This window comes from Pseudogemmobacter sp. TB195, from assembly GCF_058313095.1.
This window is the reverse complement of the sequence record NZ_JBZEGG010000021.1, coordinates 1-57,342: the sequence shown is the minus strand read 5'-3', so window position 1 is coordinate 57,342 and position 57,342 is coordinate 1. Positions and strand designations below refer to the sequence as shown.

47 protein-coding genes and 1 pseudogene (1 of these 48 only partly in view) are annotated in these 57,342 nt (G+C 63.7%); 30 read left to right on the top strand and 18 right to left on the bottom strand.

The window, feature by feature from the left end:
- Window positions 1-189: the beginning of a hypothetical protein gene (locus AC4FS3_RS19895; protein WP_491021981.1), read on the bottom strand. Its footprint begins 1,209 nt before the window's first position; the window shows 189 of its 1,398 coding nt (coding positions 1-189); its start codon is at window positions 187-189; the stop codon falls past the left edge of the window.
- A gap of 158 nt (window positions 190-347) precedes the next feature.
- On the opposite strand from AC4FS3_RS19895, the pseudogene AC4FS3_RS19890 reads away from it, so the two are divergent.
- A pseudogene (locus AC4FS3_RS19890) lies at window positions 348-1,091 on the top strand (WecB/TagA/CpsF family glycosyltransferase); the annotation flags it as partial.
- Between the two features lie 63 nt (window positions 1,092-1,154).
- Here AC4FS3_RS19890 and AC4FS3_RS19885 read toward each other — a convergent pair.
- Complete coding sequence (locus AC4FS3_RS19885; protein WP_491021980.1) at window positions 1,155-2,180, bottom strand: glycosyltransferase family 2 protein; 1,026 nt, start codon at window positions 2,178-2,180, stop codon at window positions 1,155-1,157.
- Between the two features lie 413 nt (window positions 2,181-2,593).
- On the opposite strand from AC4FS3_RS19885, the gene AC4FS3_RS19880 reads away from it, so the two are divergent.
- A complete protein-coding gene (locus AC4FS3_RS19880; RefSeq protein ID WP_491021979.1) occupies window positions 2,594-3,520 on the top strand; it encodes a CpsD/CapB family tyrosine-protein kinase in 927 nt (308 codons plus the stop codon).
- Between the two features lie 12 nt (window positions 3,521-3,532).
- Window positions 3,533-4,795 carry a Wzz/FepE/Etk N-terminal domain-containing protein gene (locus AC4FS3_RS19875; RefSeq protein ID WP_491021978.1) on the top strand — a complete coding sequence of 421 codons (1,263 nt, stop codon included), beginning with the start codon at window positions 3,533-3,535 and terminating at the stop codon, window positions 4,793-4,795.
- A gap of 393 nt (window positions 4,796-5,188) precedes the next feature.
- Here AC4FS3_RS19875 and AC4FS3_RS19870 read toward each other — a convergent pair whose 3' ends face one another.
- The 7 genes from AC4FS3_RS19870 to AC4FS3_RS19840 form a co-directional block, all read right to left on the bottom strand.
- Window positions 5,189-5,818: a sugar transferase gene (locus AC4FS3_RS19870; protein WP_491022029.1), complete on the bottom strand. Its 630-nt coding sequence runs from the start codon at window positions 5,816-5,818 to the stop codon at window positions 5,189-5,191.
- A 538-nt stretch (window positions 5,819-6,356) separates the two neighbouring features.
- A complete protein-coding gene (locus AC4FS3_RS19865; RefSeq protein ID WP_283177298.1) occupies window positions 6,357-6,545 on the bottom strand; it encodes a hypothetical protein in 189 nt (62 codons plus the stop codon).
- A gap of 226 nt (window positions 6,546-6,771) precedes the next feature.
- Window positions 6,772-7,656, bottom strand: a complete 885-nt coding sequence (rfbA, locus tag AC4FS3_RS19860; protein WP_491021977.1) for a glucose-1-phosphate thymidylyltransferase RfbA — start codon at window positions 7,654-7,656, stop codon at window positions 6,772-6,774.
- Window positions 7,653-8,507, bottom strand: coding sequence for a dTDP-4-dehydrorhamnose reductase (gene rfbD / locus AC4FS3_RS19855; RefSeq protein ID WP_491021976.1), 855 nt, complete (start codon window positions 8,505-8,507; stop codon window positions 7,653-7,655). Before rfbD ends, rfbA begins: the two co-directional genes overlap by 4 nt.
- Window positions 8,504-9,553, bottom strand: a complete 1,050-nt coding sequence (gene rfbB, locus AC4FS3_RS19850; RefSeq protein WP_491021975.1) for a dTDP-glucose 4,6-dehydratase — start codon at window positions 9,551-9,553, stop codon at window positions 8,504-8,506. The genes rfbD and rfbB overlap by 4 nt, the downstream gene beginning before the upstream one ends.
- Window positions 9,550-10,119, bottom strand: coding sequence for a dTDP-4-dehydrorhamnose 3,5-epimerase (gene rfbC, locus AC4FS3_RS19845; protein WP_491021974.1), 570 nt, complete (start codon window positions 10,117-10,119; stop codon window positions 9,550-9,552). The genes rfbB and rfbC overlap by 4 nt, the downstream gene beginning before the upstream one ends.
- A 162-nt stretch (window positions 10,120-10,281) precedes the next feature.
- A complete protein-coding gene (locus tag AC4FS3_RS19840) occupies window positions 10,282-11,625 on the bottom strand; it encodes an oligosaccharide flippase family protein (protein WP_491021973.1) in 1,344 nt (447 codons plus the stop codon).
- A 194-nt stretch (window positions 11,626-11,819) separates the two neighbouring features.
- Here AC4FS3_RS19840 and AC4FS3_RS19835 point away from each other — a divergent pair, with 194 nt between their 5' ends.
- Window positions 11,820-13,082 carry a glycosyltransferase gene (locus AC4FS3_RS19835; RefSeq protein ID WP_491021972.1) on the top strand — a complete coding sequence of 421 codons (1,263 nt, stop codon included), beginning with the start codon at window positions 11,820-11,822 and terminating at the stop codon, window positions 13,080-13,082.
- Here the strand turns inward: AC4FS3_RS19835 and AC4FS3_RS19830 are convergent.
- From AC4FS3_RS19830 to AC4FS3_RS19820, 3 genes are read right to left on the bottom strand one after another with little or no spacing between them, the layout of a single operon-like run.
- Window positions 13,066-13,899: a glycosyltransferase family 2 protein gene (locus AC4FS3_RS19830; RefSeq protein ID WP_491021971.1), complete on the bottom strand. Its 834-nt coding sequence runs from the start codon at window positions 13,897-13,899 to the stop codon at window positions 13,066-13,068. The two genes, AC4FS3_RS19835 and AC4FS3_RS19830, sit on opposite strands and share 17 nt — an antisense overlap.
- On the bottom strand, window positions 13,893-15,590 hold the full coding sequence (locus AC4FS3_RS19825; protein WP_491021970.1) for a hypothetical protein: 1,698 nt from the start codon (window positions 15,588-15,590) through the stop codon (window positions 13,893-13,895). The genes AC4FS3_RS19830 and AC4FS3_RS19825 overlap by 7 nt, the downstream gene beginning before the upstream one ends.
- Before the next feature lie 2 nt (window positions 15,591-15,592).
- Window positions 15,593-16,552, bottom strand: a complete 960-nt coding sequence (locus AC4FS3_RS19820; RefSeq protein ID WP_491021969.1) for a hypothetical protein — start codon at window positions 16,550-16,552, stop codon at window positions 15,593-15,595.
- Between the two features lie 266 nt (window positions 16,553-16,818).
- Here AC4FS3_RS19820 and AC4FS3_RS19815 point away from each other — a divergent pair, with 266 nt between their 5' ends.
- The 13 genes from AC4FS3_RS19815 (at window position 16,819) to AC4FS3_RS19755 (ending at window position 33,371) form a co-directional block, all read left to right on the top strand.
- Window positions 16,819-18,579, top strand: a complete 1,761-nt coding sequence (locus AC4FS3_RS19815) for a heparinase II/III family protein (RefSeq protein ID WP_491021968.1) — start codon at window positions 16,819-16,821, stop codon at window positions 18,577-18,579.
- Window positions 18,580-18,600: 21 nt separating this feature from the next.
- Window positions 18,601-20,214, top strand: a complete 1,614-nt coding sequence (purH, locus tag AC4FS3_RS19810; RefSeq protein WP_491021967.1) for a bifunctional phosphoribosylaminoimidazolecarboxamide formyltransferase/IMP cyclohydrolase — start codon at window positions 18,601-18,603, stop codon at window positions 20,212-20,214.
- Between the two features lies 1 nt (window position 20,215).
- Complete coding sequence (gene lspA, locus AC4FS3_RS19805) at window positions 20,216-20,710, top strand: signal peptidase II (RefSeq protein WP_491021966.1); 495 nt, start codon at window positions 20,216-20,218, stop codon at window positions 20,708-20,710.
- 130 nt (window positions 20,711-20,840) lie between these two features.
- The gene (locus AC4FS3_RS19800) at window positions 20,841-21,440 is read left to right on the top strand and encodes a DUF3035 domain-containing protein (RefSeq protein WP_198837872.1); all 600 of its coding nucleotides are present in this window, start codon (window positions 20,841-20,843) and stop codon (window positions 21,438-21,440) included.
- Between the two features lie 175 nt (window positions 21,441-21,615).
- A complete protein-coding gene (locus AC4FS3_RS19795) occupies window positions 21,616-23,025 on the top strand; it encodes a M16 family metallopeptidase (RefSeq protein WP_491022028.1) in 1,410 nt (469 codons plus the stop codon).
- Entirely contained in the window at window positions 23,022-24,335 is a 1,314-nt protein-coding gene (locus AC4FS3_RS19790) for a M16 family metallopeptidase (RefSeq protein ID WP_491021965.1), read from the top strand. Before AC4FS3_RS19795 ends, AC4FS3_RS19790 begins: the two co-directional genes overlap by 4 nt.
- A 172-nt stretch (window positions 24,336-24,507) precedes the next feature.
- Window positions 24,508-26,409, top strand: coding sequence for a DNA mismatch repair endonuclease MutL (mutL, locus tag AC4FS3_RS19785; protein ID WP_491021964.1), 1,902 nt, complete (start codon window positions 24,508-24,510; stop codon window positions 26,407-26,409).
- The gene (locus AC4FS3_RS19780) at window positions 26,406-27,572 is read left to right on the top strand and encodes a DNA recombination protein RmuC (RefSeq protein WP_491021963.1); all 1,167 of its coding nucleotides are present in this window, start codon (window positions 26,406-26,408) and stop codon (window positions 27,570-27,572) included. Before mutL ends, AC4FS3_RS19780 begins: the two co-directional genes overlap by 4 nt.
- A 178-nt stretch (window positions 27,573-27,750) precedes the next feature.
- The gene (locus AC4FS3_RS19775) at window positions 27,751-28,638 is read left to right on the top strand and encodes a DMT family transporter (protein WP_491021962.1); all 888 of its coding nucleotides are present in this window, start codon (window positions 27,751-27,753) and stop codon (window positions 28,636-28,638) included.
- A 96-nt stretch (window positions 28,639-28,734) separates the two neighbouring features.
- Entirely contained in the window at window positions 28,735-30,270 is a 1,536-nt protein-coding gene (gene gpmI, locus AC4FS3_RS19770) for a 2,3-bisphosphoglycerate-independent phosphoglycerate mutase (RefSeq protein ID WP_491021961.1), read from the top strand.
- The gene (locus tag AC4FS3_RS19765; RefSeq protein WP_491021960.1) at window positions 30,267-31,517 is read left to right on the top strand and encodes a murein hydrolase activator EnvC family protein; all 1,251 of its coding nucleotides are present in this window, start codon (window positions 30,267-30,269) and stop codon (window positions 31,515-31,517) included. The genes gpmI and AC4FS3_RS19765 overlap by 4 nt, the downstream gene beginning before the upstream one ends.
- A gap of 7 nt (window positions 31,518-31,524) precedes the next feature.
- On the top strand, window positions 31,525-32,865 hold the full coding sequence (locus AC4FS3_RS19760; RefSeq protein ID WP_491021959.1) for a S41 family peptidase: 1,341 nt from the start codon (window positions 31,525-31,527) through the stop codon (window positions 32,863-32,865).
- Window positions 32,862-33,371, top strand: coding sequence for an RNA pyrophosphohydrolase (locus AC4FS3_RS19755; protein WP_491021958.1), 510 nt, complete (start codon window positions 32,862-32,864; stop codon window positions 33,369-33,371). The genes AC4FS3_RS19760 and AC4FS3_RS19755 overlap by 4 nt, the downstream gene beginning before the upstream one ends.
- Window positions 33,372-33,530: 159 nt before the next feature.
- On the opposite strand, the gene AC4FS3_RS19750 is transcribed toward AC4FS3_RS19755, so the two are convergent.
- On the bottom strand, window positions 33,531-34,481 hold the full coding sequence (locus AC4FS3_RS19750; protein WP_283177278.1) for a 1-phosphofructokinase family hexose kinase: 951 nt from the start codon (window positions 34,479-34,481) through the stop codon (window positions 33,531-33,533).
- Between the two features lie 462 nt (window positions 34,482-34,943).
- Here AC4FS3_RS19750 and AC4FS3_RS19745 point away from each other — a divergent pair, with 462 nt between their 5' ends.
- The 6 genes from AC4FS3_RS19745 to AC4FS3_RS19720 all read left to right on the top strand — a co-directional run bounded on the left by AC4FS3_RS19745 (window position 34,944) and on the right by AC4FS3_RS19720 (window position 41,854).
- Entirely contained in the window at window positions 34,944-36,620 is a 1,677-nt protein-coding gene (locus AC4FS3_RS19745) for a formate--tetrahydrofolate ligase (protein ID WP_491021957.1), read from the top strand.
- A 157-nt stretch (window positions 36,621-36,777) separates the two neighbouring features.
- Window positions 36,778-37,095, top strand: coding sequence for a chorismate mutase (locus AC4FS3_RS19740; protein WP_283177276.1), 318 nt, complete (start codon window positions 36,778-36,780; stop codon window positions 37,093-37,095).
- A gap of 48 nt (window positions 37,096-37,143) precedes the next feature.
- Window positions 37,144-38,034 (top strand): bifunctional methylenetetrahydrofolate dehydrogenase/methenyltetrahydrofolate cyclohydrolase FolD, encoded by an 891-nt coding sequence (gene folD / locus AC4FS3_RS19735; protein ID WP_491021956.1) that lies wholly within the window; start codon window positions 37,144-37,146, stop codon window positions 38,032-38,034.
- A complete protein-coding gene (locus AC4FS3_RS19730; RefSeq protein ID WP_283177274.1) occupies window positions 38,031-38,921 on the top strand; it encodes a bifunctional 5,10-methylenetetrahydrofolate dehydrogenase/5,10-methenyltetrahydrofolate cyclohydrolase in 891 nt (296 codons plus the stop codon). The genes folD and AC4FS3_RS19730 overlap by 4 nt, the downstream gene beginning before the upstream one ends.
- A 131-nt stretch (window positions 38,922-39,052) precedes the next feature.
- Window positions 39,053-41,422 carry a trimethylamine N-oxide demethylase gene (locus AC4FS3_RS19725; protein ID WP_491021955.1) on the top strand — a complete coding sequence of 790 codons (2,370 nt, stop codon included), beginning with the start codon at window positions 39,053-39,055 and terminating at the stop codon, window positions 41,420-41,422.
- Between the two features lie 27 nt (window positions 41,423-41,449).
- Complete coding sequence (locus AC4FS3_RS19720; protein WP_092896008.1) at window positions 41,450-41,854, top strand: group II truncated hemoglobin; 405 nt, start codon at window positions 41,450-41,452, stop codon at window positions 41,852-41,854.
- Between the two features lie 3 nt (window positions 41,855-41,857).
- Here AC4FS3_RS19720 and AC4FS3_RS19715 read toward each other — a convergent pair whose 3' ends face one another.
- The 3 genes from AC4FS3_RS19715 to AC4FS3_RS19705 form a co-directional block, all read right to left on the bottom strand.
- The gene (locus AC4FS3_RS19715) at window positions 41,858-43,135 is read right to left on the bottom strand and encodes a glycerate kinase type-2 family protein (RefSeq protein ID WP_491021954.1); all 1,278 of its coding nucleotides are present in this window, start codon (window positions 43,133-43,135) and stop codon (window positions 41,858-41,860) included.
- Between the two features lie 3 nt (window positions 43,136-43,138).
- Window positions 43,139-44,113 carry an HpcH/HpaI aldolase/citrate lyase family protein gene (locus tag AC4FS3_RS19710; protein ID WP_491021953.1) on the bottom strand — a complete coding sequence of 325 codons (975 nt, stop codon included), beginning with the start codon at window positions 44,111-44,113 and terminating at the stop codon, window positions 43,139-43,141.
- 73 nt (window positions 44,114-44,186) lie between these two features.
- Window positions 44,187-44,861, bottom strand: a complete 675-nt coding sequence (locus AC4FS3_RS19705; protein ID WP_283177269.1) for a response regulator transcription factor — start codon at window positions 44,859-44,861, stop codon at window positions 44,187-44,189.
- Window positions 44,862-45,081: 220 nt separating this feature from the next.
- Between AC4FS3_RS19705 and AC4FS3_RS19700 the strand changes: the two genes are divergently transcribed.
- The 6 genes from AC4FS3_RS19700 (at window position 45,082) to glyA (ending at window position 53,455) form a co-directional block, all read left to right on the top strand.
- Window positions 45,082-46,275 (top strand): aminotransferase class V-fold PLP-dependent enzyme, encoded by a 1,194-nt coding sequence (locus AC4FS3_RS19700; RefSeq protein WP_283177268.1) that lies wholly within the window; start codon window positions 45,082-45,084, stop codon window positions 46,273-46,275.
- 95 nt (window positions 46,276-46,370) lie between these two features.
- Window positions 46,371-47,570, top strand: a complete 1,200-nt coding sequence (locus AC4FS3_RS19695; protein ID WP_491021952.1) for a malate--CoA ligase subunit beta — start codon at window positions 46,371-46,373, stop codon at window positions 47,568-47,570.
- On the top strand, window positions 47,567-48,454 hold the full coding sequence (sucD, locus tag AC4FS3_RS19690) for a succinate--CoA ligase subunit alpha (RefSeq protein WP_092895998.1): 888 nt from the start codon (window positions 47,567-47,569) through the stop codon (window positions 48,452-48,454). Before AC4FS3_RS19695 ends, sucD begins: the two co-directional genes overlap by 4 nt.
- Window positions 48,455-48,475: 21 nt before the next feature.
- A complete protein-coding gene (locus tag AC4FS3_RS19685) occupies window positions 48,476-49,450 on the top strand; it encodes a 2-hydroxyacid dehydrogenase (protein WP_198837888.1) in 975 nt (324 codons plus the stop codon).
- Window positions 49,450-52,116, top strand: coding sequence for a phosphoenolpyruvate carboxylase (locus tag AC4FS3_RS19680; RefSeq protein WP_491021951.1), 2,667 nt, complete (start codon window positions 49,450-49,452; stop codon window positions 52,114-52,116). The genes AC4FS3_RS19685 and AC4FS3_RS19680 overlap by 1 nt, the downstream gene beginning before the upstream one ends.
- A gap of 40 nt (window positions 52,117-52,156) precedes the next feature.
- Window positions 52,157-53,455, top strand: coding sequence for a serine hydroxymethyltransferase (gene glyA / locus AC4FS3_RS19675; protein WP_491021950.1), 1,299 nt, complete (start codon window positions 52,157-52,159; stop codon window positions 53,453-53,455).
- Window positions 53,456-53,573: 118 nt separating this feature from the next.
- Here glyA and AC4FS3_RS19670 read toward each other — a convergent pair whose 3' ends face one another.
- Window positions 53,574-54,914 carry a trimethylamine monooxygenase gene (locus AC4FS3_RS19670; protein ID WP_491021949.1) on the bottom strand — a complete coding sequence of 447 codons (1,341 nt, stop codon included), beginning with the start codon at window positions 54,912-54,914 and terminating at the stop codon, window positions 53,574-53,576.
- 167 nt (window positions 54,915-55,081) lie between these two features.
- Between AC4FS3_RS19670 and AC4FS3_RS19665 the strand changes: the two genes are divergently transcribed.
- Window positions 55,082-56,398 (top strand): ABC transporter substrate-binding protein, encoded by a 1,317-nt coding sequence (locus AC4FS3_RS19665; RefSeq protein ID WP_283177265.1) that lies wholly within the window; start codon window positions 55,082-55,084, stop codon window positions 56,396-56,398.
- 9 nt (window positions 56,399-56,407) lie between these two features.
- Here AC4FS3_RS19665 and AC4FS3_RS19660 read toward each other — a convergent pair whose 3' ends face one another.
- Window positions 56,408-57,127: a FadR/GntR family transcriptional regulator gene (locus AC4FS3_RS19660; protein ID WP_198839410.1), complete on the bottom strand. Its 720-nt coding sequence runs from the start codon at window positions 57,125-57,127 to the stop codon at window positions 56,408-56,410.
- Window positions 57,128-57,342 lie beyond the last annotated feature (215 nt).

The window sequence follows — 57,342 nt, the reverse complement described above, 5'->3', positions numbered from 1 at the left end:
CAGCGCCGGCAGCATGTGTTTATCGGGGTCGGGCAGCATCGGAAGGTCGATTTTTGCCAGCTCTGGCAAAAACATATAGCCGGTCAGAACCGACCAGATCAGCGCCCGGCCCGGCCCCATCCGATTGTAGAAAACCCAGACCACAAAGGGCCAGATCAAAAGCGCCAGCAGCGCTATCGTAGATGACATCCGGCCGGGATCCGTTCTGCTCGCGCTTTAACCGGGCGCAATTTAGGCCCATAGCCTAGCACGAACCGCTCTCCGAGGCGAGGCCGGGACAGGGCGCTGCCTCACCCCCACTCTGCCAGAGTTGGAAACAGAGTGTTGACGTCCGGAACCAGTCGCCTATGACGCTGGCGCGCGCTACAATGACATCAGCCCGCCCTGTCAGGATGATCGCCTTGCAGTTCACCATCCAAAAGACCTGTATCGAGGTGACTCACGCGAGCCGCACCGCATTGCTTGACGATGTGGAAAGGCTGATGCGTCGGGGCAAAGGCTTTGCTTTGGCGACAATCAACGTTGATCATCTCGTCAAACTGCGCCGGGACCCGGCTTTTCTCGAAGCCTATGCGCGTCAGGATATGGTGGTTGCGGACGGCAATCCGATCGTCTGGCTGTCCAGGCTCGCGAAAAAGCCCGTCGATCTGTTGCCGGGGTCGGATCTGGTGGTGCCGCTGTGCTGGCTCGCTGCCGAGGCTGGTCTGCCCGTCTCGATGCTGGGCGCCACCGAGGCCGCGCTGGAAGGGGCCAGCGAGCAACTCGCGCGCGTCCTCCCCGGCTATCGGAAAGGACTGCTGATCGCGCCGCCGATGGGGTTTGACCCCGAAGGTCCGGTGGCCCGCGACGCCCTCGCCCGCCTTAACGCGCTTGGGCCTGGCCTGTGCCTGATCGCGCTTGGCGCGCCCAAGCAGGAACGGTTCGCCGCCCTTGGCCGTACCCTCGCGCCCCGGATGGGATTTGCCTCGGTCGGGGCCGGGGTCGAGTTCCTCTCGGGCAATCAGACCCGTGCCCCGGAATGGGTGCGAAAAATCGCGATGGAATGGGCCTGGCGGGCGGTGGCCTCGCCGCGCCGGCTGCTGCCGCGCTATGCCGCCTGCTTCGCGATCCTGCCGGGTGAGATCAGGAAGGCCTGGCACCTGCGGTCGCAAGATCTATTTGTATTCGATCAGGCCCCGCCTGCGACGCAACACCCGGTCGCGCAGATAGCCAAGCGCGCCCAGGGCTTCCGGAAACTTCCCCAGGACCGTCAGAACCGCGGCCTCAGTGCCCGCGCGTCCCTCATGACGCCAGCGAAACCCGAGGCGCAGCATCTGCAAGGGCCAGATCAGGCCCGCGAGCCAGAACGCCGGATGGATCAGCCCCGCCAGCACTACCAAAACCGGCAGTAAGGCGCCCCAGACCAAAGCGCGCGCCGTCTCGCGCCGCCAATGGCGGTCGGGGCCGCGCCCATGCAGGGCCGCACCTTCGGCGAAAGCATGTCCCGCGCGTTTCATGCGCCGCCACCATTGCGACACACGCGTCATCGCTGCGTCATGCAGCGTCATCTCCGCGTCGATCCGCCAGATCTGCCCGCCTGCCCGGCGCAGCCGCTGGCACAGCTCCGGCTCCTCGCCCGCGATCAGATCCTCGCGGTAGCCGCGCACCGCGTGGAAATCCTGCAGCCTCATCAGCGCATCCCCGCCGCAGGCCAGCGCCTCGCCGACAGGCGTGTTCCATTCGCGGTCACAGAACCGGTTATAGACCGAAGCCTCCGGGTGCCGCTCGCGTCTGCGGCCACAGATCACCACGGCACCGGGGTGGTCGCGAAAGCCCTGCAGCCCGCGCGCCACCCAGCCCGGCACCACTTCGCAATCGCCATCGACGAACTGGACGTAATCGGGCTCTGCGCCCTCTGCAGTCAGCGCAAGTACACCGGCATTGCGTGCCCGCGCCGCCGTGAAGGGGCGCGAAAGGTCAAGCGCGACCACAATCGCCCCTGCCCGCCGCGCCAGCGCCTGCGAGCCATCGGTCGAGCCGCTGTCGACATAGACCAGCCGCCGCACCTGGCCTGTAAGTGACGCGAGACAGGCGGCAAGCCGGCCGCCTTCATTGCGACCAATCACAACGGCATCAACGACCGGCCCGGGTGGGGCAGACGGGTCCCGTGGCGCAGGGATATGAGGCGTGTCGGCTGTCATGGCCATCACGCCTAAGCCCGCCAGGTTTCAAAGTCAAAGCCCTGCGCAGCGGCCGCGCCCCTGCCCGCCCCGGCCCGGGCAGCGGGGGTGCCGGCGGCGCGACCCGCGCGGTCGGTAAAGTAGCTGAGATCACAGCCATTTCCCATGCGCCGGGGTTTCATTTTTACCCTCTATCTGTTAGGAATGCTCTTCTGGGCGGGGGCCCGGACTCCAGGCTACATCCTTCAGGCCAGACCGGCCCCGGAGGGGATCCCGCATCTGGGACCGGCATCGCGCCTGCCATCCGGCAGGGGATATCAATTCCGGGCGCGCAGTCCTGCTGCCGCCCTTCTGTCGGAACCGGATTACAGATGAGCCGCCACAACATACATGGCCCTTTCGGTTCAAACCCCCTGGATATGGGATTTCCCCTGATGGGCGCAGAAGATAATAACCAGGATCGCAAAGCCGGGGCCGCCGCGCGTGGCACCGCTGTCTCCCTGTTCAAACCCGGCCATCCGCGCATCAATCTGCCCATCGCGCTTGACCAGCGCACCGGGCGCGAGATCTCTATCTCGCCCGCAGTTTTTGCCAGCCCGAACCCCTCGAAAGTCTGGGAATCAATCGGAGAAATCCATGTCGATGCCGCCCGGCTGGTCAGAAACGGTTTGTTCCTGAAACCGGAACACCACCAGATCACCCGCTATTTCGACATGCTGCGCACCCGCATCGCCCAGGCGATGACCAAAGAAGGAATGAGCCGGCTCGCCATCACCTCGCCGCGCGCCGGCTGTGGCAAGAGCTATGTCGCCGCCAATCTCGCGCTGTCGCTGGGCCGGCTGCCCTCGTGCCGGACGGTGCTGATGGATCTCGATCTGCGCCACCCGCGCCTCGCGAGCCTGTTTGCACAAACCCCGTCGCCCCAGCTGCTGGAATTCCTCCAGGGCGAGCAGCCGCTTGAGGGCCAGTTCCGCCGCATCGGCCCGAACCTGGCGCTGGCGCTGAACAGCGAGCCTGTCGCCCGCCCGGCCGAAACGCTGCAGGATCCGCAGACCACCGCCGCGCTGCAATCGGCAAGTGATCTGCTGCAGCCCGATATCCAGCTTTTCGATACGCCGCCGGCGCTGGAATATGACGACATGATCGCGCTGAGCGGCCAGGTCGATGCGGTGCTTCTGGTGGTGGATGGCACCCGTACCACCGCCGCCGATATCACCGCCTGCGAACGGATGTTCGAGGGCCGCGTGCCGCTGCTCGCGGTGGTGCTGAACCGGGCACAGGATCGCGGGCTTCTGGCGGGCCAGGGCCTTGCCGACCGCCTGTTCGGAGGCGCAATCAGCCGCTGGTTCGGGCGCGGCTGAGGGACGATCACCATGGGACATCTGCGCAATATCGAAGATCTTCTGGGCTTTCTGCTGCGGCGCGGCTGGATGATCGCGCTTTGCGCGCTGATCGCGGTCGTGCTGGCCGCGCTTTACGCCAAAGGCCGCCCCGATAATTACACCGCCTGGGCCTCGATCGAGATCCAGACCGCCCAGGTCCGGGTGCCGGTCGCAGGACAGCCGGCCGAGGCCACTCAGGCCTCCGGCTCGGCGCAGCTGGTGCAATCGCTGCAACACCGGCTGACGACGCGGCAGAACCTGGTCGCGATCATCGAACGGCACGGGCTCTTCAGCGACCTGCCCGCGATGTCGACCGAGGCGAAAGTGACCGCCCTGCGTGCGGCGATCCGGTTTGACACGGTCGAGGTTTCGGGCGACCCCGCCTATGGCCAGCCGACCCAGGTCTCAGCAGTGGTGATCAGCACGACCTTCGGCGATGCCGATAATGCGGCGCGCATCGCCAATGATCTGGCGCAAAGCGTGGTGGATCTCTCGGCCTCGGGCCAGCTCGCACGGGCGCGCGAAAGCTATACCTTCCATTCCGACCGGCTGTCGGTTCTGAACACCGAGATCCAGGCGCAGGAGGCAAAAATCATCTCCTGGCGCAATGCAAATGCCGAAATGCTGCCGCCGGTATCGGCGACGCGGCGCGAAGAGCTGACCACCATCGAGACCGATCTGCGCGGGCTCGACCGCGATCTGCTGCTGGTCGATGAAGAGCGCCGCCGCATCTCGGCGCGCGAGACGTTGCGACCGACCGACCGGCAGCGTCTGCGCGAGTTGGATGATCAGACCACGCTCATCGCGGGCCAGCAAGCGGCGCTGAAGACCCGTGCCGCCGGCATCGAATCCGGGCTTGCGGGTGTTGCGGTGGCGGAACGCGGTCTTGCGGATCTTGAGCGGGACCTTGGTCAGATCCAGCGCAATTTCGACCAGGCTTCGGATGCTCTGGCCGAAGCAGATTCTCAGGTGCGTCTGGCCGAACGCCAGCAGGGCGAACGGTTCGGCATTCTCGATCGCGCCATCACGCCCGAGCATCCCGACGGCCCACGCCGCAAGATGTTCGTGGCGGCGGGGGCGATTGCGGGGCTGCTCGGCGGGCTGATCCTTGCCTTCCTGCTGGATCTGCTGAGGCCGGTGATCCGCACGTCGACGCAGATGGAACGCGAACTCGGTCTGCGCCCGATCATTGCCTTGCCGGAGATCCACCCTACCGGCCATCACAAGCGGGCCAGCGCAAGCGGGCGAGGATGACCTGCAACGACAGGCAGTCCCTCCGCCGGACACATCGGCGCCAGGCGTTGCGGGGGGCCTGGGTCGCAGATACTTCTGAGTGCAGCGTGAGCCGGTAACACGGCTGGCCGCGCTTTTGGACCTCACGGCACAGAGCCCGGAGATCCTTCACCTCTCCGGGCTGACCTCCTCAATGCACGGGCAGGCAATGTCAGGAACCGCGCCGTGGAATCGCCTCCGGTCCCGCAGGTCCACCGAACTTGCAGCTTCGGCATTCAGAACCGATCTGTCCCGGCGCCGTGAGATTGACAGCACTATGATCTTAATCTGTGACGGCAGCCTTTGCTGTCCACGCAAAGGGCAGCAGGCGATTATTTAAACAGGGTGAACGCCCCGCCCAAAGACATATGTGTTTCAGCAGCCGGTGCCGCGCAGCACCACGCTCACCGTCCGCGCCAGAATGCCGAGGTCAGTCATCAGAGAAAGCTGTTCCTCATAGACCGCATCATATTCCGCCCGCGCCTCAAAGGTCGTGCGGTTGCGGCCAGCGGTCTGCCAGTAGCCGGTCACACCCGGGCGCAGCGCGTAATAGGCCGTGCCGGGATAGAGGTCGCGCTGGTTCAGCATCATCGGCCTTGGGCCGACCAGGCTCATATTGCCGATGAAGACATTCCAGAGCTGCGGAAGTTCATCCAGCGACGAGCGACGCAGGAAATGGCCAAACCGGGTGACGCGCGGGTCATTGCGCAGCTTTTGCGTGCTGTCCCATTCCGCACGCGCCGCGGGATTGACCGCCAGCCAGGCCTCCAGCCGCTGATCCGCATCGACTACCATCGAGCGCAGCTTCCACATCCGGAACGAACGCCCGCCTTTGCCGATCCGCATCTGACTGTAGAAGGGGCTGCCGCCATCGCGCGCCACAAGGATCGCCAGCACGAAAACCACCGGCACCATAATCGGCACCGCCGCCAATATGGCGAACAGATCCAGCACCCGTTTGAAAGCATGGCGATAGACACCGCCACGGCCGGGCAGGTTCAACACCTGCTCGCCTTTGTCAGATGTTTTTCGCAACAATGGTGCGGTGCCCGCAGCCCCGGCGGTTTTTGCTGAAATGATTGACATTGTCAGCGCTCGGTCAACAAATTCGGCGAATGAGGCACAGCACAGACCCCCCGGGTGACGATATTCACCGTCGCCACATCAAAACTTGGCAGAACTTTTAACCACATCTACAGCACCCGGTCAGAATGCCCCCGGGGATCATTTTATCCGATGGGGACGGGGCGCGAAAAGCATGATCGCCATGTGATCACCACAATTCCGACGCAATTCAGAGATTTTTGGCCATGACAGGGGGGCGGCTCCTGTCTTCGCGCCGGAAATGCCACGTTCCGGCCCTGAAGCGCCCGGCGAAGGACACAAAGTCCCAGACGCGATTCGGAGCCACTGATCGCCACAAAGCATGCGGGCTTTCGGTGAGGCGCCTGAAAAGTCCCGAAATGTTGTTTCGTATTCTATTACAATCGGCAAGATCTGGCCGCTCTGCCCCCTGGCAACAGACGTATCGCCGCGCGGTTTGTCAGGCGTCACCGGCGCCCGAGGTCTCTTCCCAGTCGCCTGTGTGGAAAAAAGCCATCGTCATAAGAGAGGTAGCCCCTGCCCCGGAATAGCAGAGCAGCCAGGCCAGAGGCGGGTGGCCCGCCAGGACAGAAAGGCTGAGCGCAAGGCCAGCAACAAGAACCGAGACCGCGAGATATCCTGCTATCATATGTCCCCGCTGCTTACACTACCTGCAACGCGGCGTGTCCCGACCTGGGGCCGCGGCTATTACCCCTCAGAACAACGCAGAAGCGGGGATATTGCAAGGATTGCCGTATAACAGGTTTAGAATTACCTAATGTTGCGCAGGGAAAGCACAGGACAGCCCGCTCGCCTGCCAGGGATATCAGTCTTAGGGCAACTCAGCCGGCAGGCAATTCACGTGGAGGAGGATCTCAGTCGGTGGCCAGCTCTGACAGATAGCGGCCATAATCGTTCTTGCCGAAGAGCTTGGCCCGCGCGGCCAGTTGCACCGCGTCGATCCAGCCCTCACGGAAGGCGATTTCATCGGGCGAGCCCACTTGCAGACCCTGCCGCAGCGTCAGCGTGCGCACGAAATTCCCCGCATCGAGCAGGCTGCCATGGGTGCCGGTGTCAAGCCAGGCATAGCCGCGCCCCATCCGCTCGACCCGTAGCGTGCCCTCGGCCCGGTAGATCTCCAGCAGATCCGCAATCTCCAGCTCGCCGCGCGCGGATGGCTTCACCCGTGCCGCAAGTTCCGATGCCCGACCGTCGAGGAAATACAGCCCGGTCACCGCGAAATTCGACGGCGGATTGGCCGGTTTCTCGATGATCGCCCGCACATTGCCGTCGCGGTCGAAATCCACCACGCCGTAGCGTTCGGGGTCAGAGACGTGATAGCCGAACACCGTGCCGCCGGCCTCGCGCGCAGACGCCGCGGCCAGCACTTCCGGCAGGCCGTGGCCGAAAAAGATATTATCGCCCAGCACCATCGCCGAAGGCGCGCCACCGAGGAAGTCTTCGGCCAGCAGATAGGCCTGAGCCAGGCCATCGGGCGAGGGCTGGGTGATCCAGGTGAGCGACAGCCCCCATTGGCTGCCATCGCCCATCAGCCGCTGGAACTGCGTCTGGTCGTCCGGCGTGGTGATGATCGCGATCTCGCGGATGCCGCCCAGCATCAGCACCGAGAGCGGATAATAGATCATCGGCTTGTCATAAAGCGGCAACAGCTGTTTCGAGACGCCCATGGTGATCGGATAGAGCCGCGTGCCCGAACCGCCCGCCAGAATGATACCCTTGCGTTTCACGGCCTGTGTCATACTGCCAGCTCCTTCAGAACCTCATCAAGCCCGGTCCGCCAGTCAGGGCGCGGGATGCCGAATGCCGCCTCGAGCGCCGAACAGTCCAGCCGCGAATTCAGCGGCCGCTGCGCCGGGGTCGGGTATTCGCGGGTCGGAATACCCCCGATCCGGCAGGAAAGCCCGGCACGGGTCATGATCTCCTGCGCGAAATCCGCCCAGGTCGCATCTGGCGCGCCCGAGAAATGATGCGTGCCGCCCGACGCCCCCGCCTTCATCGCCAAAGCGGCCGTCAAAAGCGCATCGGCAATCGCTGCCGCCGGGGTCGGGCCGCCATGCTGATCGGCCACGACCTTCAGCAGGTCACGTTCGCGGCCCAGCCGCAGCATGGTTTTCACGAAATTCGCACCATGGGCCGAAAATACCCAGGAGGTGCGCAGGATCAGATGCTGGCCGCCGGCGGCGCGCACGCCCTCCTCGCCTTTCAGCTTTGAACGACCATAGGCGCCGAGCGGTGCGACCGGATCTTCGGGGCGGAAGGGTCGGTCACCCTGGCCCGAAAAGACGTAATCGGTCGAGATATGCAGAAAGGGGATCTGCGCGTTCGCGCAGGCTTCGGCCATTGCGGTGGGCGCGTCGCCATTGACCACGCTCGCCAGCGCCTCCTCGCTTTCGGCCTTGTCTACCGCAGTCCAGGCGGCGGCATTGATCACCGCCTCGGTCCGCCCGTCGGCAATCGCGGCCGCGCAAGAGGCCGGATCCACGAGATCCGCGTGATCGCGGCCCAGGAACACCGCCTGAACCCCCGCCGGCAGACGGCGCTGCAATTCCGTCGCGACCTGGCCGGTTTTTCCGAAAACGAGCAGCTTCATGCCTTAACCCCCAGCCGCTCGCCCACGCCCTGCCGGGCCAGCAGCGGCTGCCACCAGGCCTCATTGGCGAGATACCAGTCCACGGTGCGCTCCAGCCCCTCTTCGACGGTGACCGACGGGCGCCAGCCAAGTTCTTCGCGGATGCGTGACGGATCAATGGCATAGCGCGCGTCATGGCCGGGGCGGTCGGTCACGAAAGTGATCTGATCGCTGTAAGACCCCGCCCCTTTCGGGCGTTTGCGGTCAAGGATGGCGCACAGCGTCTGCACAAGTTCCAGATTGGTGCGCTCATTCTCGCCGCCGATATTATAGCTGCGGTTCAGCTGGCCTTTCTCGACAACCAACAGCAGCGCATCGGCGTGATCCTCGACATAGAGCCAGTCGCGGATATTCGAGCCATCGCCATAGATTGGCAGCGGTTTGCCGGCCAAAGCGTTCAGGATGATCACCGGGATCAGCTTTTCCGGGAAATGGAACGGGCCGTAATTGTTCGAGCAATTGGTCAGCACCACCGGCAGGCCGTAAGTCTCGGCCCAGGCGCGCACCAGATGATCCGAGGCCGCTTTCGATGCCGAATAGGGCGACCGCGGATCATAGGCGGTCTCTTCGGTGAATTTCACCGCAGGATCGCGCGGCAGCGAGCCGAAGACTTCATCGGTCGAAATATGGTGAAACCGGAAAGACGCAGGCTTGCCGGCGCGCGTCCACGAGGCCCGCGCGGCCTCGAGCATGTTATAGGTGCCGGTGATGTTCGTTTCGACGAAATCCCCCGGCCCGTCGATCGAGCGGTCAACATGGCTTTCCGCCGCCAGATGCATCACCGCATCGGGCTTATGCGCGTCGAAAATCCGGTCAAGCGCCGCCCGGTCCCTTGTATCGGCCTGTTCAAAGGCATAAAGCGGGCTGTTGCCGACCGAGGCGACATTTTCCAGGCAGGCCGCATAGGTCAGCGCATCGACATTCACGACGCTGTGCCCGCGCGAGACCGCCAGCCGCACCACGGCGGATCCGATGAACCCCGCGCCTCCGGTCACGAGAAGCTTCATGCTTTCACCTCATAGCGGAAGGGGCGGCCCGCATCTTTCAACAGCGGCGCGGCCTGGTCTTTGTCTGACAAAACCGGCGGCGCGCCGTCGAGGCCCCAGTCAATCCCGATCTCCGGATCATCCCAGCGGACGGCGCCATCGCAGTCGGGCGCATAGAAATCGGAACATTTATATTGCACCTCGACATCCGGGGTCAGGGTGACAAAGCCATGCAAAAAGCCCTGCGGGATCAGAAGCTGGCGCCCGTTTTCCGCCGACAGCTCTTCGGCCACCCATTGGCCAAAGCGGGGCGAGCCTTCACGGAAATCCACCGCCACATCAAGGATCGCGCCGCGGGTGCAGCGCACCAGCTTGTCCTGGGCATGGGGCGCAGACTGGTAATGCAGCCCGCGCAAAGTGCCTTTGGCGGCGGAAAAGGAATGGTTGTCCTGCACCCAGTCAATTTCGATCCCGGCCTCTTTCATCCGAAGCGCATTGAACGTCTCGGTGAACCAGCCCCGCGCATCGCCAAAACGGCGTGGCGTCAGCAGGAGGACTTCGGGAAGGGCGGTGGCTTCGGTCTGCATCTGGCTGGTCTTCCTCAGGGGTCGCAATCGGGTCGGGTCGCAATCAGGTCCGGGTCGCAATCGGGCGTCGTCATCAACGGGCATTGCCCCTTCATAAGCCCAGCGCCGCCTGTCACAAGTGCCGCTGCTTTCGGGGCGCGGAAAAGCACGCATCCGTCATATCTATCCAAATAATGTCAGCAATTCGTCACGCCCGGACCAGCAAAGTGTAATTATCAGCACCAGAGCCAGCGCGGCGGCCGTCAGATCATGGCGCGGATCCCAGGCCTTGTGACGCCGCGCCAGCCGGATCAGGAACGGATGTGTCAGCGCCAGCGCCAGCCCCTGGCCCAAAAGGGCACCGCCAAGCCCGCCCCAGCCTGCGCCGATGATCAGCGCCGTGGTCTGCAACGCCGCCCTTATCGCCTGGACGACGAAAAAGCCCCGCCCATCTCCGGCCGCCAGCGCTGCCTGGTCATAGGTCAGCCCGATCAGCATCGGCATCTGCGCCATCGCCACCGCCGCGATGATCACGCCCACATCCTGGTAGCGCGCATCGTATAAGACGCCCGCGATCAGGTCGCCGCCCGCCGCCATGGCGCCCATCACCAAAAGCATCGGGATCGTCAGGCCAAAGCGCAAATGACGCAGTTTGCGCGCGCCCGCCGGATCGGCATGGGGGCCCAGCTCGCGGTAGATCGGGATCATGATCCGCGTCACCACCAGCCCCGCCAGCAGCACCGGGAAGGAGGCGAGGAAAAAGCCGATATTATAGTGCCCGAGATCGGCCATGCTGAGCCAGGACCCCAGCACCGCCTTATCGCCCTGGGTCAGCAGGAAGCCGGCGGCCGTCGAGGCAAGGATCCATTTCCCGAAATGCACCAGTTCGCGCGCAGCGTCGGGCTCCCAGCGGAAACGGTTGGCAGGCCCGGGCAGGAAGACCGAAGTGAGGCACAGTTTCAGCAGGACCTGCGCCACCGCCCCCACCACCAGCGCCCAGATCGAGCCGGTGATCCAGGCGAAAACCACCATCACCACAATGCCGCCGATCTGCGCCGCGAGATCAAGAAGCGTCACCCGCACCAGAAGCAGATGTCGGTTCGCCGTGTCGATCCGCGTCGGGTTGAAGCCGCCGATCAGCAGCGTCAGCCCCGCGACCGGCACCATAAGCGCAAGCTCCGGCACGCCGTAAAACCAGGCGGCGGGCCAGGCGACAAGGCAGGTCAGCCCCCAGAGCCCCGCGCCGCGAAACACATTCAGCGTCCAGGCGGTGTTCAGGAAATCCGGGTCATCGCCGCGCGCAGAACGCGAAATGGCCGGGCCGATGCCGACATCGGAAAACATCTGCAGGCCGACCAGCACGACCATGACCAGCGCCATGACCCCGAAGGCCTCGGGATATAAAAGCCGCGTCAGAACCAGGTTCGACAACAGCCGGGCGAATTGCGCGAAAACATAAGACCCCGCGACAAAGGCCCCGCCGCCAAGCGCACGCCGGAAAAGGCTCTTGCCTCCGGTCAGTTCCATGATCTGCCCTTTTCTGCCCTGCCCCGCCCGGTCATCCGGTCGGTCATCCGGTTGGCCACACCGTCGGCAGAGTCGCCATCAGTGCCCCTGTGCAACGCTTTGCCACCTTCCCTTTGGCCCGGGCGCTTTACGCTTGCAAGCGGCACGGCCGCACCCGATCCTGGCCTTTGCTGCCGCTGCCATGAATTCGGATCATGAAACTCGCCTATCTGGTCAACAGCTATCCGCTGCCCTCGCAGACCTTCATCCGCCGCGAGATTCACGCGCTGGAGCGGATGGGCTGGCAGGTGCATCGTTTCGCCATGCGCTCGGAACGGGCGGGTCTGGTCGAGGCCGCCGATATCGCCGAAGACAGCCGCACCGAACATCTGCTGGAACACGGGCTGTTGCGCCTGATCCGCAGCGCCCTGCCCTTCGCCCTGCGCCGTCCGGGCGCGGCCTGGCGCAGCCTCAGACTGGCGCTGAAATGCGGCGCCAATGGTGCCGGCGGCGCGCCCGGAACCGGCGGCAGGCTGCGTCACCTGGTCTATTGGATCGAAGGGGCCGAGGTCGCACGGCGCTGCCACCTGGCGCGACTGCCGCATATCCACGCGCATTTCGGCACCAATTCCACCACGGTCGCCATGCTGGCGGCGGAAATCGGCGGTCTGGGTTTCTCCTTCACCACGCATGGGCCCGAAGAATTCGACGCCCCCCGCGCCCATAATCTCGGTGAGAAAACCGCGCGCGCCGATTTCTCGGTGGCGATTTCCTCTTTCGGGCGCGCGCAGCTCTGCCGCTGGGCCGGCGTGCAGGACTGGCCAACGATCGAGGTCGTGCATTGCGGCATCGAGACCTGGCGCTTCCCCGAGCCCGCGCCGATGCGCGATACCGGACCGCGCAGGCTTGTGGCCATTGGCCGCATGTCGGAACAAAAGGGGTTTCCGCTTCTGATCGAGGCGATGGCGCAGGTGAAGGCCGATCTGCCCGATCTGCGCCTTACTCTGATCGGCGAGGGCGAGCTGCGCCCGATGATCGAATCGCAGATCCGCGCGGCGGGGCTTGAGGATCGCATCACCCTGACCGGCTGGCTGGATGAGGCCGGGGTCCGCGATGAACTCGCGCGCGCCCATGCGCTGGTGTTGCCCTCTTTCGCCGAGGGCCTGCCGATGGTGCTGATGGAGGCTTTCGCCGCCGGGCGCCCCGCGATTGCCAGCGCCATTGCCGGCATTCCGGAACTGGTCACGCCCGGCACCGGCTGGCTGGTGCCGGCGGGTGACGCCGATGCGCTGGCCGATGCGATGCGCGGCTTTGCCGCGGTGCCGGTCGGGGTGCTGGCCCGGATGGGGCGCGAGGCGCGGGCCGACGTCTTTGCCCGCCATGACATCAATATCGAGGCCGGAAAGCTCGCCCGCCATTTCCGCGCTGCGCTGCGTCTGCCGGCGGAAGGCCATGATCCGGTCAGCGACCACGGGTGAACTCCGTAGTGCCGCGTCTGAGCCGCACCGCCAGTGCAACCGCCGCATAGGCCGCGAAGCCCAGCGGGTCGCGCGCTGCAAGTCGTATCAGCCCGCCCGCGCCTAAGGAGGCCTTGCCCTCGCGTTCCAGAATGCCGGGAAAAGCTGCGGCGAGTTCGCGCACGCCAAGATCCTGACGGCGGCGCACCCTGACCAGGGCGGCAAAGCCTTCGACCATCGGCCAGGAATAGGGTGCGGCGATCTGCACCCGCTCCTCTGGCTCGAATTGCAGCCGCACGAAAGTGTCATCCGAGATCAGCCGGGGAAATTCGCCCCATCGCGCGCGGCCCTCCGGGTTGGTGGCGTAAAGCCCATAGCCGGGCGCAGTGCTTTGCGCGAAAGGCAGCTGCTGCCAGAACCGTGCATAGGCGCGGGTGATCCATGATTTCGCCTGCGGGATCTGCGGCGTGGCCCCGGCATAGAGCGCGCGAGGGCGGGCCAGCGCCGCCACCAGCCCCGCCATCACCCCCGGGGACACCAGGCAATCGGCATCAAGCCAGGCGAGAACGCGGCCCCGCGCCACCGCCTCGCCCGCATTCAGCGCGCCTGGTTTCGAGCCCTCGGCGAGATCAAGCACAGTCATCTGCCAGCCCTCCGGCACCGGAACTGCCCGGGCGATCCCGGCTGTGTGGTCGCGGCAGCCATTGGCCACCACGATCACTTCGGCCCCTCCTGGCACAGGATCCGAGGCAAAGACCGCCATGAGGCAGGGGCCGATCCAGGCTTCCTCGTTCGAAGCCGGGATGATGACGCTGAGCGCAGGCGGCGGGTTCAGCATGCGCCACAGGCCCGGATCAGCGCCCGCCAGCGCGGATTGTCATCCGAGAGATGCCTGAGCGCGCCCCAGCTGCCATGCCGCCCAGGCGTCGCGACAAAGCCGTAATGGGTGAAAGGCGCATCGGTCAGCGCAGCCCAGGACGCGAGCAGTTCCTCATAAAGCACGCCCATTCCGTCCGAGTAATTCAGAGCGGTGAAAAAGGCGGTGACCTCGGCGTCATCGGCAACCGGGCCGATCCCGGTCACATGGGTACCGCCCTCATACATCACCAGCCGCAGCCCATGTTTTTTTGCAATTTCAGCCTGATAGGGCCAGATCACCCCGGTCAGATGCGCCAGGGTATCATCGGGATTCCCCGAGACAGAACCATCGCGCAATTCCGCAACGGCGCGCCCGATTGCCTGGTCGAGCCCGTATTTCTCGCCCCAGGCTTCCAGCGCAGCGCCTTCAAGCCCCAGTCGCGCAGCATGTTCCTTTGCTGCCTCTTTGCTTTCGCCAAGCCAGGCGCGGATCATCGGCAGCCGATCCTCATGGCCCAGCGCGCCCGAGAAATAGCCGGTCACCGCCCAGGCATCAAAGCTGGTCACAGGTGCGGGCCGTCCCTCATCCGTCACCTGCTTTGGCGCAAGGATATGCTCTTCCAGCCCCAGCCAGCCGGTCTGGGTCGACAGGACCCGCACAAGCCGCGCCGGATCGGCGATTTCCTCCGCCCAGATCGCCATGACCTCTGCCGCGCGCAGTGCGTAAAAGGCGAGCCAGCCGCCATCCCCGCCCCAGCGGGCCTTGGCCTGCTGATCCGCCCAGGCGGCCTGGGAAAACTGCCAGTTCCAGACTTCGTTGGAATATTCCACCCAGGCTACACGGCCCGGCGCCAGACCTGTCGCGACAACCTGCGCCATCTCGGCCACCAGCGCGTCTGACGCCATATGCGGCAGCGTGATCCAGGGATCAGCCCCCATCCGGTTGGCAAGTTCAACCACGACCTCGACCGGCACGCCACGCCGCGTCCAGGTGTAATCCCCGGGCCGGGGCCGGTCTTCGGGCGTGATCAGCGGCGAATCGTTGGTCTGCAGCCAGTCCATGAAGCGCAAAAGCCCGATGCCTTTGACCCGCGCAAGGAAATCGGGGTTGAACACTTCCCCCGCCGCCATGAGCGCCTCACGGTCTTCGCGCAGGACGCGGATCTCGCGGACCGGATCGGCGGGATCGCTTTCGGTGATCCGCAGGTCGACAAGACCCGGCCCGGGCGTAAAATCAAAGCTGATCCGGCTGCCGTCCCGGCGCGGATTGCGCGCCAGACCGCCAACCGCGACATCACCGGTGCCGCTCCAGGTCACCAGATAGCGGCCGGCCAGATCGCGCGCATCAGGCGGCATATCGGTCAGAAGCACCGTGCCGATGGCGTCGAGCCCCTCCGGGATATGCTTCGGCCAGCCGTGATCGCCCAGCACGCCCGCCGCTGCGAGCGCGTCATGGTCCAGGCCGCCCCATTGCCCCGGCAGATGCCCGATCCAGTCACGCGCCGATTTCATCACATCAAGGAACGGCTGTTCCGGCGACCAGTCGCGCCCGCCCAAAAGCCCCATGCCGAGACCCTGCGCCCTCGCCTCTGCCCAGGCGGCGCCGGGCAGCAGCGGCACAGCCATCGCGCCCGCAACGGTTTTGCCAAAAGCCCGGCGGGTCAGCGCCACCCTCACGGCCCCGACCTTTGCGCGACACCACTTGGCGGATAAGCGGTCACGACATCCCAGGCGATTTCCTGCATGCGCTTTGCCGCCACCGGATCAATATTGATGCGGCCGCCATCGGCGCGGGGGACGTCTGCGGGCAGCCCTACCGGCGAGCGGCCATAGATTACTGCATAATGCGCCACTGCCAACAGCCAGGCACCGGTATCATTGAAATGGATGTCATCGCTCAGGAAATCCTCGACACCGCGAAGCCCGGGCAGCTCGCCCGCCTCAGCCGCGCGAACGACCGCCGCCATCACCTGGCCGCCGGGGATGACATGGATCGTGCCCACGCCTTCAGTCCCCATCGCCGGGCGGAGCAGCGCGCCCTCCCACAAGGCGGGCAGGTCCTGGCCGATCCGTCCCAGCCAGTCGCCGGGATCGTTCGAGGTATCGTTCAGCGAATGCCAGGTCTCGTAAAGATAGACCCGCGCATCTGGTCGCGCCTTGCGGATCTCAGCTGCCCAATAGGCGAGCGCACCCGGCGCATCATGCCAGCGGATCGCATCTTCCAGCGCCACCATTTCGGTCAGCACCACCACCGGATAGTCACCACTCGCAATGGCCTCCCCCGCCGGGCGAAAGGCGGGTGTTGCATTTTCCTCTGCCAGTCCAGCGACTTCGCCCTTGCGATGCGCGTTCAGGCTTGCCCCCCAGCCGAGCTGGCTGTTCCAGTCATGCCCGGCGAAGCCCGCGAGAATCGCCGGCATATCGCGCCCGGTCAGCGAATGACCCAGATGGTAGACCGCAACCGGCCCGGTCGGGGGAGGCAGCGGCGCATCATAACGGGCGGCAAATTCCTCCTGCGACAATTCGCGCCCCAGCGCCGCGCCGGGCAGCACCAATGGCAGGCTCAGCACCGCACCCAGAAGAACGACGCAGGCCAGAATGGCGCCCGCCAGCAGAAGAATCGGCTTTTTCACAGCTTGTTCCCTGGCTGCCACAGAAGGATCACCGGATGATTTTGCCCTTAATTCTTCGCAGTTACCACAGCGGGGCAGAAAAAGCTGCGTTTCCAGCCTGAAAACGATGCGAAAACCGGCCCCTGCCCGCCACCTCGCCGCGTGATGCCCGCAGTTTCACGCGCCCGCCAGCCGACAGTCCGGTGACAATCCGTCAGGCTGCAGCTATTCTCCGCGCCGCTTCCGGGGGACAATCGGAGGGCGTTTGGCAGGAAGGGCAGAACCGGGTGACACGCGCCAGTGACCGCGTCAGTGAGATGGGCTTCGAGGCGCCGGGCCGGCGTGAGCGGCTGGCAAATCGCTATGCCGCCTGGGCCGCGCGCCATGCCAAACCGGCCGACGGCTTTTCGCTGCGCCCCGAGCCGCGCTCAATCGGGCTTTATGCGCGCGGCAAGCAGATCATGGCCGGGAATATCGTGCTTGCCGGCCATCTGGTCGAGGCCGGGGACCCAGCTGCCGAAGCCGAGATCTGGGATCTGACCGCGCCCGACCCCGCTTTCACTGATGAGGCGCATGGCTTCACCTGGCTTGATGATCTGGCCGCACTTGGCACATCGCGGGCGCGCGACCGGGCCCGCGCCTGGACCTGGAGCTGGATCCGGCGATTCGGCGATGGCACCCGCCCTGGCTGGACCCCGGCGCTGACCGGCAGGCGGGTGATCCGCTGGATCCATCATTCCGATTTCCTGCTCGAGGGCGAAGCCCCTTCAGACCGCGCCCGCTTCTTCGCCTCTCTGGCGCGGCAGGCGGGGTTTCTGGCGCGCCGCGCGGCGTCGGCCCGGCCCGGCCTTGCCCGGATCGAGGCGCTGACCGGCCTGATCTACACCCATCTCTCGCTGGAAGAAGAGGCGCCAAAACTTGGCCAGGCCCTGACCGCACTGGCAAAGGAATGCGACGAGCGCATTGACCGCAGCGGCGCGATCAACAGCCGCAACCCCGAGGAATTGCTGGAGATTTTCACCCTGCTCGGCTGGGCGGTGCAAAGCCTCTCGGATGCGGGGCACACGGTTCCGGCGGCGCTTTCGGCGGCTTTGGACCGGGTCGCGCCCTGTCTGCGCGCGCTGCGCCATTCCGATGGCGGGCTGGCGCGCTTCCATTCCGGCGGCACCGGGCCTGAGGGGCGGCTTGACCAGGCACTTGCTGCCTCACGGGCGCTGCCAGCGGCGGGGCATGTTACCCTGGCGATGGGCTATGCACGGCTCTCGACCGCCCGAACCACCGTCATCCTTGATGTCGCCGACCCGCCCGGCGGCCCGGCGGCACAACACGCGCATGCCTCGACCGCGGCGTTTGAGCTGAGTTCCGGGCGCCGCCCGCTGATCGTCAATTGCGGCCCGGGTCAGAGCGCCGGGCCGGAATGGCGGCTCGCGGCACGGGCGACGCAGTCTCATTCGGCTCTGTCACTGACCGGGTTTTCCTCATCCCGCTTTGGCGCCTCGACCAGCCATCTGAGCGAGCGCGCCCATGTCTCGGACCTGCATTTCGCCGGGTCTGACGGCGCTTTCGTGCGCCTCAGCCATGATGGCTGGCAGGCGGGGCACGGGCTCATTGCCACCCGCGAGCTGCATCTCTCGCCCGACGGGCGGCGGCTGAGCGGCACGGATCTTCTGTCCTCGACCACTCCCGATGCCCGCGCGCAATTCGACCGGATGGTCGAACGCTCGCCGCTGGGTGGGCTGCCCTTCACCATCCGCTTCCATCTGCATCCCGATGTCGATGCCTCGCTGGATATGGGGGGCGCGGCGGTGTCGATGCAGCTGAGATCGGGCGAGATCTGGGTTTTCCGCCATGACAGCGGCGCCGATCTCTCGCTGGAGCCCTCGGCCTGGCTGGAACGTGGCCGGCTTGCGCCGCGCCATGCACAACAGATCGTGTTGATGGGCTTTGCCCAGCACTATGACAACCGTATCGGCTGGACGCTTGCGAAAGCCCAGGATACTCCGCTCGCGATCCGCGATCTGGACCGGGATGACCCGGTTCCCATCTGAATTCCCCGTCAGAGAGGCCCCATGTCGATTTCCGCGCCCCGCTCCGCCGCCCCTGCGACACCCGTCCGCCCGCGCCGCGCCCTTTTGTCGGTATCGGACAAGACCGGGCTGATCGGGTTTGCGCGCGCGCTGCACGACCATGGCGTCGAACTGCTCTCGACCGGCGGCACAGCCAAGGCGCTGCGCGAGGCGGACCTGCCGGTGAAAGACGTGGCCGAGATCACCGGTTTCCCCGAAATGATGGATGGTCGCGTTAAGACGCTGCATCCGATGGTGCATGGCGGGCTGCTCGCGCTGCGCGACAATAAAGATCATATCGCGGCGATGGAGGATCACGGGATCGGGGTGATCGATATCCTGGTCGTGAACCTCTATCCGTTTGAAGAGACCGTGGCGAAGGGCGCCGATTATGCCACCGCCGTCGAGAATATCGACATTGGCGGCCCGGCGATGATCCGGGCGGCGGCCAAGAACCATGCCTTTGTCGCAGTGGTGACCGATACCGAAGACTATGCCGGTGTGATTGCAGAAATCGAACAGAACGGCGGCACGAGCTATGCCTTCCGCCAGCGGCTCGCGCTGACCGCTTATGCCCGCACCGCAGCCTATGACACCGCCGTGTCGACCTGGATGGCGGCAGCGATTGCGGAACCCGCGCCGCGTTACCGCGCCATGGCCGGAAAACTTGCACAAACCCTGCGTTATGGCGAGAATCCGCACCAGAAAGCCGCCTTCTACCTGGACGGATCGAACAGACCCGGCGTGGCCACCGCAAAACAGTGGCAGGGCAAGGAACTCAGCTACAACAATATCAACGACACCGATGCCGCGTTCGAGCTGGTGGCAGAGTTTGCGGGCCAGGGCCCGGCGGTTGCCATTATCAAACATGCGAACCCCTGCGGCGTCGGCAAAGGCTCTTCGCTGCTCGAAGCTTACCAGCGCGCCTATAGCTGCGATACGACCTCGGCTTTCGGCGGCATTGTCGCGCTGAACCAGGAGCTGGACGCCGCCACCGCCGAAGAGATCGTGAAGATCTTCACCGAAGTCGTCATCGCGCCTTCGGCCAGCGATGCGGCGAAAGCGGTCTTTGCGGCGAAAAAGAACCTCCGCCTCCTGACCACGGGCGCGCTGCCGGATGCGTCGCAGGGAGTGCTCTCGTTCCGCCAGGTCGCGGGTGGCTTTCTTGTCCAGGATTCGGATGTCGACACGATCACGCTATCTGATCTGAAAGTGGTGACGAAACGCGCCCCTTCGGGCCAAGAGCTGGAAGACCTGTTCTTCGCCTGGAAAGTCGCGAAACATGTCAAATCAAACGCCATCGTCTATGTGAAAGACGGGGCCACGGTCGGCATCGGCGCGGGCCAGATGAGCCGCGTCGACAGCACCATGATCGGCGCGAGGAAAGCCGGCGAGATCGCCGGAGCCCTTGGGCTGAGCGAAAGCCCGGCGGTCGGTTCAGTCGTCGCCTCGGACGCCTTCTTCCCCTTTGCCGACGGGATCGAAGTTCTGGCGGGCAATGGTGTGAAAGCCGTGATCCAGCCCGGTGGCTCGATGAAAGACGCCGATGTGATCGAAGCCGCAGACCGGCTTGGCCTTGCGATGGTCTTCACCGGCCAGCGCCATTTCCGGCACTGACATGCGCGCAGCCTGGCTTTCCGCCCTCATCACCTTCGGCCTCGACCAGGCGTCCAAACTGGCGGTGGTCCAGGGGCTCGATCTGATCAACCGGGGCGAGATCGATGTCTGGCCTCCGTTCCTCGTCTTCCGCATGGCCTGGAATCGCGGCATCAATTTCGGCCTCTTTGCCGGGGATGCCGAGGCCGTGCGGTGGGGAATCGTTCTGGTCTCGCTGGTGATCTCGGCCTGGGTCTGGGTCTGGGTGCGGCGCTCGCGCCCCGGCACCCTTGCGCAGATTTCCGCCGGTCTGCTGGTCGGTGGTGCGCTTGGCAATGTGATCGACCGGATCTGGTACGGCGCGGTGGCGGATTTCCTCAATACGTCCTGCTGCGGATTCGAGAATCCCTATGCGTTCAACGTCGCCGATATTGCAATCTTTGCCGGGGCCTTTGGCCTCGTGCTCTTTACCGGCAGGCCGGCTGAGGGCCGGAAATCGGGGGCAAAAAAGGGCTGAGCCGGATTTCTGACGGTGCCGGGCCTGCGCCCTGGCCGAAAGACCCCGTGACGCGACCAATCCCATAGGCTAAGAGACTTCAAAGGCCGAAGGGCAGCATAAGACGGAAAGACGAATGCCGGGGAACAGGATGCAGGCAAGATCGGGCGCAAGGTCGGGCAAGGGCATGATCGCGCTGACGATTGCGCTGGTGCTGTCCGGATGTGCCGCCGACAAGGGCGATTCAACCGATCTGATGCGGCTGCGCTCGAAAGACGGGCCGGATGAATTCGCGGTCCTGCCGCCGAAGGCGCTGGAAATGCCCGGAAGCCTCAGGGATCTGCCCGCGCCGACGCCGGGCGGCGGAAACCGCACCGATCAGCGCCCGCTTGATGATGCAGTGGTGGCGCTTGGCGGCAAGCCCGGCGCTTCGGGTGGCATACCCGCTGCCGATGCCGCGCTTTATGCCCATGCCGCGCGCAATGGCACCCAGGCCGATATCCGCAGCCAGCTCGCCTCGGAAGATCTGCAATGGCGGCGCGACAACAAGGGCCGCATTCTTGAGCGCATGTTCAGCGTCAATACCTATTACCGCGCCTATAAAGACCAGTCGCTCAATCAGTATCGTGAACTGGAATACTGGCGTTCTCGCGGTCTTTTGACCCCATCTGCTCCGCCGGAAGGCTATGACAAGCAGAAGGAAGAAAAGGAACGCCAGAAGAAGAAGCGCGGCGGCCTCCAGCTGTTCTGATGTCAGGGATGCGTCCTTAACCCGTATCCCGGTCCTCAGCCGCCAGGAGCCCGTTCAACCTGCCCCCAGCCGGGCAGCGCCCGGAACACAGCGGAAAACCATCGGAGGACGGATGCGTCTTGTGACCCGACTTGCCCGCAAAGCCAGGGGGAAAACCCGCGGCTTTGCAAGGATCATGCCTGCTTTGCCACTGCTTGCGGCATTGTCAGCCTTTGCCGCCCAGGCCGAAACGGTTTCGGCCTTCCGGCTGGAAAACGGTCTCGATGTGGTGGTGATCGAGGATCACCGCGCCCCGGTCGTCGTCCAGATGATCTGGTATCGCGCCGGCGCCGCCGATGAGCCTGCGGGCAAATCCGGCATCGCGCATTTTCTGGAACATCTGATGTTCAAGGGCACCGACAAAGTGCCCGCCGGCCAGTTCTCGGCCACGGTCGAGGCGCATGGCGGTGATGACAATGCCTTCACCTCCTGGGATTACACCGCATATTTCCAGCGCATTGCTGCCGATAAGCTGGAAATGGTGATGGAGATGGAGGCCGACCGGATGCGGGGGCTGAAACTCGACCCCGCCGTGGTGCTCACCGAACGCCAGGTGATCCTTGAGGAACGCGCGCAGCGCACCGATTCCGATCCGGGCGCGCTTCTGGGCGAACAGATGCGGGCGGCCCTGTTCATGAACCACCGCTACGGCGTTCCGATCATCGGCTGGCGCCATGAGATTGCCGAGCTGACCCGCGAGGATGCGCTGGCCTGGTATGAGCAATATTACGCCCCGAACAATGCGACGCTGATCATCGCGGGCGATGTGACCCCCGATCAGGTGAAGGGACTGGCCGAGAAATATTACGGCCCTATTGCGCCCTCGGAAGGCATAAAGCCGCGCCTCCGCCCGCAAGAACCGCCGCACTTGGCGGAACGCCGGCTGACCTATGCCGACGAGCGGGTCTCTGACCCCTATGTTTACCGCTCTTACCTGGCGCCGGAGCGCAATCCGGGCGATCAGAAGACCGCAGCCGCATTGTCGATCCTGGCCGAGCTTCTGGGCGGCAATGGTCAGACGGCGATCCTGCCGCGCGCGCTTCAGTTCGATAGCCAGGTCGCGGTCTGGTCTTCGGCCTTTTACGATGGCACTGCGCTCGATGACGCGACTTTCGGGCTTTACGTCGTGCCCGCACCCGGAGTGAGCCTTGGCGAGGCCGAGGCGGCAATGGATGAGGTTCTGGCGAAATTCCTTGAGGAAGGCCCCGATCCGGAGGCCTTTGACCGGATCAAGACCCAGATCCGCGCCTCGGATATCTATGCCAAAGACGATGCGATGGGGCTGGCAAAGCTTTACGGCGAGGAGCTTTCGGTCGGCCTCGGCCTTGATGATATCCAAAGCTATACGACGGTGCTGGAATCGGTGACCATCGCGGATGTGATGCAGGCCGCGCATCAGGTGCTGAACCGCAACAATGCGGTGACCGGCTGGCTGGAGCGCCCGCCGGAAGTGTCGCCGGAACAGGCGCCGGAACAATCCGCCGCCCCGGCTGAGGCAGCCCCCCGGACCGAACCGGCGACAGGTGAAACGGAGGCCGCAGAATGATGTTTCGTGCTCTGGTCGCAGCTTTTGCGATCCTTATCCCCGGTCTCGCCTGCGCCGATATTCCGATCAAAGAGGTGAAAAGCCCCGGCGGACTGACCGCCTGGCTGGTCGAGGATCACAATATCCCCTTCACCGCGCTGGAGATCCGCTTTCGCGGCGGCACTTCGCTGGATGACCCGGCCAGACGCGGCGCGATTTACCTCATGTCGGGGCTGATCGAGGAAGGGGCCGGCGATCTCGACAGCAAGGGCTTTGCCGAGGCGCGAGACAGCCTTGCGGCCTCGTTTTCCTTCGCGGCCTCGACCGATACCTTTTCGGTCTCGGCCCGGTTTCTGAGCGAGAACCGCGATGAGGCGGTGGATCTCCTGGCCCTGGCGCTGAACAAGCCGCGCTTTGATGAAGATGCGGTGATCAGGGTGCGCGAACAGGTGCTCTCCGGGCTGCGCTCGAACCTGCGCGATCCTTCCTCGATTGCGTCGCAGACCTTTGATCAGCTGGCTTATGGCGAACATCCCTATGGCAGCACCGGGCGCGGCACGCTTGCATCAGTTGCGGCCCTGAGCCGCGCCGATATCGTCGAGGCCTGGAAGACCGCTCTTGCGCGTGAGAATGTCTATATCTCGGCCGCGGGTGATATCACCGCCGAAGAGCTGGGGCTGATCATCGACCGCGTGCTGGGCGGTCTGCCGGAAACCGGCGCCCCCCTGCCCGGCGCGGCGCCCTGGCTGCTGCCACCGGGGGTGAGCGTGATCGATTTCCCCTCGCCGCAATCGGTGGTGGTGTTTGGCCAGTCGGGGATTTCACAGAAGGACCCGGATTTCTTTGCAGCCTTCGTCCTGAATGAGGTGATGGGCGGCGGGCGGTTTTCGGCCCGGCTGATGACCGAGGTGCGCGACAAGCGCGGGTTGACCTATGGGATCGGGACCTATCTCGTGGGGATGGATCATTCGGACAGCTATCTCGGGCAGTTCCAGGCCTCGAATGACAAGGTCGCCGAGGCGATCAGCGTGATCCGCGCGCAATGGGCAAAGATCGCGACCGAAGGGATCAGCGAGAAAGAGCTTAACGATGCGAAGACCTATCTGACCGGAGCCTATCCGTTGCGCTTTGACGGCAATGCGCCGATTGCCTCGATCCTTGTGGGCATGCAGATGCAGGGGATGCCGATCGATTATCCGAACACCCGCAATGCAAAGATCGAAGCGGTCACGATGGAGGATGTGAAACGGGTGGCAGCGCAGCTTTATCAGCCCGAGGCGCTGCGTTTCGTGGTGGTGGGCCAGCCGGTGGATGTGACCCCGACGCCGTGACGCGCGGCTCAGCGCCTGACAGGCCGTTATTTTCCTGAACAAAGCAGGGGAGGGCAACCCTCCCCTGCCCCCTCCCCGCCGCGCGCGGGGCGACCTGTGCGGTGAGACCGGCAGGCCGGGCGGGCTCTGGCGGGCCTTTCGCGACTCGCCATCCGCTGCTAGATATTGCGGCATGAGCCAGTTCGCCCCCAACCTCTCGCAAGAAGCCGCGCGTCCTGTGATCCGTCAGCTGGACGAGGCCGCGATCAACCGCATTGCCGCCGGTGAAGTGGTGGAACGGCCCGCATCCGCCGTGAAAGAGCTGGTGGAAAACGCGCTGGATGCAGGCGCGACGCGGATCAGGGTCGAATATACCGATGGCGGCAAGACACTGATCCGGGTCAGCGATGACGGCTGCGGCATGACGCCCGAGGATCTGCCGCTGGCGCTGAGCCGCCATGCCACCTCGAAAATCGACGGCAGTGATCTGCTGAACATCCGGTCCTTCGGGTTTCGCGGCGAGGCGCTGCCCTCCCTGGGCGCCGTCGGGCGGCTGGTGATCACCTCGCGCGCAGCGGGGTTTGACGCGGCCCTGATCACCTGCACCGGCGGGCGGCTTGACGGGCCGCGACCGGCCGCGCTGACCTCGGGCACCGTGGTCGAGCTGCGCGATCTGTTCCATGCAACGCCGGCGCGGCTGAAATTCATGCGTTCAGACCGGGCCGAGGCCCAGGCGATCCATGAAGTGATCAAACGCCTCGCCATGGCCGAGCCGGCAGTGGGCTTCACCCTCTCCGAGGTGACCGCCGACGGGCCAAGGGTGATCCTGCGGCTCGATCCCGAACAGGGCGATCTGTTTGACGCGCTCCAGGGGCGGCTCTCGCGGATCATCGGGGCGGATTTCACCGCCAATGCAATGGCGATTGATGCCAGCCGTGATGGTCTCGCTTTGCTGGGCTATGCCGCGCTGCCGACCTATTCGCGGGGCTCTTCGACCCAGCAATATCTCTTCGTCAATGGCCGCCCGGTGAATGACCGCCTGCTGCTCGGTGCGCTGCGGGCCGCCTATTTCGACGTGCTGTCACGCGACCGCCATCCGGCGGCGGTGCTGAACCTGATTGTCGATCCCGAACGGGTCGACGTGAATGTACATCCGGCGAAATCCGAAGTGCGGTTTCGCGAACCCGATGCCGCGCGCGCGCTGATCATCACCGCGATACGGATGGCCCTGACCGGAGCGGGCCATCGGGCCTCGACCACGGTGGGGGCCGAGACAATCGGGGCTTTCCGGCCGGGCCAGAGCCTGGCGCCCCAGCCGATGCGGCCGACATACGCGCATGACCTGCCGCACCGTCCTGCGCAGAGCACCCTCGCCCAGGCCTTCGCCTTTCAGGCGCCCCTGCCCGCCTCCGGCTTCGCCGAAGCCCCCCAGGTCAACACGATTGCAGACCTGGGCGCGACCTCGGCGCAGATCCGGGATCAGGATCCGGCAGGGCCCGAGCCCGCGCCGCAGAGCTTCCCCCTTGGCGCCGCCCGCGCCCAGTTGCATGAAAACTGGATCATTGCCCAGACCCCGGACGGCATCGTCATCGTCGACCAGCATGCCGCGCATGAACGCCTGGTTTATGAGCGGCTGAAAGTGCAGATGGCCAGCCGCGAGATCCCGCGCCAGGTGCTGCTGATTCCGGAAATAATCACCCTGTCGGCCCCGGATGCGAGCCTGATCCTCTCGGCAGCGGAAAGCCTTGCCGGGGCGGGCCTTGTGATCGAGCCCTTTGGCGGTTCGGCAATCTCGGTAACCGAGACCCCCGCGATCCTTGGCGAGGTCAACGCCGCCGCGCTGATCCGCGACATTCTCGACGAGCTGGCGGATCAGGGCGACAGCCAGCTGACCCGCGCGAAAATCGATGCGGTGCTGTCGCGCATGGCCTGCCATGGCTCGGTCCGCTCTGGCCGGCAGATGCGCCCCGAAGAGATGAATGCGCTCTTGCGCGAGATGGAGGTCACGCCGAATTCCGGTCAGTGCAATCATGGCCGCCCCACCTGGGTCGAGCTGAAACTGCATGATATTGAGCGGCTTTTCGGGCGCAGATGATCACGGTTTTCGGCCAGAGCTATGCCTGGAATGCGCCTGAGATCCTGATCATCGGGGCGGCGGGCGTTACCCTCATCGCGCTGCTGATCCTGATCCTGCGCGCGGCCAATCGTGCGGGCAATTCCGCGCAGCCCGTGATGAACGAGATCGCCTGGATGAGCCACCGCGTCCAGGCGCTGTCCGAGGGGCAGGAACGGCTTTCTGGCGGGCTGAGCCATGTGTCCGAGGCGCAGGCAGCCAGCCAGGTCTCGATGCTGAAGCTGATGGAAGCCCGCCTCGCCGATGTGCAGCGCCAGATGACCGAGGCGCTGCATGGCACCTCGACCCGCACCGCGCGATCCTTGGGAGAGTTGCATCAGCGGCTGGAAACCATCGATAAAGCCCAGGAAAAGATCGAGAATCTTTCGGGCAACATCCTGTCTTTGCAGGACATTCTGGCCAATAAGCAAACACGCGGCGCCTTTGGCGAGATCCAGCTGCATGACATCGTGTCAAAGGCGCTTCCCGCCGACAGCTATACGATGCAGGCGACACTTTCGAACGGGCGCCGCGCGGATTGCCTCGTGCATCTGCCAAAGCCCCCCGGCCCCATCGTGATCGATGCGAAATTCCCGCTGGAATCCTACGAGGCGCTGCGCCGCGCCGACACCCCGCGCCAGAGCCATGAGGCGGCGCAGCTGTTGCGCCAGGCGTTGCGCGCCCATATCCGCGCCATCTCGGAGCGTTATATCCTCGAAGGCGAAACCGCCGATGGCGCGCTGATGTTCCTGCCCTCGGAAGCGGTCTATGCCGAGTTGCATGCGAATTTCCCCGAGCTCGTGCGTGAGGGATTTGCCGCCCGGGTCTGGATCGTCTCTCCGACCACATGCATGGCGACGCTGAACACGATGCGCGCAGTGCTGAAAGACGCGCGGATGCGCGAACAGGCCGGCGCCATCCGCAAGGAGCTCTCGCTTTTGTCGCAGGATGTGGATCGGCTTGGCGCGCGGGTCGTCAATCTTGACCGCCATTTCCAGATGGCGGCGCGGGATATCGAAGAGATCCGCATCTCCTCGGACAAGGCCGGCAAACGAGCCCGCCGGCTTGATAATTTCGACTTCGAAGAGCTGGCCCCGGACGCCGCCACGCCGGTCTTGCCGGGCCGGGATGCCGGGCCGGGCTGAAAGCTGTTCCTTTTCACCCTTGCACAACTGCTCGCGACAACAGGACGCCTGCTGCAGCGCCGGGCAAAAGCGGCGGTGCTTTGCAAAAAGCGCAAGGCTGCCAGAAATGTCACGGGGGCAGGATCGCGGCCCTCGCCCCTGTTGCAGCCCTGTTCTCCGTGATAGCGGTGACAGCATCATGAGCGCGCCCCAGAACACCCGACTCGGTATCCTGTTGATGATCGCCACTTCGGCGATTTTTGCCATACAGGATGGCCTGTCGCGCCATCTCGGCGAGGCGGTGAACATCTATATGGTGGTGATGATCCGCTTCTGGTTCATGACCGTTTTCGTGCTGGCGCTGGCGGCGCGCAGCCCGGGCGGGCTGAAAGCGGCGGCAAAAAGCCGCTATCCCCTGTTGCAGATCCTACGCGGCTTTCTGCTGGTGGCGGAGATCTGCGTCATGGTTGTGGCCTTTATCAGGCTGGGCCTGATCGAGACCCATGCGGTTTTCGTGGTCTATCCGCTGCTGGTGACGCTGTTTTCAGGGCCCATCCTTGGCGAAAAGGTCGGCTGGCGGCGCTGGCTGGCGGTGCTGGTCGGTTTTGTCGGCGTGATTGTCATCCTCAACCCGGGCGGCGGCGTTTTCACCCCCTGGGCGCTTTTGCCGCTTTCGGCCGCCGCCATGTTTGCACTTTACGGGCTTTTGACCCGCTATGTGGCGCGCGAGGACAGTGCCTCGACCAGTTTCTTCTGGACCGGGATCACGGGGGCGGTTTTCATCACGCCGTTTGGCCTGATGCACTGGCAGAACATGTCCGGCTTCGACTGGGGCCTGATGGCCATTCTGTGCTGCACTGCCGTGCTGGGGCACTGGCTCCTGATCAAGGCCTATGACGTGGCCGAAGCCTCGGATATCCAGCCCTTCGCCTATTTCCAGCTGCCATTCGTCTCGTTCCTCGGTCTGGTTTTCCTCAATGAGAATCTGCGCATCAATGTGGTGATCGGGGCGGTGATCGTGGTGGCGGCCGGGCTCTTCACGCTCTGGCGGCAGCGGGTTCGCGCAAGGCACAACAAAGCTCTGTGACAGAGGCCCCGGCGGGCGGGAATGGCGGCTTTCTGCGGTTGCTCTGCCCCCGGGCCGCGCGTAAAACTTGGCCCGTTACTGCCTGAGAGGTCGCGCATGTCTGTTCCCAAACCCGTCGTTTTATGCATCCTCGACGGATGGGGGATCGGGCCGGACCCGGCAACCTCGGCCCCGGCCCAGGCCCATATTCCGACCTTTCGCAACCTGATGGCCACGCGGCCCAGTTCCACCCTTGTGACCTTTGGCCCCGATGTCGGGCTGCCATCCGGGCAGATGGGAAATTCCGAGGTTGGCCATACCAATATCGGCGCGGGCCGCGTGGTGGCGATGGATCTCGGCCAGATCGACCTGGCCATCGAGACCGGCTCTTTCGGCGCAGAACCGGCACTCAGGCAGTTCATTGCGGCGCTTGAGGCCTCGGGCGGCACCGCGCATCTGGCGGGGCTTTGCTCGCCCGGCGGTGTCCATGCCCATCAGGCGCATCTGATCGAGGCCGCGAAGATCATCGCGGCGGAAGGCGTGAAAGTGGTGATCCATGCGATCACCGACGGGCGCGATGTGGCGCCCTCTTCCGCCGCGAGCCAGATCGCTGCGATCGAGGCCGCGCTGCCGCCTTCGGTGAAGATCGTCACCGTCACCGGGCGCTATTTCGCGATGGACCGCGACAATCGCTGGGAGCGTGTGCAGACCGCCTATGAGGCGATGGTGCATGGCAAGGGTGTGGCGGGGACAAGCGCCGGTCAGGCGATTGCCCAGGCCTATGCTGCGGGCCTGACCGATGAATTCATCCCCGCGACCGTGATCGGCGATTACCAAGGGATGAAAGACGGCGACGGGCTTTTCTTCCTGAACTTCCGCGCCGACCGCGCGCGCGAGATCCTCGCCGCCATCGGCCAGCCGGATTTCGACGGCTTTGACCCCGGCCGCCGCCCGCAGCTGGTCGCGCGCCTCGGCATGGTCGATTATTCCGAAGCCCATAACCACTATATGACCACGATGTTTCCCAAACAGGATATCGTGAACACGCTGGGCGAATGGGTGGCGAAACAGGGCAAGACCCAGTTCCGCCTCGCGGAAACCGAGAAATATCCGCATGTAACCTTCTTCCTCAATGGCGGGCGCGAAGAGCCCTTCCCCGGCGAAGACCGCTTCATGCCGCAATCGCCGAAAGTGGCGACCTATGATCTGCAACCAGAGATGTCGGCGCCGGAGGTGACCGCGAAATTCGTCGAAGCCATTGAAAAAGGCTATGACCTGATCGTCGTGAACTACGCCAATCCCGATATGGTCGGCCATACCGGCAAGATCGGGGCCGCCGTAAAGGCCTGCGAGGCGGTGGATCAGGGCCTGACGGTTGCGCTTGCCGCCCTGGAAAAAGCCGGTGGCGCCATGGTGATCTGTGCCGATCACGGCAATTGCGATGTGATGACCGATCCGGTCACGCATCAGCCCCATACTGCCCATACGCTGAACCCGGTACCGGTGATCCTGGTCGGCGGCCCGACCGGCATTCAGGGCGGCGCGCATCTGCGCAGCGGTGGCAGGCTGGCGGATCTCGCGCCGACACTGCTGGATCTGATGGGGCTGGAAAAACCTGCCGAGATGACCGGCGAAAGCCTGATCCTGCGATGACGTCCGCGCGCGGCTCTTTTGTCTGGGGCGGTCTCGTGCTCGCGCTGATGCTGGCGCCGGCGATGACCCGCGCCCAGGAGGCAGAGCCGGACGAGACGGCAGCCGCGCTGCCTGTGGCAGAGCCTGCGGTGACGACCGATGCCGGGCTGACAGTTTCCGACCAGGCGGCGCGCGCCTCTGGCCAGCTGCGCGACGCGGTGGCGGCAATGGAGGCGGCGACCACGGGCCGCACCCAGGTGGCCGCGCTGACCCAGACCGTGCGTGCCTATGAGGAAGGCCTTGCCGCGCTGCGCGAAGCCCTGCGTCAGGCGGAACTGCGCGAGGAAGTGCTTAAACTGCGCTTCAACGCCAAGCGCGACCGCGTGGGTCAGCTGGTCTCGGCGCTGGCGCAGATGGAACAGAACCGCGGGCCCCTATTGCTGATCCACCCGGCAGGCCCGCTTGGCACTGCCCGCTCGGGCATGCTGGTGGCCGAAGTCACGCCCCTGATCCAGGCCGAGGCCGATCAGCTGCGCCGCGAACTTCAGGAACTGGCCGATCTCAGGGCGCTGCAGGTCTCGGCCGGGCAGCATCTGACCGACGGGCTCTCCTCGGCCCAGGCAGCACGTACCGCGCTGTCAAAGGCAATTTCGGCGCGCACCGATCTGCCCAAACGCTTCACCGATGATCCGGTGATCCTGCGCGCTTTGCTGGAAAGCGCCGATACGCTGGACAGTTTCGCCGCCGGGCTGATCGAGACCTCGACCGATGGCGCGGCACCCCGCCCCTTTGTCACCGCGATGGGCGTCTTGCCTTTGCCGGTGGTGGGCAGCCTGATCCGGCGCCCCGATGAGGCCGATGGCGCCGGTGTGCGCCGCCCCGGCATGACGCTTGCCACAAGGCCCCGCGCGCTGGTCACCGCCCCCTGGCCCGGCACCATCCGCTATCTCGGTCCACTGCTCGACTACGGAAATGTGATCATCCTCGAGCTCGGTGACGGCTATCTTCTGGTTCTGGGCGGGCTCGGAACGGTTTATGGCGAAGTGGGCGAAGTTGTCGCAACCGGCGCCCCGCTTGGCCTGATGGGCGGCAGTGACGGCAGCGGATCCGCGCCGGAACCCACCGAACAGGCGCCGCTTGCGCCGAACGGATCGAAAAGCGGGGCTGGTGCAGAAGCCACGGAAACGCTTTACTTGGAACTGAGAATGGGGGCCACTGCGGTCGATCCGACCGAATGGTTCGCCGCCACTGCCTCGACAGGAGACTGAGGTCCTTATGAAGAAACTCGTGCTTGCCGCCGTGGGCGGTGCCGTCGCCGGTGTGGTCCTGACCTCTCAGGTCGGTCCCCTGATCGCCGAGCAGGCCTCCCGCGACAGTTCGGTCTATGAGCAGCTCGATCTGTTCGGCACCATTTTCGACCGTGTGCGCGCGCAATATGTCGAGCCGGTCGATACCGAGAAGCTGGTCGAGGCCGCGATCAACGGCATGCTGACTTCGCTTGACCCGCATTCGTCATATCTTTCCGCGAAAGATTTCGAGGATATGCGCGTCCAGACCAAGGGCGAATTCGGCGGGCTTGGGATCGAGGTGACCCAGGAAGAGGGCTTCATCAAGGTGATCTCGCCGATGGATGGCACCCCCGCCGACAAGGCCGGCATCCAGGCGGGCGATTACATCACCCATGTAAACGGGGAATCGATCCTCGGGCTCAATCTGAACCAGGCGGTGGATCTGATGCGCGGGCCGGTTGGCTCCGAGATCATCATCACCGTTGTGCGGGTCGGCACCGATCAGCCCTTCGACGTCTCGGTCATCCGCGATACGATCAAGGTTGACGCGGTCAAGGGCCGCACTGTTGGCAAGGCGGTGGTCCTGCGCGTGACCACCTTCAATGACCAGACCACCAGCGATCTGAAAACGGCGCTCGAAAAGGGCATTGCAGAGCTGGGCGGCGTTGAGAATATCGATGGCGTGGTGCTTGATCTGAGGAACAATCCGGGCGGGCTTCTGAACGAGGCGATCACCGTCTCGGATACATTCCTGAATTCGGGCGAAATTGTCTCGACCCGTGGCCGCACCCCCGAAGACGGCGAGCGTTTCAACGCCAAACCCGGCGATCTGGCCGAAGGCAAGCCGATTGTCGTGCTGATCAATGGCGGCTCGGCTTCGGCCTCCGAAATCGTGGCCGGCGCGTTGCAGGACCACCGCCGTGCGGTGGTGGTCGGCACCAAGAGCTTCGGCAAGGGTTCGGTCCAGTCGCTGATCCCGCTGCGCGACGAAGGCGCGATGCGGCTGACAACGGCGCGCTATTACACGCCCTCGGGCCGGTCGATCCAGGCGCTCGGCATCTCGCCCGATATCGTGGTGCAGCAGCCGGCCCGGCCCAATCCGGCGACCGACACCCCCGCGGATGAGCCTAAAACGGCGATCCAGCCCCGGACCGAAGCCGGGCTGCGCGGTGCGATCACCAATGATTCGATGACCGAGGATGAGAAAAAGCTCTATCTCGAAGAGCAGGAACATGCGGAAGAGACCGCCAAACTGCGCGATGAGGATTATCAGCTCGCCTATGCAGTGGATATCCTGAAGGGGCTGAACACCCTCAGGGAAGAATGAGCGCGATGGCCAAGGCAGCGGAACTGCCCTACCGGCCCTGCGTCGGTATCGTGCTGGTGAACAGCGAAGGCCTGATTTTTGCCGGACAGCGTATCGACGGGGGTCGGGCCACCAGCCCCCCCGACCGGCTGGCCTGGCAGATGCCCCAGGGCGGGATTGACGAGGGCGAGACACCAAAGGCCGCGGCGCTGCGCGAGCTGTGGGAAGAGACCGGCGTGACCGCCGATCTCGTCGAAAAGATCGCGAAGACGGCAGACTGGCTGACCTATGACCTGCCAGATGAGTTGATCGGCAAAGTCTGGGGGGGTAAGTATCGCGGCCAGCGCCAGAAATGGTTCCTGCTGCGCTATCTCGGCACCGATGATCAGATCGGCATCGCCACCACCCACCCGGAATTCTCGTCCTGGTGCTGGATCCGGGCCGATGACCTGGTCGCGGCCATCGTGCCATTCAAACGCGCGGTCTATGAGCAGGTAGTGGCGGCGTTCCGGCCGCACCTGGCCTGATCTCTGGTCGCAGCCGCGTGAGGGGGCACTGCCCCCTCGCCGCTTTGCGGCTCACCCCCGGGATATTTAAGGACAGAAAATGTCGCTCTCCCAGCTTATTTTCTGTCTCTAAATATCCCCGCCGGAGGCATTGCCGTCGTCAGACGGCAAAGTCATTCTTCAGATTTCCACCACCGTCACGCCGGGCCGCAGGCGCATCACATCTGCAGGGCGGCAAAGCTGGGTCGCATCGGTCGAGACAGCCGCAGCCGCAGCGGCGGCCGCGAGGGCAAGCGCCTCATCATCGTTCTGCCCGCGCGCGAAGGAGAGGACGAGGCCCGCAACGAAGCTGTCCCCTGCCCCGACCGCCGATTTCACCTTAACCTTTGGGGCATTGGCGAAGAGGCGGCGCTCTGCGGTGGCGAGGATGTTGCCTTCGGCCCCGCGCGCGACCACCACCTTTTGCGCCACGCCGCGCCGAACGAGGTCTTGCGCAAAATCAGCCGTCGCCTCGCGGCTTTCCAGCGCGTGCCCCGTCAGGCTTTCGGCCTCTTCCGCATCCATCCGCAGGACTTCGAGCCCCGGGATCGGCGCGCGCACAGCCTCGGTCAGGGGGGTGCCCGATGTATCCAGCACCACCCGGCAACCCGGCATCGCGGCGGCAAGCTGAGCCGGAAAATCCGCCGGAACGCCGGGCGGCTGGCTGCCGGAGATGACCGAATAGCCCCCGGGGCGCGAGGTTGCGCGCAAAAGCGTGAAAACCCGGTTGCGCTCAGTCTCGCCCCAGAGCGGGCCGGGCAGCATGAAGCGAAACTGCTGGCCACTGGTCGCTTCGGTAACCGTCAGGGATTGCCGCGTCTCGCCCGGGCCGGGCAGCGAGAGGAAGGTCACCCCCGCCTCGCGGATCAGGCCCGAGAGCCGGTCGCCGGTCAGCCCTCCGATCGCCACCAAAGCCAGACTGTCACCGCCAAGCGCGAGAATCGCCCGGCTGACATTCAGCCCGCCGCCCCCGGGATCAAGCATCGGCTCGGAACAGCGCAGCTTGCAGCCCGGGAGCATCTCGGCCACATCCGTTGCCATATCCAGCGCCGGATTGAGGGTCAGGGTCAAGATCGGGGCCTGGTCGCTCATCGCCGATATTCCTTGTTTTGGTGTGCTGCTGCGGCGCCACTGCTATTGTTTGCGCTACCACCTGTTTGAAGGCAAGAGAATCGCGCATCTGCGAACTCTTTCTGCGGGCTACGGAAATTTACACTGAATTGCCGGTTTCAGCCGCACAGAGCAAATAAACATCATGTTCTCTGGCCCGTGCGACATTTGCGGGCAGTGTCACCGCCCCCGGCACCAGGGGGCTGCGCCAGATGGGAGAGAAATCGCGCGAAACTGGGTTTGTGACCCTGTCACTTGTTGACCGTCAGGAATATCTATTTATTATCGAGAATAATAGCGCGTCAGCCAGAGCTGCCGCGCCCGCCGCCCGGGTGAGGAGCCCGGTGAGACGGGCCTGCCGGGGCCGGACGCGTTAAGGGAATCTGGTGCCATCCGCCACAAGGATGCATCAGTCGGGAAAAGTGCCAACGGGAGAGAGCCACAATGGCGTTTAAGTCTGATATCGAGATTGCACGGGAAGCCAGGAAAAAGCCGATCATGGAGATCGGCTCGAAGCTGGGGATCCCGTCCGAGCATCTGCTGCCTTATGGCCATGACAAGGCCAAGGTCGGCCAGGAGTTCATCCGTTCGCTGGAAGGCAAGCCTGATGGCAAGCTGATACTCGTGACCGCGATCAACCCGACCCCGGCGGGCGAAGGCAAGACCACCACCACCGTGGGTCTGGGCGATGGCCTGAACCGCATCGGCAAAAAAGCGGTGATCTGTATCCGCGAGGCCTCGCTTGGCCCGAATTTCGGCATGAAGGGTGGCGCAGCCGGTGGCGGCATGGCCCAGGTCGTGCCGATGGAGGAGATGAACCTCCACTTCACCGGTGACTTCCACGCGATCACGGCCGCGCATAACCTGCTGTCCTGCATGATCGACAACCACATTTACTGGGGCAATGAGCTCGACATCGACGAGCGCCGCATCGCATGGCGCCGCGTGATGGATATGAATGACCGCGCGCTGCGTGATGCGGTCATCTCGCTTGGTGGCGTCTCGAACGGCTTCCCGCGTCAGACCGGCTTTGACATCACCGTGGCCTCGGAAGTCATGGCGATCCTCTGCCTGTCGAAGGATCTGGAAGACCTGCAAAAACGTCTGGGCGACATCATCGTGGCTTACACCCGCGAGAAAAAGCCGGTCTATTGCCGCGACATCAAAGCCGATGGCGCGATGACGGTGCTGTTGAAAGACGCGATGCAGCCGAACCTGGTGCAGACGCTGGAAAACAACCCCGCCTTTGTCCATGGCGGCCCGTTCGCGAATATCGCGCATGGCTGTAACTCGGTGATCGCGACCCGCACCGCGCTGAAGCTTGGCGAATATGTGGTGACGGAAGCCGGTTTCGGGGCTGACCTTGGTGCCGAGAAGTTCTTCGACATCAAATGCCGCAAGGCCGGGCTGAAGCCTTCGGCTGCCGTGATCGTGGCCACGGTTCGCGCGATGAAGATGAATGGCGGCGTGGCGAAAGCCGATCTCGGCGCTGAAAACGTTGATGCGGTGAAGAAGGGCTGTCCGAACCTTGGCCGTCACATCGCAAACGTCAAAGGCTTTGGCGTTCCGGTTGTGGTTGCCATCAACCACTTCTATTCGGACACTGATGCCGAGGTCGAAGCGGTCAAAGCCTATGTCGCGGAACAGGGCGCTGAAGCGATCCTGTGCAAGCACTGGGCCCAGGGCTCGGCCGGGATCGAAGATCTGGCGAAGAAAGTCGTCGAGCTGGCCGAAGGCGGCAAGTCCAATTTCGCTCCGCTCTACCCGGATGATATGGGGCTTTTCGCCAAGATCGAGACCATCGCCAAGCGCATCTATCACGCGGGCGAAGTCATTGCTGACAAGTCGGTGCGTGACCAGCTGAAGGCCTGGGAAGCTGCCGGTTATGGCAATCTGCCGGTCTGCATGGCGAAAACCCAGTACAGCTTCTCGACTGATCCGAATCTGCGCGGCGCGCCCGAAGGCCATACGATCCCGGTCCGCGAAGTGCGTCTGTCGGCTGGTGCCGGTTTCGTCGTGGCGATCTGCGGTGAGATCATGACCATGCCGGGCCTGCCGCGCGTGCCGGCAGCCGAGACCATCCGCCTCAATGAAGCGGGCCAGGTTGAAGGTCTGTTCTGATCACGGGTCAGTTCTGAGCTTTCGCTCAGTATGATATCGGGACGGGGGGCTTTGTGCCCCCCGTCCCCCCTGCCTAGTATTTACGTCAAGAGGAAGAGGGCTTTTCGCTAAGGGCGTGCTGGCATAAGTCAGGGGCGATGTTTGCGGAGGGCATGAGATGCAAAAGCCGGAAGACTGCTCGACCATGGCGGAAATCCGCGCCGGAATTGATGCGCTGGATCAGGAACTGGTCCGGCTGTTCGCTCTGAGGGCGCGGTTTATCGACCGGGCGGCGTCGATCAAGGCCGGGGTGGATCTGCCTGCACGGATCCCCTCCCGGGTTGAGGAAGTGGTGGCCAATGTCCGCGCCCATGCCGCGCGTGAAGGCCTGCCCCCCGACCTGGTGGAGAAGCTTTGGCGGCGACTGATCGACTGGTCGATCGCGCGTGAGGAAAGCCACCTGGGGCCGGACAGCCTCAGGGACAGGAACGGATAAACCTGCCCGCTCAGACAGGGCCAGGCGTCACACAGGAAGGATTATCGGATGGCGGCGAAGGTGATCGACGGCAAGGCTTTTGCCGAAAAGGTGCGGGATCAGGTCGCGGCACATGTCGCCCGGCTGAAGGTGGAGAAGGGCCTTGTCCCCGGTCTGGCCGTGGTGCTGGTGGGTCAGGATCCGGCTTCGGCGGTCTATGTCAAAAACAAAGGCATCCAGACCAAGGCCTCGGGGATGAATTCCTTCGAGCATAAGCTGGAGGCCGATACGTCAGAGGCCGATCTGCTGGCTCTGATCGACAGGCTGAACGCTGACCCGGCGGTGCATGGCATCCTCGTGCAGCTGCCGCTGCCCGGCCATCTGAATTCCGAGCTGGTGATCAACCGGATCGATCCGGCGAAGGATGTCGACGGGTTCCATATCTCGAATGTGGGTCTTCTGGGCACCGGTCAGAAGTCGATGGTGCCCTGCACGCCGCTGGGCTGCCTGATGATGCTGCGCGATCACCATGGCAAGCTTGCAGGGCTGAATGCGGTCGTGGTCGGGCGCTCGAATATCGTCGGCAAGCCGATGGCGCAGCTTTTGCTGGGCGACAGCTGCACTGTGACGATCGCCCATAGCCGCACCAAAGACCTCGCGGAAGTCTGCCGTGGCGCGGATATCCTCGTCGCCGCTGTTGGCCGCCCCGAAATGATCACCGGCGATATGGTGAAACCGGGCGCAACCGTGATCGATGTCGGCATCAACCGGATCGAGCGCGACGGCAAGGCAAAGCTTGTCGGCGACGTGCATTATGAAAGTGCTGCCGCCGTGGCCGGTGCCATCACCCCGGTGCCGGGTGGCGTTGGCCCGATGACCATTGCCTGCCTGCTGGCAAATACGCTGACGGCGGCCTGCCGCGCCAATAATCTCCCCGAACCCGAAGGTCTGACCGCGTGACTGTAAGCGACCACCGTTTCATCGACGGCAAGGCGGTGCAACAGCGCCTCCTTGCCGAGGTCCGGGCCAAAGTGCAGGAGGCTTCGGCCACCCGCCCCATCGGGCGGCTGGTCTCGGTCTCGATTGGCCCCTCGCCCGAGGTGGCGGTCTATGTGCGCAACCAGGCGCGGGGCGCTGCGGCAGCGGGGATCCCGTTTGACCAGCAGCTCTGGCCGTCCGAGATCACCCAGGAAGAGGCCAAGCGCCTGATCGTCGAGATGAATGACCGCGACGATGTGCTGGGGATCATCCTGCAGCGTCCGGTGCCGGCGCATATCAATGTGCGTTCGCTGCAATCGGCGATCCATCCGCTGAAGGATGTCGAGGGGATGAACCCCGCCTCGATCGGCAATATCGTCTATAATGACGTGGCGATGGCGCCCTGTACCGCCGCAGCCGCGGTTGAACTGCTTCGTGAAACCGGCCTTCAGATGCAGGGGCTGGAGGTCGTGATGATCGGCCATTCCGAGATCGTCGGCAAACCGGCGGCGTTTCTTCTGATGGCCGAGGGGGCGACGGTGACGATCTGCCACCATATGACGCGCAATCTTGCCATGCATTCGCGTCGCGCTGATGCCGTGGTGGTCGCCGTCGGCAAGGCGCATCTGATCGGGCCGGACATGATCAAGCCCGGTGCCGCCGTCATTGATATCGGCATCAACCAGGTGACCGATCCCGATGGCACTGTGCGGATCGTCGGCGATGTCGACACCGACCGCGTCAAAGAGGTCGCGGGCTGGATCACGCCGGTTCCGGGCGGTGTCGGCCCGGTCACCGTGGCGATCCTGATGCGCAATGCCGTAACCGCGCATCAACGCCAGATCGCGGCGGGCTGGCTGCAAAGCTGAGCCCCCGCCCTTTCGGTCGCTTTATCAGTGAAAAGCCTGCGGTTTCCGTTGACTTGCGCTTGCCCGGGCCTAGAATATTCCTCAGCGTAAACTTATTTTCTGCATACGCCAATGGCGTGATGGAGGATGCGATGCTCGACCAGGCTTATCCCGACGTGATCCCGGGCCCGCCCAGACCCAGCCAGATCATCCGCCCCGCCGGGCTGATGCTGCCCAAAGGCACCGAGCGCTATTCGGTACCGGGCGCCGGCGCGATGATGATCCGGACCGGCACCGGCGACCGGATCACGGTGATCAATGACGAGGGCGGCCAGCCCTGTGAGGTGCTGGCGGCAGGCCCGGACGGGCGGATCGATCCGGCCCTGCTGGGGCTTGGCGGCGACAGTGACGCAAGCGGCCTGAAAGCCCTGCTGGCCTCGGGTGAGCCGAGCCTTGCGCGGATGCGCCAGGGGCTTGAGCGTCTTGGCCTCGATCTGGCGGGGGCAAAGGCCAGCCGCTTTTTTGCCGCCGATACCCCGGCGCGCACCTCGGTCGATTTCACCGCCAGCCGCGAAGGCTTTCTGGTGGTGGCGGCGCCTGGCGGCGATATGGATCCCGATGGCCAGGACACCGCGACGCCGCTCACGGTCTTTGTCAAACGCGCCGAGGCGAATTTCGCGCTGAAATCCGAGCTGCCCGACCCACTGTCGGACCCGCTGCAAGAGGTGCGGGTGCGTTCGGCCACGGCAGAGGCCTATGTGGTCAAGGCGGGCGAATATATCCAGATCCTTGATGTCGATGGCCGCCAATGCACCGATTTCCAGTGTTTTGACGCCCGCAAGCTGGATCGCGGCATCGAACATGCGCTGGACGTCACCGCGACCCGTTCGGTCATGGGCCATGCCTATCCGATGCCGGGCCTGCACGCGAAATATTATGACCAGGACTTCACCCCGCTGGTCGAGGTGATCCAGGACACCTGCGGGCGCCATGATGCCTTCTCGCTGGCCTGTTATGCCAAATATTACGACGATATCGGCTATCCGGGCCATGTGAACTGTACCGAGAACTTCAACGCAGTCCTCGCACCGCATGGCATTGGCCCGCGCGGCGGCTGGATGGCAGCGAACTTCTTCTTCAACACCGGCGTCGATGATCATGGCGTCATGTATGCCGATGAACCCTGGTCGCGCCCGGGCGATTATGTTCTGCTGCGTGCCCTGACCGACATCGTCTGCGTCAATTCGGCCTGCCCCGATGACACCTCGGCCGCCAATGGCTGGAACCCGACCGACATTCATGTCCGCACCTATGCGGCCACGCAGAAATTCAGCCGCGCCGTCGCTTTCCGCGCGACCCCAGATTCGGAGCCGAAGATGACCAGGGAAACCGGGTTCCACGACCGCCTGTCCAAACTCACCCGCAACTTTGTGGAGTATAAAGGGTTCTGGCTGGTTAATTCCTTTGCCGAGGCCGGCCCGACCGAGGAATACCTCGCGGCCCGTCAGAAATCGGTGATCATGGACCTTTCCGCGCTGCGGAAATACGAGATCACCGGGCCGGATTCTGAGGCGCTGATGCAATACACGCTGACGCGCGATGTGAAAAAGCTGACCACCGGCCAGATCGTCTATTCGGCGATGTGCTATCCGCATGGCGGCATGATCGACGACGGCACCATCTTCAAGCTTGGCGACAATAACTTCCGCTGGGTCTGCGGTGACGAATATTCCGGCACCTGGCTGCGCGAACAGGCCGAAAAGCTGGGCCTGAAAGTGCTGATCCGCGATTCCACCGACCAGCTGCATAACCTCGCCGTGCAGGGGCCGGAAAGCCGCGACCTGCTCGACAAAGTGATCTGGACGCCGCCGCATCAGCCGAAGATCCAGGAGCTGGCCTGGTTCCGCTTTACCGTCGGCCGGATCGGGAATGACCAGGGCATTCCGGTTGTCATCTCGCGCACGGGCTACACCGGCGAGCTGGGCTATGAAGTCTGGTGCCACCCGAAACATGCGGGCGAAGTCTTTGACGCCATTTGGGAAAAAGGCCCCGAACACGGGCTGCGCCCGATGGGCCTGCTGGCGCTGGACATGCTCCGGATCGAAGCCGGGCTGATCTTTGCGAATTACGACTTCACCGATCAGACCGACCCGTTCGAAGCCGGCATCGGCTTTACCGTGCCGCTGAAGGGCAAGACGGATGATTTTATCGGGCGTGATGCGCTGGTCCGGCGCAAGGAAAACCCGATGCATAAATTCGTCGGCCTCGACATCGATTCGAATGTCTCGGTCGGGCATGGCGATTGCATTCATATCGGTCGGGCGCAAATCGGGGTGGTGACCTCGTCGATGCGCTCACCGCTCCTGAAGAAGAATATCGCGCTGGCCCGCGTTGATATCTCGCATTCGGAGCCGGGGACCGAGGTTGAGGTTGGCAAGCTTGACGGGCAGCAAAAGCGCCTGCCCGCGAAGATCGTGACGCTGTCGCATTACGATCCGAAGAAGACGCGCCCCCAGTCGTGAGGCCGCAATCGTGAGGTCGCAGTCGCAATGACCAGCATCCTCGACCAGATCGGCGGAGAGGAGGCGCTCAGGCGCCTCGTCAACCGTTTCTATGACCTGGTCGAGACCGACCCGCGCGGCCGGCAGATCCTGCATCTGCATTTCCGCGGCCATGGGCTGAGCCATGTGCGCGAAGAACAGTTCAACTTCCTCTCGGGTTTTCTGGGCGGCCGACGCTATTACCTTGAAAAACATGGAAATATGGACGTGAAGACGATGCACGCCCATATCCCGATCCGCGCAGGCGATGCCGATGACTGGCTCGCGCTGATGGATCAGGCGATCCTCGATTGTGGGCTCAGCGGCCCGCATGTCGACAGGATGCGCGCGACCTTCACCCGGGTCGCGCATGTGCTGGTCAATGACCTTCCCGCCTCGGGAATTCCCGCCTGAGGCTCAGCCGATCAGCAGGATCTGCACGTCAGCCACATTGGTGCCACTGGCACCGGTGATCAGCAGATCACCCGAGGCCGCCAGCGCCTTGTTGGAATCGTTATTCGCAAGCAAAGCCTCGGGGTCGACGTTTGCGCGCATCCGCGCGGCCGAGCCCGCATCGACCAGCCCGCCCGCCGCATCGGTTGGCCCGTCGCGCCCGTCAGTGCCGCCAGACAGAAAGACCCAAGGGAGGGTGACGCCTGTGGCCCCAAGCGCCACACGAAGCGCAAGCTCTTGATTTCGACCGCCTTTACCGTCTCCCCGCAGCGTCACTGTGGTCTCGCCCCCCCAGATCAGACAGGCCCCGGGCGCGGCCTGTTCCGCCGCCGCGAGAATCGTCTCTGCCGCAGCCCCCACATCACCGGTCAGCGGCTGATCCATGATCACCACCGGATGGCCCGCGCCATCGCGGATCGCTTCCAGGCTTTGCCGGTTCGACCCGATCAGCCGGTTCACCGCAGCAATAGGTGGCGGGGATTCGTCTTCGGCAGCACTCAGATGCGCCCGAACCGATGCGGGCAAGGCCTCCCACAGCCCGGCCTTGCGCAGGATGTCGCCCGCCGCCGCCCGCCCGCCCAGAGGCGCCACGGTTGGTCCGCTCGCGATCGTGCGCAGATCATCGCCGATCACATCCGAAAGGATCCAGGCCGAAACCGGCGCGGGTGCCGCCAGCCGCAGCATGCCGCCGCCTTTCAGCTGCGACAGGTTCTGCCGGATCAGGTTCATCTGGGTGATATCAAACCCGCCCGCGAGCAAAAGCCGGTTCACTTCGGCCTTGTCCGCAAGGCTGACGCCCTCGACCGGCGCCGGCAACAGCGCCGAGCCACCGCCCGAGATCAGCGCGATCACCCGATCATCCCCCCCTGCCCCGTTCAACGCCGTGATCACCGCCTGACCGGCGCGCAGCCCATTCTCATCGGGCACCGGATGACCTGAGGCAAAAACCTTCACGCGCCCGAACCCATCGGGCAGGGACGCGGCATTTTCGTAATTCGTCACCAGAATGACCTCAGCCTCCGGCGACAGATGCCGCAGCGCTTCGGCCACCATCGGCACCGCCGCCTTTCCGACAGCGATGACGATCTGGCGTCCAGGCGCCAAAGGAAAGGGCGCAGTTTCCAGCGCGCGCCTGAGCGCCAGTGCCGGATCCGCCGCCTGAACCGCACGCGCGAACAACGCCCGCGCCTCTTCGCGCAGCCCCGAAATCTCAGCCCGGGCCGCGCCCTCTCCCCTGGTCATGTTTTACCCTGCGATTTGTTTGGCTTTTTCCACCAGAACTTCTGCCTGACGGATCGACGCATAGTCAATCAGGCGCCCATCGAGCGAGACTGCCCCCTTGCCTTCGGTCGCTGCCTTGGCCATCGCCTCGAGGATGCGTTTCGCACGGGTGACCTCGGCCTCGGACGGGCTCATCACCTCATTGGCCAGCGCGACCTGGCTCGGATGGATCGCCCATTTGCCCTCGCAGCCCAGCACAGCCGCGCGCTTTGCCGCCGCACGATAGCCGTCGGGGTCCGAGAAATCGCCAAACGGCCCATCCACCGGGCGCAGCCCGTTCGCGCGCGCCGCAACCACCATCCGCGCCAGCGCGTAATGCCACATATCACCCCAATGGACGGCGCGGGTGCCGTCTTCCAGCGGGTCGGTCAGCACCGAATAATCCGGATTCACGCCACCGATGATCGTAGTCCGCGCCCGGGTCGAGGCCGCGTAATCCGCCACACCGAAATGCAGGCTCTCATTGCGTCTGGATGCGCCCGCGATCTCGGTCACGTTCTGCATACCAAGCGCGGTCTCGATGATGTGTTCAAAGCCGATTCGTTTCTTGTAACCCCTGGCGTCTTCGATCTGCGTCACCAGCATATCGACGGCATAGACATCGGCAGCGGTGCCCACTTTCGGGATCATGATCAGGTCGAGCCGCTCGCCTGCCTGCTCCACCACATCGACAACATCGCGATACATGTAATGCGTATCGAGCCCGTTGATTCGCACCGACATGGTTTTCTTGCCCCAGTCCATCTCGTTCAGGGCTTTGATGATGTTCTTGCGGGCCTGGGCTTTGTCATCGGGCGCCACCGCATCCTCGAGATCGAGGAACACGACATCCGCATCGGATTGTGCGGCCTTTTCAAAGAGTTGTGGCTGGCTGCCCGGAACTGCCAATTCGCTGCGATTCAGCCGTGCCGGTGCCTGTTCGATGGGGTGAAAGCTCATTGTGGATCCTCCTCAGGATGTGATCTGTGCTGACCCAATGCGAGAAAGAAAATTACTTTCCTGTCAAGAAATATTATTTCTGCGCCGTAAATGCGAGCCGCGCGGCCCCGGCATCACCGCTCTGCTGATGCGAGTAAAACCACGCGATTGCCTGAGCGCGACTGTGGACGCCGAGCTTCTCATAAAGGTTCGACAAGTGAAATTTCACCGTATTGGCCGAGATGCCGAAATCGCCCGCCAGGTCGCGATTCGTCAGCCCGCGCGCCAATGCCTCCAGCAGCGACTTTTCGCGTCGCGTCAGCTGGTGGATCGGGTCGGTTTGCAACTCGCGCACGTCGAGAAACGGGAAAACCATCTGACCCGAAGCCACCGCGAGACAGGTATCGACCAGCTTCTCGACCGAGGTGGAGCGCGCGACAAAACCGGCGGCACCGGCGATCATCGACTTGCGCGGCAGTTCACCGTTCTGGTCATCGCCATAGACGATCAGCCGGGGCGCATTGGGCTGATCGCGCAGCACCTCGATCAGCTTCTGGCCGCCAAGTACGGGGATCCGCCAGTCGATAATCCCCAGTTCCACCGGCACCCGCATCACGGCACCAAGAAACCCCTCGGCGCTCGAACTGGTGGCGACCAGAGAGAATCGGGGATCACGGTCGAAAATCTCGGACATCGCGCCCAGAACCAGCGGATTGCTGTCCGCCAGCGCGAGCGAGATCTGTCGGGACGCGGGGCTAAGCGCTTGCATTCACAACCCTTCCGCTTAAAAACCTACCCTTATGGATAGGTAAATTTTCGGTATACATCCGCATATCAAGACATTCTGGCAGGTTTTTTCCCACCCAAACAGAAGGCCAAAAGCAGGAGGTAGTTCCGTTGTGAAACTTTCATAACAAGTATTCCCTGAGGTCAACGATTATTCACGGCGAGAAGGGAATAACCCGACGCCGACCCATGGGAGGACTGTTATGCAAGGTATCCGCGGCCTTTTCGTCCCCGGCCCAACCAATGTGCCCGAGGCGATTCGCAAAGCGATCGACGTGCCGATGGAGGATCATCGTTCGCCCGATGTGCCTGCACTGGTGCTGCCGCTGTTCCAGGATCTGAAGAAGGTCTTCCACACCGAAACCGGTCAGGTCTTCGTGTTCCCGGCAACCGGGACCGGCGGCTGGGAGGCCTCGATCACCAATACACTGTCGCCCGGAGACAAGGTTCTGGCGCCGCGTTTCGGACAATTCTCTGTGCTCTGGGTTGATCTCTGCCAGCGCCTTGGCCTCGATGTCGAAACCATCGACTGTGAATGGGGCACCGGCGTGCCGCTCGACAAGCTGGCCGAGCGCCTCAGCGCCGATAAAAAGCGCGAGATCAAGGCGATCCTCGCCTGCCATAACGAGACCGCGACCGGGGTGACCTCGGATATCGCCGGTGTTCGAAAAGTGATGGATCAGTGCGATCACCCGGCTTTGCTTTACGTTGACGGCATCTCCTCCATCGGGTCGATCGAGTTCCGCATGGATGACTGGGGCGTCGACCTCGCGGTCGCCGGCTCGCAAAAGGGCTTTATGATGCCGGCGGGCCTGGCGATCATCGGGGTCAGCCAGAAGGCGCTCGAGGCCTCGAAAACCAACGGGCTGCGCCGCTGCTACTTTGACTTCAAGGATATGACCGCGACCAATGCGACCGGTTATTTCCCCTATACGCCGCCGATGAACATGCTGCGCGGGTTGCGCGCCTCGCTCGACCGCATCAATGCGGAAGGGATCGAGAACATCTGGGCGCGGCATAAATTCCTTGCCGAAGGCGTGCGTCGCGCAGTCTCGGCCTGGAATATGACGCTCTGCGCGAAAGAGCCGAAATGGCATTCCGACACCGTCAGCGCCATCGTCGTGCCCGAAGGTCATGACGCCCGCAAGGTGATCGCGCGCGCCTATGACCGTTACGGCCTGTCGCTTGGTGCCGGGCTGTCGGTCGTGGCCGGCAAGGTCTTCCGCATCGGCCATCTCGGCGATCTGAACGAGCTGATGCTGATGATGGCGCTTGGCGGTGCCGAGATGTCGATGCGCGATGTGGGCATCCCGATCGAGGCAGGCTCCGGCGTCGCGGCGGCCGAGGAATTCTGGCGTAAATCCAATTCGCGCTCGATGGCGCTGGCGGCAGAATAAGCCGTTTCCCTGGCTGCGGCATTGCCCGCAGCCAGACACCAACCGCGAAAAAAACGCGGAAATTCACAACCATAACCGGTCAGGGAGGGCCGCGCATGGACATTCATGAATATCAGGCGAAAGAGATACTTCACCGTTTCGGTGTCGCAATTCCGGATGGGGCGCTGGCTTACAGCCCCGAACAGGCGGCTTACCGCGCAAGGGAAATGGGGGGCTCACGCTGGATCGTGAAGGCCCAGGTCCATGCCGGCGGGCGTGGCAAGGCCGGCGGCGTCAAGATCTGTTCCTCGGAACATGAGATCCAGGACGCCACCAATGAGATGTTCGGCCGCCGTCTGGTCACGCATCAGACCGGCGCCGAAGGCAAAGGCATTTACCGCATCTATGTCGAAGCCGCGGTGCCGTTCGAGCGCGAGATCTATCTCGGCTTTGTGCTCGACCGCTCGTCGCAGCGGGTGATGATCGTCGCCTCTTCGGAAGGCGGGATGGAGATCGAAGAAATCTCGGCCACCCGCCCGGAAAGCATCGTGCGCTCGACGGTCGAGCCGGCAGTGGGCCTTCAGGAATTCCAGGCGCGGGAAATCGCCTTTGCACTGAAGATCCCGACCGACATGATCCAGCAGATGGTGCGCACGCTGCAAGGCTGCTACCGCGCCTTCACCGAGCTTGACGCGACCATGGTCGAGATCAACCCGCTGGTGATCACCGCCGACCGCCGCATTCTGGCGCTCGACGCGAAAATGACCTTTGATACCAATGCCTTGTTCCGCCACCCGGCCATTGCCGAGCTGCGCGACAAAAGCCAGGAAGACCCGCGCGAAAGCCGCGCGGCGGATCGCGGCCTCTCTTACATCGGCCTGTCCGGCAATATCGGCTGCATCGTGAACGGCGCCGGGCTTGCCATGGCCACGATGGATACGATCAAGCTGGCGGGTGGCGAGCCCGCGAACTTCCTCGATATCGGCGGCGGCGCGACGCCCGAGCGGGTGGCGAAGGCGTTTCGCTTGGTGAACTCGGATGAAAACGTTCAGGCGATCCTTGTGAACATCTTCGCCGGCATCAACCGCTGCGACTGGGTGGCCGAAGGTGTGGTCCAGGCTTTGCAGGCCAATCCGGTCGATGTGCCGGTCGTGGTGCGGCTCGCGGGCACTAATGTCGAGGAAGGGCTGAAGATCCTTGCGAAAAGCGGGCTGCCGATCATCCGCGCTACCTCGCTGATGGAGGCAGCAGATCGCGCTGTTTCGGCCTGGAAAAACGACAAAACCCAGAACACCCGGATGAGGATCGTGAAATGAGCATCTTTCTCGACAGAAACACCCCCGTCATCATCCAGGGCATCACCGGCCGCATGGCGCAGTTCCACGCCAAGGAGATGCTGGATTACGGCACCAACCTCGTCGGCGGCGTCGTGCCTGGCAAGGCGGGCGAGACCGTCCACGGCGTTCCGGTTTTCGACACGGTAAAACAAGCGGTCGAGGCCACCGGCGCCGAAGCAAGCCTTGTCTTCGTTCCCCCGCCCTTCGCCGCTGACAGCATCATGGAAGCCGCGGATGGCGGCATCCGCTACTGCGTCTGCATCACCGACGGCATCCCGGCCCAGGACATGATCCGCGTCAAACGCTATATGATGCGCTACCCCAAGGAAAAGCGCATGGTCCTGACCGGGCCGAACTGCGCCGGCACCATTTCTCCCGGGAAATCGCTGGTCGGCATCATGCCGGGGCATATCTATCTGCCCGGTCATGTTGGCATCGTTGGCCGCTCCGGCACGCTGGGCTATGAGGCGGCACAGCAGCTGAAAGATCGCGGCATCGGGGTTTCGACCAGTGTCGGCATCGGCGGCGATCCGATCAACGGCTCGTCCTTCCGCGATATTCTCGAGCAGTTCGAGAAGGATCCCGACACCCATATCGTCTGTCTGATCGGTGAAATCGGCGGCCCGCAAGAGGCCGAAGCCGCCGCCTGGATCCAGGAAAACATGACGAAACCGGTGGTCGCCTATATCGCCGGCCTCACCGCACCGAAGGGCCGCACCATGGGCCATGCCGGCGCGATCATCTCGGCCTTTGGCGAAAGCGCCAGCGAAAAGGTCGAGATCCTCACCGCCGCAGGCGTCACCGTGGCCGAGAACCCCTCGGTCATCGGTGAGACCATCGCCCGCGTGCTGAACGCCGCCTGAACCGCAAGGGGGGAACGCATCATGGCTGCAAAACCAAAGGTTCTTGTCACCCGCCGCTGGCCCGCTGCGGTCGAGGCGAAAATGTCGGAGATCTTCGACACCGATCTGAACCGGGCCGACCGGCCTCTGGGGCTCGCAGAGTTCCGGGACGCCTTTCGCAGCTATGATGCTGTTCTTCCGACGGTGACTGACAAACTCCCTGCCGAGGCCTTTTGCGAGGCCCCGGCGCGGGTGAAAATCCTTGCAAATTATGGGGTTGGCTTTTCCCATATCGACACCGGATCTGCGAAGGATCGCGGCATCATGGTAACGAATACGCCTGATGTGTTGTCCGAATGCACCGCTGATATCGCCATGACGCTGATGCTGATGGTGGCGCGGCGTGCCGGTGAAGGCGAACGCGAGGTCCGGGATGGCAAATGGACCGGCTGGCGGCCGACCCATATGATCGGCACGCGGGTCTCGGGCGCAACGCTGGGCATCATCGGCTTTGGCCGTATCGGCCAGGCGATGGCGCAGCGCGCGCATCACGGTTTTGGCATGAAGATCCTGGTGCAAAACCGCTCGGCAATCGCGCCGGAGGTGCTTGCCCGCTACAACGCAGTGCAGGTGGAAACCATCGAAGACCTGTTGCCGGCCTGCGATTTCGTCTCGCTTCACTGCCCCGGGGGCGCGGCAAACCGGCATCTGATCAATGCGCGGCGCCTCGACCTGATGCGGCCCGGCGCCTTCCTGATCAACACCGCGCGCGGCGAAGTGGTTGATGAACATGCGCTTTCCCGCGCGCTCTGGTATGGCACGATCGGTGGCGCCGGGCTTGATGTGTTTGAACGCGAACCACAGATCCCGGCAGATCTTCTCAACAGCGACAATCTTGTGCTGCTGCCGCATCTGGGATCAGCGACCCGCGAAACCCGTGAGGCCATGGGGTTCCGCGTCTTTGAAAACCTGGTCGATTTCTTTGAAGGCCGCGCTCCTCGCGACAGGGTGGCATGATGAACCGGGTGATGCCTGATCCGGGCCTGCCCGCAGACAGCGATGCGGCCGCGCTGCGCCACCTGTTGCATGACCTGCTGGCAGAGGTGGTGACCCAGCGTGCGCCTGAAGTCGCCACCTGGCTTGCCACTGGCGCGACCGCCCCGATCCCCGCCGATGACCGCGCCATCCCCTATCTCCAGGCGCTGAACATCCGCTTTCAGCTGTCTCGGATCGCCGAGGAAAATGACGCGATGCGTCAGCGCCGCCGGATCGAAGCGCGCGAGGGGGCAGAGAATGTTCCCGGCTCTTTCGCGGCGGCCTTTGCGGGTCTTGCGCAGCAGGGGCTGGACTCCGCAGCAATTGACGCGGCGGTCGCAAAACTCGCAGTGGTGCCGGCGATGACCGCGCATCCGACCGAGGCGAAACGGGTCACCATTCTTGAAATTCACCGCCGCATCTATCGCCGCCTTGTCGAGCTTGAGACCCAACGCTGGACCCCGCGCGAGCGCGAAGCCCTCTATATAGAGATCCGCTGCGAGATTGAACTTTTGTGGCTGACCGGGGAATTGCGGCTGGAACGCCCCAGCCTCACCGATGAAATCAATTGGGGCCTGCAATTTTTCCGCAACAGCCTCTTTGACGCGGTTCCCCAGCTTTATGAACGCTTTATCGATGCGCGCGCCGAATTCGCCCCGCAATCGGCGGCATCGGAACGTCCCTGTCTGCGGTTCAACACCTGGATCGGCGGCGACCGCGACGGCAATCCCAATGTGACGGCCGAGGTAACGCGGGCCGCGATTGATGCCGGAAAACTGGCCGCGCTCGCCTGCCATATCGAAGGGGTCGAGCGCGCCGCGCGGCGGCTCAGCATTTCCTGCCGCATCGTGCCGGTCCCCGAGAGCAATATGGCCGCGCTGGCCGCCGTCATCGTGCAAAGCCGGAGCGGCACGCCACATAACCAACGCAATCCTAATGAGATTTTCCGCCAGGCTCTGAGCGCGATCCTCGCCCGGCTGATCGCAAGCCGGGATGGCACTGCGACCGCCTATCGCGGTCCGCATGAACTGGTCGGCGATCTGAACAGTGTCGAAGCCGCCCTGCTCGCCATCGGTGCCGGCGATCTCGCAAGGGCCTGGATCCGCCCGGTGCGCTGGCGGGCCGAGGTTTTCGGGTTTCGCACCGCCGCTCTGGATCTGCGGCAAAATTCGACCATTATCAACGCGGTTCTGGATGAGATCTGGGCTGCGCAAGGGATCAGCGCTCGCAGTGGCACCCCTGCCGGTGCTGCGGAAATCCGGCGCGCCCTCGCCGACCCCGAACTGCCCCAAATGCAGGATACAGACCTCGGGCCGGTCGCGCAGGATCTGCTCGCGCTGCTGCGGCTTACCCGCGAAAGCGGGCATGACCCCGAGGCCTTTGGCCCTTTCATCGTGTCAATGGCGCGCTCTGCCGAGGATATTCTCGCAGTACATCTGCTCACGCGCTATGCCGCCGGTGCCTGCCCCGGCGCCCCTGCGCTGGTCGTCGTGCCGCTGTTCGAAACCATCGCAGACCTGCGCGCTGGCCCGGAAATTCTGGAAGAGTTGTTGAAAAACAATGCCTTTCGTGCTGGCCTTCGGGAAAAACGCGGCCATGTCGAGGTTATGCTGGGCTATTCCGATTCCGGGAAAGACGGTGGCTTCCTCTGTTCGACCTGGGAATTGCACCGCGCCCAGCGGCGGATTACGGCAACACTGGCTGCCCATGGTTTCCGTCCCAGTTTCTTTCACGGTCGCGGTGGTTCAGCCAGCCGGGGTGGCGCCCCAACAGAACGCGCCATTTCAGCGCAGCCCGGCGGCACCATCGGCGGAGCGCTGAAGCTCACCGAGCAAGGTGAGGTTGTTTCCGCAAAATATGCCAATCGCGGCACAGCTCTCTACAATATGGAGTTGCTGACCGCCGCGGTTCTGACCCATACCGCCAGCTCGGGGTCGCAGGGATCGGTGGTCCATCCTGACCAGGACGAAGCCCTTGTCGCCCTTTCCGGCATGTCGCAGGCGGTCTGGTCACGCCTGGTCGAAAGCCCGGATTTCGTTCGCTATTTCGAAGAGGCGAGCCCGGTCGGCGAATTGTCCGCGTTGAAACTGGGCTCGCGGCCGGCGCGGCGCCACGGGGCAAAGACGCTCGCTGATCTGCGTGCCATCCCCTGGGTCTTCGCCTGGTCCCAGAACCGTCATATGCTGACTGGCTGGTATGGTTTCGGATCCGCGATCACCTCCTTCCTTTCGGTGCGCGGCGAAAGTGGCAGGCTGCTCCTGTCGCGGATGTTCTCCTCTAACCCGTTGTTTCGCATGGTGGTTGACGAGATCGAGAAGAGCCTGGTGCAGGCGGATATGGATGTCGCCGCTGGCTATGCCAGCCTTGTCACCGACCGCGATCTGGCCAACACCCTCTTCGGGATGATCCGCGAGGAGTACCAGCTGACCTGCTCGGCGATCCTGCAAATCACCAGCCAGGACAGTCTCGCCGCGCGGTTCCCGATGTTCCGCGACGGGTTCGAACGCAACCGGATCGCCCTTGACCAGCTCAACCGCCTGCAAATTGACCTCTTGCGCCAGGCGCGCCAAAGCGAACGGCAAGCACTTTCCGTGCCGCTTTTGCAAAGCATGAACTGCATCGCCGCCGGCCTAGGTTGGACCGGCTGACCACCCTTTCCGCAGATCCAGGACCAGAAAGAGGCCCGATATGCCCGATACAAATTTCCAGAGCTCCGGCTTTTTCACCGAATCTCTTTCCTCGCGCGACCCCGAGCTTTTCGGAGCGGTGCGCTCTGAACTTGGCCGTCAGCGCGATGAGATCGAGCTGATCGCGAGCGAGAACATCGTCTCCCTCGCGGTTCTGGAAGCCCAGGGCTCGGTGCTCACGAACAAATATGCCGAGGGCTATCCGGGCAAGCGCTATTATGGCGGCTGCCAATATGTGGACATCGCCGAAACCCTCGCGATCGAGCGCGCGAAAGAGCTTTTTGGCTGCAAATTCGCCAATGTGCAGCCAAATTCCGGCAGCCAGATGAACCAGGCTGTCTTCCTCGCGCTTTTGCAGCCGGGCGATACCTTCATGGGGCTCGACCTGAATTCGGGCGGACACCTCACCCATGGCTCGCCGGTCAATATGTCCGGCAAGTGGTTCAAGGTCATCTCTTACGGCGTGCGCCAGCAGGACCAGCGCCTCGATATGGACGAGGTGCGCAAGAAAGCCCTCGAGCACAGACCAAAGCTGATCCTGGCGGGGGGCACCGCCTATAGCCGCGAATGGGACTGGGCCGCCTTCCGGGCGATTGCTGATGAGATCGGCGCTTACCTCCATGTTGATATGGCACATATCGCGGGTCTTGTGGCCGGCGGCGTGCATGCCTCGCCGCTGCCGCATGCCCATGTGGTGACCACCACGACCCACAAGAGCCTGCGCGGCCCGCGTGGGGGTATGGTGCTCACAAATGATGAAGACATCGCTAAGAAAATCAATTCGGCGGTCTTCCCCGGCCTGCAGGGCGGCCCGCTGATGCATGTGATCGCCGCCAAAGCGGTCGCCTTCGGCGAAGCGCTGCGCCCCGAGTTCAAGGCCTATGCAGCCCAGGTCAAAGCCAATGCGGCGGCGATGGCGGATGAGCTGATGAAGGGCGGGATCGATATCGTCTCGGGCGGCACCGACAACCATCTCTGCCTCGCCGATCTGCGGCCCAAGAAAGTGACCGGCAAGGCGGCCGAGGCGGCGCTTGGCCGCGCCCATATCACCTGCAACAAGAACGGCGTGCCGTTTGATCCGGAAAAGCCCTTTGTGACCTCGGGCATCCGTCTGGGCGCGCCGGCAGGCACCACCCGTGGGTTTGGCGAGGCCGAGTTCCGCCAGATCTCGCGGTGGATCGTCGAAGTGGTTGATGGGCTCGCCGCCAATGGCGAAGACGGCAACGGGGAGGTCGAGGCCAAAGTGAAGGCCGAGGTCCAGGCCCTGTGCGACAGGTTCCCGCTTTACCCGACACTCTGACCGCTTTCACTATTCGAACATTTTACGTATTTCCAACAATCGTGCAAAAGAAAGGGGCGCTGGACTTTGCCAGCGCCCCTTCTGATCGGAACCTCTCCTTTTGCGCCAGAGCGGACCGTCAGTTCTGCAGATAGCTTTCGATCGTGTCGTCCAGCGCATCCTTCCAGAGCGTATGATGCTTCGGCGCCATCGTGCCGGTGATCACCGATTTGTAGGAATTGTTGCGGAAGCCCATGATGTCCTGCTTCTTGTGATCCTTCCATTCGAAGAAGATCTCGCAGGCGCCATCAACATCGAAGCTCGGGTAATCCGTCTCTTCGATCAGTTCTTTAACGTAATCCCCCTGATACTGGATCGCATCATGGGTGTCTTTGCCGGCATCCTCGCGCGCAACGCGGTCGGTCACATCAGCCAGCATCGCCTCTTTACCCGGCAGCGCGATGCGCCCCAGGATCACATCACGCGCCCACCAGGCCTGGGCGTCGAACATGTTAAAGGTGAACCACTGATCCTGCATCCCGATATAGAAAAGAGCCGGGTTATGGACATAGGCGACACCCTTATAGAGGTCGTTCGTCGCAAGCCGGTTTGCCGTTCTCAGCCGCAGCCCGTCGGGCAGGAAGGGGAAGTGATGCTTATAGCCGGTGCACAGAATGATCGCGTCGATCTTCTTGGTGCTGCCATCGCCGAAGGTGACGATATTGCCTTCGACCTTCTGCATATTGGGCTTTTCTTCCCAGTTATCCGGCCAGTCGAACCCCATCGGCGCCGAGCGATAGGTGTTGGTGATCGACTTCGCGCCATATTTCCAGCATTGCGAGCCGATGTCTTCCGACGAGTAGGAGGTGCCGACCAGCATCACATCCTTACCGGTGAATTCGCGCGCATCGCGGAAATCATGGGCATGGACGATGCGCCCGTTGAAGCGCTCGAACCCGGGGAAGGACGGCACATTCGGCGTCGAGAAATGGCCCGAGGCCACGATCACATGGTCGAATTCTTCCGAATAGCAGTGATCTTTCGGCAGATCCTGCACGGTAACGGTGAATTTCTGCGTCGCCTCATCCCAGTCCACAAGGCGGACCACATTCTCAAAGCGGATCCATTTGCGAACGCCCGCCTTTTTCACGCGCCCCTCAATATAGTCGAGCAGCACCGCGCGCGGCGGGTAGGAGGCAATCTGCTTGCCAAAATGCTCTTCAAAAGAATAATCAGCGAATTCAAGCCCTTCTTTCGGGCCATTCGACCAAAGATAGCGGTACATCGAGCCATGAACCGGTTCGCCATACTGGTCCAGACCAGTGCGCCAGGAGTAGTTCCACAGCCCGCCCCAGTCGGACTGCTTCTCGAAGCAGACGATCTCTGGAATTTCGGCGCCTTTTTCGGCGGCCGACTGAAAGGCGCGCAGCTGTGCAAGGCCGGAAGGGCCTGCTCCGATGACTGCGATTCTCTTACTCATGCGCGTGCTCCCGTTGGTCTGAACCAGTTTATGGATTGGTTCCTTATTCACTGCGCCAATTACGCGACAGGATTGCCAGCATGTCAACAAATCTTCATGCTGGGAAAAAGATTCCTGGCGGAATCGCCGCCAACCGGGCGGTCTGGCGCTGAAACAAGGGGCGGGAGATGACAGGTTCTGTCAGTCTGGCACAGCGGCTCGCGGTCGGAGGTCTGGTCCGGCGCCTGGATACCGCCACCGGACAGCGGATCCCGATCGGCTTTCTGGCACCGTTGAGCGGCCAGGTACGGTCCTGGGGCCTGCCCGGGCTTTATGGATGTCAGATCTGGGCCGACCAGATCAATGCCTCGGGCGGTATGATGATCAGCGGGCGGCGCCATCAGGTCGAGATCCTCGCCGAAGATTGCGGCTATGACCCCGATCGGGCGTTCATCGGCGCGCGCCGGCTGGTTCAGGACGGCAATGTGCGGTTTCTGATGATGCTTGGCGGCGACTCGCTGCGCCGGCTCCGCCCCTGGCTGACCGAACGCAAGATCCTGACCTCGACCCTGCTCCCGAGCGATCTTTCCCCCGACACGCCCTATCTGATCGCGCCGAGCGAGACCCATCCCCTGTTCAATGTCACCGCGGTCGGCTGGCTGGCAAAGAACCGGCCCGAGCTGAGGCGGGTGGCGCTGTGCAGCCAGATGGATGAGCTGGGCCTGCCCTCACTTGCCGCCTATCGTGCGGCATTCGGCGCCGAAGGCTTCCAGATCACCAAAGAGATCCGCTATCCCAATACCGGCGGCGATGCGGACGAGATCGTGGCGGCTATGCTGGCCACGGATCCACAGATCCTGTGCTGGTGCACCAGCCACACGCCGATGGTACATGCGCTGACCGAAGCGGCGCATCGCCAGGGCTTTACCGGCCAGCTGCTGTCCTGTACCGCCGATGGCTACCGCGAGCTGATCCGCAAAACATCGACAGAATTCATGGAAGGCTTCCTCTTCCAGTTCCCCGACTTCGACGACCCTGCCCTGCAGAATAAGAGCTTTTTCTTCAACCGCCCGACACAGTTCCACAGCGAATATGAGCGGCGCTTTCCCGGCAGCTGGGGCTCGGTGTCCTGGGAATATGCGGCGACGCTGGATCTGTGGCATATGGCTGTGCAAAAGGCCGGAACGGTGGCGCCGGTCTCGGTCCTTGCGGCGATGAAACATGGCGGCCGGGGCGAACATGCCTTTGGCCATGCGCGCTGGCTCGGGACCGAATTCTACGGCAATGACAATCTGTTGGCGGGGGATTGGCCGGTGGTAAGGATCACGTCTGGCCGGGCGCGGGTCGTCGGCTTTGGCTCCATCCCGGCCTGGCTGGCCGAACATGGTGCACGGCTTCGCCAGGAAATGGAGGCCCTGGGCCAGATGTGGTATCAGCGCGAGGGCAAAGAGCCGCTGCCGATCCGCGACACCACGCTGGACAGCGCCGCCTCCGCCCCGCTCTGACCCCGCGTCTCAGTCTTCCTGCATCAGGAGCTTTTGCTCTTCGATCAGCAAAAGCTTGGTAAATTCGACCGCGCTTTCGATGTCGCGCGCCGTCAGGGTATTGAACAGCGTGTTGTAATAGCGCTGGCAGTCCTGGATGCGTTTTGGCGTCAGAAAGCGGCGGTTCAGCGCGGCGCGAAACGCCTGATGGCGGGCCGCGATCACCAGATCGTAGCAGGCCGCGATCAGCGGATTGCCGGTGCCTTTGGCGATCTGGCGGTGAAATTCATCCTCCAGCCGCGCGAATTCACTGGCATCGGTGGTCACCGCTTCCATCGCGGAAAGCACCTCGCCAAGCGCTTCGATCTCGCGCGGCGACATGGCGATAATGGCGAGGCGGATCATCTCGGGCTCAAGAATGCCGCGCATCACCTGCAGATCAAGCGGGCTGGTCTCGGCCGCCACGTCACCGACATCGATATCTTCATGGCGTGACAGCCCGGTGACAAAGCTTCCCGACCCGGCGCGTCGACGGATAACACCCTGATTTTCCAGCACATCCAGCGCCTCACGTACCGTATTGCGCGCGACCCCCAGCTCTCCGGCCAGGGTGCGTTCCGAGGGCAGTCGCTCGTCAACCACATATTCCTGCGAGGTGATCCGCGCGAGCAGCGTCTCGGCCACGATCCTGACTGTCGCCCCCAGCGACTGATCGGCAAAGAGCACTGTCACCTGTTCCGGCCTGCGCATTCTGTGCCCCTCCTGTTGCTGCTGCCCTGAATATCATCAGATGCACCGCGCCGGTGCAACCGCATGAAAAAAGCGCGCCCGGTAAGGGGCGCGCAAGTCCAACGAACTGGCTCAGGACCAGCCCGCCAGGGGATCAGGCCTCAGATATCGAGAGTATTTTGTTTTTCCCATTGTGTGAAATGGCCGCAATATTCGTTCCATTCCTGGGTTTTCAT

Excerpts from the sequence above, each read along its gene's own strand:
- AC4FS3_RS19865 (WP_283177298.1), bottom strand. The coding sequence starts at position 6,545 with ATGATAGCAGGATATCTCGCGGTCTCGGTTCTTGTTGCTGGCCTTGCG.
- AC4FS3_RS19800 (WP_198837872.1), top strand. The coding sequence starts at position 20,841 with ATGCAGGCAAGATCGGGCGCAAGGTCGGGCAAGGGCATGATCGCGCTG.
- AC4FS3_RS19705 (WP_283177269.1), bottom strand. The coding sequence starts at position 44,861 with ATGCAAGCGCTTAGCCCCGCGTCCCGACAGATCTCGCTCGCGCTGGCG.
- AC4FS3_RS19755 (WP_491021958.1), top strand. The coding sequence starts at position 32,862 with ATGAGCGCGATGGCCAAGGCAGCGGAACTGCCCTACCGGCCCTGCGTC.
- AC4FS3_RS19750 (WP_283177278.1), bottom strand. The coding sequence starts at position 34,481 with ATGAGCGACCAGGCCCCGATCTTGACCCTGACCCTCAATCCGGCGCTG.
- rfbB (WP_491021975.1), bottom strand. The coding sequence starts at position 9,553 with ATGAAGCTTCTCGTGACCGGAGGCGCGGGGTTCATCGGATCCGCCGTG.
- AC4FS3_RS19725 (WP_491021955.1), top strand. The coding sequence starts at position 39,053 with ATGCTCGACCAGGCTTATCCCGACGTGATCCCGGGCCCGCCCAGACCC.
- gpmI (WP_491021961.1), top strand. The coding sequence starts at position 28,735 with ATGTCTGTTCCCAAACCCGTCGTTTTATGCATCCTCGACGGATGGGGG.
- rfbD (WP_491021976.1), bottom strand. The coding sequence starts at position 8,507 with ATGAAGCTGCTCGTTTTCGGAAAAACCGGCCAGGTCGCGACGGAATTG.
- lspA (WP_491021966.1), top strand. The coding sequence starts at position 20,216 with ATGCGCGCAGCCTGGCTTTCCGCCCTCATCACCTTCGGCCTCGACCAG.
- AC4FS3_RS19880 (WP_491021979.1), top strand. The coding sequence starts at position 2,594 with ATGGGCGCAGAAGATAATAACCAGGATCGCAAAGCCGGGGCCGCCGCG.
- AC4FS3_RS19685 (WP_198837888.1), top strand. The coding sequence starts at position 48,476 with ATGGCTGCAAAACCAAAGGTTCTTGTCACCCGCCGCTGGCCCGCTGCG.
- rfbC (WP_491021974.1), bottom strand. The coding sequence starts at position 10,119 with ATGCAGACCGAAGCCACCGCCCTTCCCGAAGTCCTCCTGCTGACGCCA.
- rfbA (WP_491021977.1), bottom strand. The coding sequence starts at position 7,656 with ATGACACAGGCCGTGAAACGCAAGGGTATCATTCTGGCGGGCGGTTCG.
- AC4FS3_RS19715 (WP_491021954.1), bottom strand. The coding sequence starts at position 43,135 with ATGACCAGGGGAGAGGGCGCGGCCCGGGCTGAGATTTCGGGGCTGCGC.
- sucD (WP_092895998.1), top strand. The coding sequence starts at position 47,567 with ATGAGCATCTTTCTCGACAGAAACACCCCCGTCATCATCCAGGGCATC.
- AC4FS3_RS19740 (WP_283177276.1), top strand. The coding sequence starts at position 36,778 with ATGCAAAAGCCGGAAGACTGCTCGACCATGGCGGAAATCCGCGCCGGA.
- AC4FS3_RS19885 (WP_491021980.1), bottom strand. The coding sequence starts at position 2,180 with ATGACAGCCGACACGCCTCATATCCCTGCGCCACGGGACCCGTCTGCC.
- AC4FS3_RS19710 (WP_491021953.1), bottom strand. The coding sequence starts at position 44,113 with ATGAGCTTTCACCCCATCGAACAGGCACCGGCACGGCTGAATCGCAGC.
- AC4FS3_RS19665 (WP_283177265.1), top strand. The coding sequence starts at position 55,082 with ATGACAGGTTCTGTCAGTCTGGCACAGCGGCTCGCGGTCGGAGGTCTG.
- AC4FS3_RS19790 (WP_491021965.1), top strand. The coding sequence starts at position 23,022 with ATGATGTTTCGTGCTCTGGTCGCAGCTTTTGCGATCCTTATCCCCGGT.
- glyA (WP_491021950.1), top strand. The coding sequence starts at position 52,157 with ATGCCCGATACAAATTTCCAGAGCTCCGGCTTTTTCACCGAATCTCTT.
- AC4FS3_RS19720 (WP_092896008.1), top strand. The coding sequence starts at position 41,450 with ATGACCAGCATCCTCGACCAGATCGGCGGAGAGGAGGCGCTCAGGCGC.
- AC4FS3_RS19875 (WP_491021978.1), top strand. The coding sequence starts at position 3,533 with ATGGGACATCTGCGCAATATCGAAGATCTTCTGGGCTTTCTGCTGCGG.
- AC4FS3_RS19775 (WP_491021962.1), top strand. The coding sequence starts at position 27,751 with ATGAGCGCGCCCCAGAACACCCGACTCGGTATCCTGTTGATGATCGCC.
- mutL (WP_491021964.1), top strand. The coding sequence starts at position 24,508 with ATGAGCCAGTTCGCCCCCAACCTCTCGCAAGAAGCCGCGCGTCCTGTG.
- purH (WP_491021967.1), top strand. The coding sequence starts at position 18,601 with ATGTCGATTTCCGCGCCCCGCTCCGCCGCCCCTGCGACACCCGTCCGC.
- AC4FS3_RS19760 (WP_491021959.1), top strand. The coding sequence starts at position 31,525 with ATGAAGAAACTCGTGCTTGCCGCCGTGGGCGGTGCCGTCGCCGGTGTG.
- AC4FS3_RS19795 (WP_491022028.1), top strand. The coding sequence starts at position 21,616 with ATGCCTGCTTTGCCACTGCTTGCGGCATTGTCAGCCTTTGCCGCCCAG.
- AC4FS3_RS19680 (WP_491021951.1), top strand. The coding sequence starts at position 49,450 with ATGAACCGGGTGATGCCTGATCCGGGCCTGCCCGCAGACAGCGATGCG.
- AC4FS3_RS19830 (WP_491021971.1), bottom strand. The coding sequence starts at position 13,899 with ATGCTGAACCCGCCGCCTGCGCTCAGCGTCATCATCCCGGCTTCGAAC.
- AC4FS3_RS19695 (WP_491021952.1), top strand. The coding sequence starts at position 46,371 with ATGGACATTCATGAATATCAGGCGAAAGAGATACTTCACCGTTTCGGT.
- AC4FS3_RS19840 (WP_491021973.1), bottom strand. The coding sequence starts at position 11,625 with ATGGAACTGACCGGAGGCAAGAGCCTTTTCCGGCGTGCGCTTGGCGGC.
- AC4FS3_RS19835 (WP_491021972.1), top strand. The coding sequence starts at position 11,820 with ATGAAACTCGCCTATCTGGTCAACAGCTATCCGCTGCCCTCGCAGACC.
- folD (WP_491021956.1), top strand. The coding sequence starts at position 37,144 with ATGGCGGCGAAGGTGATCGACGGCAAGGCTTTTGCCGAAAAGGTGCGG.
- AC4FS3_RS19660 (WP_198839410.1), bottom strand. The coding sequence starts at position 57,127 with ATGCGCAGGCCGGAACAGGTGACAGTGCTCTTTGCCGATCAGTCGCTG.
- AC4FS3_RS19765 (WP_491021960.1), top strand. The coding sequence starts at position 30,267 with ATGACGTCCGCGCGCGGCTCTTTTGTCTGGGGCGGTCTCGTGCTCGCG.
- AC4FS3_RS19780 (WP_491021963.1), top strand. The coding sequence starts at position 26,406 with ATGATCACGGTTTTCGGCCAGAGCTATGCCTGGAATGCGCCTGAGATC.
- AC4FS3_RS19745 (WP_491021957.1), top strand. The coding sequence starts at position 34,944 with ATGGCGTTTAAGTCTGATATCGAGATTGCACGGGAAGCCAGGAAAAAG.
- AC4FS3_RS19700 (WP_283177268.1), top strand. The coding sequence starts at position 45,082 with ATGCAAGGTATCCGCGGCCTTTTCGTCCCCGGCCCAACCAATGTGCCC.
- AC4FS3_RS19670 (WP_491021949.1), bottom strand. The coding sequence starts at position 54,914 with ATGAGTAAGAGAATCGCAGTCATCGGAGCAGGCCCTTCCGGCCTTGCA.